Annotated in this window: 55 protein-coding genes and 1 pseudogene (1 of these 56 cut by a window edge); 32 read left to right on the top strand and 24 right to left on the bottom strand. The window is 58.1% G+C overall.

What is annotated here, in order from left to right; all coding sequences use genetic code 11:
• The first annotated feature begins 137 nt into the window (after positions 1–137).
• The 5 genes from KUF73_RS09365 to KUF73_RS09385 are packed head-to-tail and all read left to right on the top strand — an operon-like array spanning position 138 to position 5,472.
• Positions 138–1,103: a nitronate monooxygenase family protein gene (locus KUF73_RS09365; RefSeq protein ID WP_218437753.1), complete on the top strand. Its 966-nt coding sequence runs from the start codon at positions 138–140 to the stop codon at positions 1,101–1,103.
• Positions 1,104–1,116: 13 nt separating this feature from the next.
• Positions 1,117–1,866, top strand: a complete 750-nt coding sequence (locus KUF73_RS09370) for an enoyl-CoA hydratase/isomerase family protein (protein ID WP_218437754.1) — start codon at positions 1,117–1,119, stop codon at positions 1,864–1,866.
• Entirely contained in the window at positions 1,863–3,080 is a 1,218-nt protein-coding gene (locus tag KUF73_RS09375; protein ID WP_218437755.1) for a CaiB/BaiF CoA-transferase family protein, read from the top strand. Before KUF73_RS09370 ends, KUF73_RS09375 begins: the two co-directional genes overlap by 4 nt.
• Before the next feature lie 2 nt (positions 3,081–3,082).
• Entirely contained in the window at positions 3,083–3,847 is a 765-nt protein-coding gene (locus KUF73_RS09380) for an enoyl-CoA hydratase/isomerase family protein (RefSeq protein WP_218437756.1), read from the top strand.
• On the top strand, positions 3,844–5,472 hold the full coding sequence (locus KUF73_RS09385; RefSeq protein ID WP_218437757.1) for an AMP-binding protein: 1,629 nt from the start codon (positions 3,844–3,846) through the stop codon (positions 5,470–5,472). Before KUF73_RS09380 ends, KUF73_RS09385 begins: the two co-directional genes overlap by 4 nt.
• Before the next feature lie 7 nt (positions 5,473–5,479).
• Here KUF73_RS09385 and KUF73_RS09390 read toward each other — a convergent pair whose 3' ends face one another.
• Positions 5,480–5,998, bottom strand: a complete 519-nt coding sequence (locus KUF73_RS09390) for a MarR family winged helix-turn-helix transcriptional regulator (protein WP_218437758.1) — start codon at positions 5,996–5,998, stop codon at positions 5,480–5,482.
• Between the two features lie 169 nt (positions 5,999–6,167).
• Between KUF73_RS09390 and KUF73_RS09395 the strand changes: the two genes are divergently transcribed.
• A complete protein-coding gene (locus KUF73_RS09395) occupies positions 6,168–7,091 on the top strand; it encodes a hydroxymethylglutaryl-CoA lyase (RefSeq protein ID WP_218437759.1) in 924 nt (307 codons plus the stop codon).
• Positions 7,092–7,220: 129 nt separating this feature from the next.
• Positions 7,221–8,546, top strand: coding sequence for an OprD family outer membrane porin (locus tag KUF73_RS09400; RefSeq protein WP_218437760.1), 1,326 nt, complete (start codon positions 7,221–7,223; stop codon positions 8,544–8,546).
• A gap of 108 nt (positions 8,547–8,654) precedes the next feature.
• Here KUF73_RS09400 and KUF73_RS09405 read toward each other — a convergent pair whose 3' ends face one another.
• On the bottom strand, positions 8,655–8,993 hold the full coding sequence (locus KUF73_RS09405; RefSeq protein WP_218437761.1) for a hypothetical protein: 339 nt from the start codon (positions 8,991–8,993) through the stop codon (positions 8,655–8,657).
• Between KUF73_RS09405 and KUF73_RS09410 the strand changes: the two genes are divergently transcribed.
• From KUF73_RS09410 to KUF73_RS09465, 12 genes are all read left to right on the top strand, one after another.
• Positions 8,992–9,594, top strand: a complete 603-nt coding sequence (locus KUF73_RS09410; protein ID WP_218437762.1) for a proline/glycine betaine ABC transporter permease — start codon at positions 8,992–8,994, stop codon at positions 9,592–9,594. The genes KUF73_RS09405 and KUF73_RS09410 overlap by 2 nt on opposite strands.
• Before the next feature lie 371 nt (positions 9,595–9,965).
• Positions 9,966–11,546, top strand: coding sequence for an ABC transporter substrate-binding protein (locus KUF73_RS09415; protein WP_218437763.1), 1,581 nt, complete (start codon positions 9,966–9,968; stop codon positions 11,544–11,546).
• Positions 11,547–11,569: 23 nt separating this feature from the next.
• A complete protein-coding gene (locus KUF73_RS09420; protein WP_218437764.1) occupies positions 11,570–12,565 on the top strand; it encodes a flavin reductase family protein in 996 nt (331 codons plus the stop codon).
• Positions 12,566–12,602: 37 nt separating this feature from the next.
• The gene (locus KUF73_RS09425) at positions 12,603–13,646 is read left to right on the top strand and encodes an LLM class flavin-dependent oxidoreductase (protein ID WP_218437765.1); all 1,044 of its coding nucleotides are present in this window, start codon (positions 12,603–12,605) and stop codon (positions 13,644–13,646) included.
• The gene (locus tag KUF73_RS09430) at positions 13,646–13,858 is read left to right on the top strand and encodes a tautomerase family protein (RefSeq protein ID WP_218437766.1); all 213 of its coding nucleotides are present in this window, start codon (positions 13,646–13,648) and stop codon (positions 13,856–13,858) included. Before KUF73_RS09425 ends, KUF73_RS09430 begins: the two co-directional genes overlap by 1 nt.
• Positions 13,859–13,870: 12 nt before the next feature.
• Positions 13,871–14,650, top strand: a complete 780-nt coding sequence (locus KUF73_RS09435; RefSeq protein WP_218437767.1) for an alpha/beta fold hydrolase — start codon at positions 13,871–13,873, stop codon at positions 14,648–14,650.
• A 94-nt stretch (positions 14,651–14,744) separates the two neighbouring features.
• Entirely contained in the window at positions 14,745–15,701 is a 957-nt protein-coding gene (locus KUF73_RS09440; protein ID WP_218437768.1) for an ABC transporter permease, read from the top strand.
• A gap of 11 nt (positions 15,702–15,712) precedes the next feature.
• Complete coding sequence (locus KUF73_RS09445) at positions 15,713–16,525, top strand: ABC transporter permease (protein WP_218437769.1); 813 nt, start codon at positions 15,713–15,715, stop codon at positions 16,523–16,525.
• Between the two features lie 45 nt (positions 16,526–16,570).
• A complete protein-coding gene (locus KUF73_RS09450) occupies positions 16,571–18,196 on the top strand; it encodes an ABC transporter ATP-binding protein (protein WP_218437770.1) in 1,626 nt (541 codons plus the stop codon).
• A gap of 11 nt (positions 18,197–18,207) precedes the next feature.
• Positions 18,208–19,704: an aldehyde dehydrogenase gene (locus tag KUF73_RS09455; protein WP_218437771.1), complete on the top strand. Its 1,497-nt coding sequence runs from the start codon at positions 18,208–18,210 to the stop codon at positions 19,702–19,704.
• A gap of 85 nt (positions 19,705–19,789) precedes the next feature.
• Entirely contained in the window at positions 19,790–20,407 is a 618-nt protein-coding gene (locus KUF73_RS09460; protein ID WP_218437772.1) for a TetR/AcrR family transcriptional regulator, read from the top strand.
• A gap of 231 nt (positions 20,408–20,638) precedes the next feature.
• Positions 20,639–20,968 carry a TolC family protein gene (locus KUF73_RS09465; protein WP_371135438.1) on the top strand — a complete coding sequence of 110 codons (330 nt, stop codon included), beginning with the start codon at positions 20,639–20,641 and terminating at the stop codon, positions 20,966–20,968.
• A gap of 73 nt (positions 20,969–21,041) precedes the next feature.
• On the opposite strand, the gene KUF73_RS09470 is transcribed toward KUF73_RS09465, so the two are convergent.
• The 6 genes and pseudogenes from KUF73_RS09470 to KUF73_RS09495 form a co-directional block, all read right to left on the bottom strand.
• Positions 21,042–21,818 carry a carboxymuconolactone decarboxylase family protein gene (locus tag KUF73_RS09470; RefSeq protein ID WP_218437774.1) on the bottom strand — a complete coding sequence of 259 codons (777 nt, stop codon included), beginning with the start codon at positions 21,816–21,818 and terminating at the stop codon, positions 21,042–21,044.
• Positions 21,819–21,876: 58 nt separating this feature from the next.
• Positions 21,877–22,926: pseudogene (locus tag KUF73_RS09475) on the bottom strand (NAD(P)-dependent alcohol dehydrogenase).
• 146 nt (positions 22,927–23,072) lie between these two features.
• Positions 23,073–23,909 (bottom strand): SDR family oxidoreductase, encoded by an 837-nt coding sequence (locus tag KUF73_RS09480; protein WP_218437775.1) that lies wholly within the window; start codon positions 23,907–23,909, stop codon positions 23,073–23,075.
• A 49-nt stretch (positions 23,910–23,958) separates the two neighbouring features.
• The gene (locus tag KUF73_RS09485; RefSeq protein WP_218437776.1) at positions 23,959–24,702 is read right to left on the bottom strand and encodes an SDR family oxidoreductase; all 744 of its coding nucleotides are present in this window, start codon (positions 24,700–24,702) and stop codon (positions 23,959–23,961) included.
• Positions 24,699–25,970: a Bcr/CflA family multidrug efflux MFS transporter gene (locus tag KUF73_RS09490; RefSeq protein WP_218437777.1), complete on the bottom strand. Its 1,272-nt coding sequence runs from the start codon at positions 25,968–25,970 to the stop codon at positions 24,699–24,701. Before KUF73_RS09490 ends, KUF73_RS09485 begins: the two co-directional genes overlap by 4 nt.
• Positions 25,971–26,035: 65 nt before the next feature.
• Positions 26,036–27,019: an aldo/keto reductase gene (locus KUF73_RS09495; protein WP_218437778.1), complete on the bottom strand. Its 984-nt coding sequence runs from the start codon at positions 27,017–27,019 to the stop codon at positions 26,036–26,038.
• Between the two features lie 99 nt (positions 27,020–27,118).
• Here KUF73_RS09495 and KUF73_RS09500 point away from each other — a divergent pair, with 99 nt between their 5' ends.
• A complete protein-coding gene (locus tag KUF73_RS09500; protein ID WP_218437779.1) occupies positions 27,119–28,054 on the top strand; it encodes a LysR family transcriptional regulator in 936 nt (311 codons plus the stop codon).
• A gap of 254 nt (positions 28,055–28,308) precedes the next feature.
• Here KUF73_RS09500 and KUF73_RS09505 read toward each other — a convergent pair whose 3' ends face one another.
• Positions 28,309–28,647 (bottom strand): hypothetical protein, encoded by a 339-nt coding sequence (locus tag KUF73_RS09505; RefSeq protein WP_218437780.1) that lies wholly within the window; start codon positions 28,645–28,647, stop codon positions 28,309–28,311.
• A 44-nt stretch (positions 28,648–28,691) separates the two neighbouring features.
• Between KUF73_RS09505 and KUF73_RS09510 the strand changes: the two genes are divergently transcribed.
• Complete coding sequence (locus tag KUF73_RS09510) at positions 28,692–29,000, top strand: hypothetical protein (protein ID WP_218437781.1); 309 nt, start codon at positions 28,692–28,694, stop codon at positions 28,998–29,000.
• Positions 29,001–29,228: 228 nt separating this feature from the next.
• On the opposite strand, the gene KUF73_RS09515 is transcribed toward KUF73_RS09510, so the two are convergent.
• From KUF73_RS09515 to KUF73_RS09525, 3 genes are all read right to left on the bottom strand, one after another.
• Positions 29,229–30,524, bottom strand: coding sequence for an OprD family porin (locus KUF73_RS09515; RefSeq protein ID WP_218437782.1), 1,296 nt, complete (start codon positions 30,522–30,524; stop codon positions 29,229–29,231).
• A 131-nt stretch (positions 30,525–30,655) separates the two neighbouring features.
• Positions 30,656–31,111: a type II 3-dehydroquinate dehydratase gene (locus KUF73_RS09520; protein ID WP_218437783.1), complete on the bottom strand. Its 456-nt coding sequence runs from the start codon at positions 31,109–31,111 to the stop codon at positions 30,656–30,658.
• Positions 31,112–31,126: 15 nt separating this feature from the next.
• Entirely contained in the window at positions 31,127–32,482 is a 1,356-nt protein-coding gene (locus tag KUF73_RS09525) for an MFS transporter (RefSeq protein WP_218437784.1), read from the bottom strand.
• Between the two features lie 163 nt (positions 32,483–32,645).
• Here KUF73_RS09525 and KUF73_RS09530 point away from each other — a divergent pair, with 163 nt between their 5' ends.
• The 3 genes from KUF73_RS09530 (at position 32,646) to KUF73_RS09540 (ending at position 35,305) form a co-directional block, all read left to right on the top strand.
• A complete protein-coding gene (locus KUF73_RS09530) occupies positions 32,646–33,530 on the top strand; it encodes a LysR family transcriptional regulator (RefSeq protein WP_218437785.1) in 885 nt (294 codons plus the stop codon).
• A gap of 401 nt (positions 33,531–33,931) precedes the next feature.
• Entirely contained in the window at positions 33,932–34,492 is a 561-nt protein-coding gene (locus KUF73_RS09535) for a hypothetical protein (RefSeq protein ID WP_218437786.1), read from the top strand.
• 315 nt (positions 34,493–34,807) lie between these two features.
• Entirely contained in the window at positions 34,808–35,305 is a 498-nt protein-coding gene (locus tag KUF73_RS09540; RefSeq protein WP_218437787.1) for a GNAT family N-acetyltransferase, read from the top strand.
• Between the two features lie 127 nt (positions 35,306–35,432).
• On the opposite strand, the gene KUF73_RS09545 is transcribed toward KUF73_RS09540, so the two are convergent.
• From KUF73_RS09545 to KUF73_RS09570, 6 genes are all read right to left on the bottom strand, one after another.
• Entirely contained in the window at positions 35,433–35,969 is a 537-nt protein-coding gene (locus KUF73_RS09545; protein ID WP_218437909.1) for a tyrosine-type recombinase/integrase, read from the bottom strand.
• A gap of 442 nt (positions 35,970–36,411) precedes the next feature.
• Positions 36,412–37,713: an MFS transporter gene (locus KUF73_RS09550; RefSeq protein ID WP_218437788.1), complete on the bottom strand. Its 1,302-nt coding sequence runs from the start codon at positions 37,711–37,713 to the stop codon at positions 36,412–36,414.
• A gap of 47 nt (positions 37,714–37,760) precedes the next feature.
• Entirely contained in the window at positions 37,761–38,918 is a 1,158-nt protein-coding gene (gene tcuB, locus KUF73_RS09555) for a tricarballylate utilization 4Fe-4S protein TcuB (protein WP_218437789.1), read from the bottom strand.
• The gene (gene tcuA / locus KUF73_RS09560; RefSeq protein ID WP_218437790.1) at positions 38,905–40,359 is read right to left on the bottom strand and encodes an FAD-dependent tricarballylate dehydrogenase TcuA; all 1,455 of its coding nucleotides are present in this window, start codon (positions 40,357–40,359) and stop codon (positions 38,905–38,907) included. Before tcuA ends, tcuB begins: the two co-directional genes overlap by 14 nt.
• 164 nt (positions 40,360–40,523) lie before the next feature.
• A complete protein-coding gene (locus KUF73_RS09565) occupies positions 40,524–41,459 on the bottom strand; it encodes a LysR substrate-binding domain-containing protein (RefSeq protein ID WP_218437791.1) in 936 nt (311 codons plus the stop codon).
• Between the two features lie 439 nt (positions 41,460–41,898).
• Entirely contained in the window at positions 41,899–42,441 is a 543-nt protein-coding gene (locus KUF73_RS09570; RefSeq protein ID WP_218437792.1) for a cytochrome b, read from the bottom strand.
• A gap of 201 nt (positions 42,442–42,642) precedes the next feature.
• Between KUF73_RS09570 and KUF73_RS09575 the strand changes: the two genes are divergently transcribed.
• The 7 genes from KUF73_RS09575 to KUF73_RS09605 are packed head-to-tail and all read left to right on the top strand — an operon-like array spanning position 42,643 to position 48,938.
• Complete coding sequence (locus KUF73_RS09575; RefSeq protein WP_218437793.1) at positions 42,643–43,320, top strand: thermostable hemolysin; 678 nt, start codon at positions 42,643–42,645, stop codon at positions 43,318–43,320.
• Positions 43,310–44,776: an AMP-binding protein gene (locus tag KUF73_RS09580; RefSeq protein ID WP_218437794.1), complete on the top strand. Its 1,467-nt coding sequence runs from the start codon at positions 43,310–43,312 to the stop codon at positions 44,774–44,776. The genes KUF73_RS09575 and KUF73_RS09580 overlap by 11 nt, the downstream gene beginning before the upstream one ends.
• Before the next feature lie 12 nt (positions 44,777–44,788).
• Positions 44,789–45,463, top strand: a complete 675-nt coding sequence (locus KUF73_RS09585) for a TenA family transcriptional regulator (RefSeq protein ID WP_218437795.1) — start codon at positions 44,789–44,791, stop codon at positions 45,461–45,463.
• Positions 45,450–46,259: an SDR family oxidoreductase gene (locus KUF73_RS09590; protein WP_218437796.1), complete on the top strand. Its 810-nt coding sequence runs from the start codon at positions 45,450–45,452 to the stop codon at positions 46,257–46,259. The genes KUF73_RS09585 and KUF73_RS09590 overlap by 14 nt, the downstream gene beginning before the upstream one ends.
• The gene (locus KUF73_RS09595; RefSeq protein WP_218437797.1) at positions 46,256–46,900 is read left to right on the top strand and encodes a tetratricopeptide repeat protein; all 645 of its coding nucleotides are present in this window, start codon (positions 46,256–46,258) and stop codon (positions 46,898–46,900) included. The genes KUF73_RS09590 and KUF73_RS09595 overlap by 4 nt, the downstream gene beginning before the upstream one ends.
• Before the next feature lie 11 nt (positions 46,901–46,911).
• Positions 46,912–47,574 carry a response regulator gene (locus KUF73_RS09600; protein WP_218437798.1) on the top strand — a complete coding sequence of 221 codons (663 nt, stop codon included), beginning with the start codon at positions 46,912–46,914 and terminating at the stop codon, positions 47,572–47,574.
• Complete coding sequence (locus KUF73_RS09605; protein ID WP_218437799.1) at positions 47,571–48,938, top strand: ATP-binding protein; 1,368 nt, start codon at positions 47,571–47,573, stop codon at positions 48,936–48,938. The genes KUF73_RS09600 and KUF73_RS09605 overlap by 4 nt, the downstream gene beginning before the upstream one ends.
• 142 nt (positions 48,939–49,080) lie before the next feature.
• On the opposite strand, the gene KUF73_RS09610 is transcribed toward KUF73_RS09605, so the two are convergent.
• From KUF73_RS09610 to KUF73_RS09635, 6 genes are all read right to left on the bottom strand, one after another.
• The gene (locus KUF73_RS09610) at positions 49,081–50,022 is read right to left on the bottom strand and encodes a cupin (RefSeq protein WP_218437800.1); all 942 of its coding nucleotides are present in this window, start codon (positions 50,020–50,022) and stop codon (positions 49,081–49,083) included.
• An 89-nt stretch (positions 50,023–50,111) separates the two neighbouring features.
• On the bottom strand, positions 50,112–51,428 hold the full coding sequence (locus tag KUF73_RS09615) for an MFS transporter (RefSeq protein ID WP_218437801.1): 1,317 nt from the start codon (positions 51,426–51,428) through the stop codon (positions 50,112–50,114).
• A 119-nt stretch (positions 51,429–51,547) separates the two neighbouring features.
• Positions 51,548–52,369 carry an enoyl-CoA hydratase gene (locus tag KUF73_RS09620; RefSeq protein WP_218437802.1) on the bottom strand — a complete coding sequence of 274 codons (822 nt, stop codon included), beginning with the start codon at positions 52,367–52,369 and terminating at the stop codon, positions 51,548–51,550.
• The gene (locus KUF73_RS09625; protein ID WP_218437803.1) at positions 52,366–53,805 is read right to left on the bottom strand and encodes an aldehyde dehydrogenase family protein; all 1,440 of its coding nucleotides are present in this window, start codon (positions 53,803–53,805) and stop codon (positions 52,366–52,368) included. Before KUF73_RS09625 ends, KUF73_RS09620 begins: the two co-directional genes overlap by 4 nt.
• Positions 53,802–54,596 (bottom strand): enoyl-CoA hydratase/isomerase family protein, encoded by a 795-nt coding sequence (locus tag KUF73_RS09630; RefSeq protein WP_218437804.1) that lies wholly within the window; start codon positions 54,594–54,596, stop codon positions 53,802–53,804. The genes KUF73_RS09625 and KUF73_RS09630 overlap by 4 nt, the downstream gene beginning before the upstream one ends.
• Entirely contained in the window at positions 54,593–56,683 is a 2,091-nt protein-coding gene (locus KUF73_RS09635; RefSeq protein WP_218437805.1) for an acetate--CoA ligase family protein, read from the bottom strand. The genes KUF73_RS09630 and KUF73_RS09635 overlap by 4 nt, the downstream gene beginning before the upstream one ends.
• 162 nt (positions 56,684–56,845) lie before the next feature.
• Here KUF73_RS09635 and KUF73_RS09640 point away from each other — a divergent pair, with 162 nt between their 5' ends.
• Positions 56,846–56,931 carry the 5' portion of a LysR family transcriptional regulator gene (locus KUF73_RS09640; RefSeq protein ID WP_218437806.1) on the top strand. It continues 811 nt past the right edge of the window, so only the first 86 of its 897 coding nucleotides appear in the window; its start codon is at positions 56,846–56,848; the stop codon falls past the right edge of the window.

Below are 56,931 nucleotides of genomic sequence, written 5' to 3' on the forward strand. Positions count from 1 at the left end.
TCCTTCGGTCATGCAGCTTGCGAGTCAATGCGCTTATACGGTTGCCTGCGATTTGCCGGCTCGCCATATGATTGACAAGGTCAACTATGTAGTTGATATTGTCAACGTAAATAAAAACTCAAGACGAGGCGTGACCTATGTCGCTGAAGACCCCTTTGACCCGCCTGCTAGGCATCCAGTATCCAATCATACAAGCGGGTATGAGCTGGGCCTCAAGTTGTGCCGCATTGCCTGCGGCCGTCTCCAACGCCGGTGGCCTGGGCGTGATTGCCGCAGGCCCCATGCGCCTGGAAGACCTGGCGCAAACCCTCACCGAAATCAGGACACTCACCGACAAACCCTACGCCGTCAACATCCCGCTGTACCGCAAGGGCGCCGCAGAAATTCTCGACCTGCTGGAGCGTGAACGGGTGCCGGTGATCATCGCCAGCCAGGGCTCGCCCAGGCCGCATCTACAGCGCTTTCACGCCTATGGCGCGACCTGGATGCACGTTGTGGCGTTCGTTGAACATGCGCAAAAGGCCGCGGCGGCCGGTGTCGATGCGTTGGTGGTGGTCGGCTGCGAGGCCGGTGGCCACCCGCCGGCCAATGAGGTGAGCACGCTGGTGAACGTCAGGAGTGTGCTGCAGCAGGTCAATTGCCCGGTGGTCGCGGGTGGGGGAGTGGCCGACGGTTATGGCATCGCAGCCCTGCTGGCGCTCGGCGCGGACGCGGTGCAACTGGGTACGCGCTTCATCCTCAGCGACGAAGCGCGCCTGCACCCGCAATACAAACGCATGGTGCTGAACGCTGGCATCGACGACACCCTGCTGGTGGGGCGCGGCAAACTGCCGGTGCGCAGCGTTCGCAACGGCTTCACGGACCGAGTACTGGCCGCCGAACAGAATGGCCAGCACATCAGCAACCCGGCGGCCTACGAGGCGCTGCTGGCCTCGGCCACTCTCAAGCAAGCCAGCCTTGACGGCGACACCGCCAACGGCAAAGTCGAGGCCGGCCAATGCGCCGGCCTGATCAATCAGATACAACCCGCCGCCAGCATCATGGAGAAACTGGTGCACGAGACCGAACAAGCATTGAAACGTCTGCGCGACATGCAGTCTTGATTGGAGAATAACAATGACAAATGAAACCCTGATTCTGAGCAAGTTCGATGCTGGCGTACTGGTGTTGACGCTCAATCGTCCCGACAAACTCAATGCGCTGAATTTCGCCCTGACCCAGGCCTTGGTCGATGCGTTGAAAGCCGCCGACGCGGACGATTCTGTCCGGGCAATCATCCTGACCGGTGCCGGTCGCGGCTTCTGCGCCGGGGCCGATACCCGCGAGTTCGCCATTCTCACCCCGGACAACCAGGCGCTGGTCGAACAGCGCGCCACGTTGACCACTGAGTTGCAAGGCCTGGGCAAATGCCTGAGCAAACCGCTGATTGCCGCAGTAAACGGCTACGCCATGGGTGGTGGCAGCGGCCTGGTGCTGTCTTGCGATCTGGCGCTGGCGACGCCGGATGCGCGATTTGGCTACCCGGAAGTCAAGCATGGCATCGTCGCCGCGATTGTCATGGCCGGCCTGGTGGAGCACGTCGGGCGCAAGGCGGCCTTCGAACTGGTGGCGTGCGGTCGCACCGTGGGCGCCGATGAAGCCTTGGCCCTCGGCCTGATCAACCGCGTGGTGCCTGCCGAACAGTTGCTGGATCAAGCCCGCGAGCTCGCCGCGACGTTGGCCAGCTATCCCGTTGAAGCTATGCGCGCCACCAAACAGATTTTCCATGAAGTGGCCCAGTTGCCCTTCAACGAAGGGCTGCAGCGCGGCAGGGCGCTCAATGCGCGGATGCGCGCATTCCGCCACGGTCAGGAGACGCCGGCATGAAGCCGCTTGAGGGCATTACCGTCATAGAGATGGCACGGGTGCTCGCCTGCCCGCTGGCCGGGATGATCCTGGCGGAGCTGGGGGCGCGGGTGATCAAGGTCGAGCAACCGCAGACGGGCGACGAAACGCGAGGTTACGAGCCTTTCGCCAACACCGCCGCGCAATGCGAAGGCGACGACGCGGGAGTGGAGCGTAGCGCCTATTACTACGCGTTCAATCGCAGCAAGGAATCGATCAGCGTCAACCTGCGCACGGCAGAGGGGCAGGACATCGTGCGCAAGCTGGTGGCGGGCGCTGATGTGGTACTGGAGAATTTCCCCACCGGCACCCTGTCCCGGTACGGTCTGGATTGGCCGAGCCTGCAAAAGCTCAACCGCAAACTGGTCTACGTCTCGTGCACCGGTTTTGGCCAGACCGGCCCCTACGCCAAACGCAAAGGCTACGACACGGTATTCCAGGCCATGAGTGGACTGATGAGCATGACCGGTGCTCGCGAGGGCGAACCGGTCAAGCCCGGTGTACCGGTGGCGGACATGACCTCGGGTCTGTGGATCGCTTTGGGGACCCTGGCCATGCTTCAAGGTGCCAAAGGGCGCGAGGAGGGTGCCTATCTGGACTTCTCGATGCTCGATGGGCAAATCCCGCTGCTGTCTCTGGCCGCAGCGCGCTTCTTTACCCATGCCGAGCTGCCGACGCGCATGGGCACCGAACACCCGGGCCGCGTGCCGTCGGCCAGTTTTCGCTGTGCCGACGGTGGTTTCGTGCACATCACTGGCGCCGACCAGCATTGGAAGCCTTTGTGCAAACTGCTCGGTCTGGACGCCTTGGCTGAAGACCCGAGGCTGCGGGAAAACAGCGGTCGCGTACTGCATCGCGACGAAGTCATGCAGGCGTTGACGCAAGCCTGCCAGGAACTGACCCGCGACCAGCTGTGCACCGCCTGTGACGCGTTCGGCGTACCGGCCGGTCCGCTCAAGACGCTGGACGAAGTGATGGTCGACCCGCACCTGCAAGCGCGGGGCGTGTTCGACAGTTTCGAGCATCCCCAGGCCGGCACTTTCCCGGCGATTCGCCTGCCGTTTCACTTCACAGGCTTCGACGACCCAACACTCAGGCGCCCGCCATTGCTGGGTGAGCACAATGACGTCGTGCTAGCCGAACTGGGTTATTCCGCGCAACAGATCCATGGCCTGCGGGCCGGGGGGGCGATTTGAACATGAACACTTATTCCACCGTGCGCCTGAGCATCGACACCGAGCAGCACATTGCCGAACTGGTACTCGATCGACCCGAAGCACGCAACGCCTTGAACAGCGCCTTGTGCCGCGATCTTCATCACGCCGTGTTGGCCATTCGCGACAACCCGGCCATGCACGTGGTGATGATCCGCGCAGAAGGTCCGGTGTTCTGCGCGGGTGCCGACTTGAAAGAACGTGAGGGCATGGACGACGATCAGATCCGCGCCCGCCGTCTGCGAGCCTTTGCCCTGTATGCCGCCATCGAGGATCTGCCGATCCCGGTCTTCGCCGTGCTCGATGGTGCCGCCATCGGTTCTGGCTGCGAAATCGCCAGCGCTTGCGACTTCGCCATCGCCAGTGACCGCGCCAGTTTTCGCTACCCCGAAGCGCGCTGGGGCACCGTGGGCGCCACCCAGCGTTTGCCACGCATCGTCGGTCGGCGCCTGGCCAAGGAACTGATGTTCACCGGGCGCGTAGTCGATGCACACGAGGCGCAGCGCATTGGCCTGATCAATCGCGTCGTGGCCTCGGGCGAACTGCGGGAAGTCAGCAACCGGTTGGCGCAAGAGATTGCCGCTGGCCCGCCCCATGCTATGCGCAGCGCCAAACACACGCTCGATCATGGCCTGGACGACAGCCGCCATGGCGCCCTGGCCAGGGAAATCCTGGCAATCGAAGACAACCTCAATGCCGGCGTCTGGAAAGCCGCCATGACCACCTTCAAAAAGGATACTGCCCAGTGAACGACGTCCAATCCCCCGTTCGTATTCCGCTGTGGGCGGTGCTGTGTCGCGTGGCCGAACAACGTCCGCATGCCGAAGCCCTGGTGGCCGAAGACGGTCGCCTGACGTACAGGCAACTGGTCGAGAGTGCGGACAACGTCGCCCGGGCGATGCTGGCTCTGGGCTTGAAGCATGGCGACCATATCGGCCTGTTGCGGGCCAACTCGGTCAGTTGGGCGGTGCACTGGTATGCCGCGGCGTCGCTGGGCCTGGTGACTGTCCCGCTGAACACCCGGTTTCGCACCGAAGAGCTCAGCTATGGCCTGGAGCACGAAGACATTCGTGCGCTGTTTTGCGTGGATCGGTTCCTCGGCAAGATCGACTTCGTGGGCATGCTGCGGGACATCGAGCCGGCCATCGACAGCGTGCTGCCGGGCAACGTTCTGCCACTGCTGCACAACCTGATCGTCGATGGCGAAGCGGTGCCTGCCGGGGCGCGCAGCCAGGCCGATTTCCTCAAAGCCGGCGTGGCCATCGAGGATACGGTGCTGGAGGAGGCTCGCAACCGGGTACAGGCCGACGACACATTGCTGATTCAATTGACCTCCGGCACCACCAGTTACCCCAAGGGCGTGATGCTCAGTCATGCGGCGATGCTGGGGGTCGCCAAGTCGGTGGCCGGGCGCATCGGCGTGCGTCCCGATGATCGCTATTTCAGTCCGCGACCGTTCTACCACGTGTCCGGCAGCACCATGTCTTTGCTTGTCGCACTGGTAGAAGGCGCGTGCCTGATTACCGCCCAGACCTTCGATCCGGGCCAGGCGTTGACAATCATGGCCGAGGAGCGCTGCACCCTGACTTCGGGCAACGACACGATGTTTTTGATGATGCTCGCCGACCCTGGCTTCGACGCTTCCAGGTTGCACCTGCGCGGCGGCTGGGCTGCCGCCAGCCCACACATATTGCGCGACGTAGTCGAATTGATGGGCGCGCGGGAAATCTGCAACGCCTACGGCTTGTCCGAGGCGGCGCCCAATCTCGTGGTGTCGGCCACCAGCGAGCCGTTAGAGCAACGGATTGACGGCTACATGCTGCCCCACGAAGGGGTCAGCATCGAAATCCGCGATCCGCACACCGGTGAGACCATGCCGCCGGGCGAAATCGGCGAGATTTGCGCCAAAGGCTGGAGCCTGATGAAGGGCTATTACAAGTTACCGGAACAAACCGCCAAGACCCTGCGCGCAGGCTGGCTGTACACCGGCGATCTGGGTGAAATGGGCGCCGATGGCCGTTTGCGTTTCATTGGCCGGCTCAAGGACATGTTCCGGGTGGGCGGGGAGAACGTTTCGCCGCTGGAGGTCGAGCAAGTGCTGCTCAAACACCCCAGCGTGGAGCTGGCCCAGGTGGTCGGCGTGCCCGACCCGCGACTGGGCGAAGTGCCGGCCGCCTACGTGACCCTGCGCAGTGGCCAGCACGCGGAAACCGCCGAGTTGATCGCGTTCTGCAAAGCGTGTTGCGCCAACTTCAAGGTGCCGCGCTATCTGAGCGTTGTCGAAGGCTTTGAAAGCATCGGCATGACCGGCTCGAGCAAGGTTCAGAAGAACCGCTTGCGCGAGCACGCAATCAAGGAGTTCGGCTTGAGCTGACAGCGGGTCACTCGCTCCAGTCGTTTTCGCGCTCCTGATCGAGCATGGCGCGTGCCTGGTGCGTCAGCTTCTGCAATGCCACGGCCAGCAGATCTCGCTCGCTTTTGGTCAGGCACGATTGCAGTTGCTTGTTGAGCTGCACGGCTTCGGGGAACACCTGGTCGACCAGCGCCCTGCCCTGGTCGGTCAGGGACAGCGCGATGCCCCGTGCATCGCTGGGGTCGGGCTGGCGCTCGACAAACCCGCGTTCATTGAGCTTGACCACGATCCGACTGGTCAGGCCCTTGTCGAACTGCGCCTGGGCGGCTAACCGATTGAGGGACAGCTCCCCGGCGGTGTTGATCAGCGCGATGACCCGCCATTCGTTCATGGTCAGCGAGAATTTTCGCAGGTAAACGCTGGCAGTGTTCTTGGTGTAGAGGTTGCTCAGTTGACGCAACTGGAACGACATCAGATCGCGCAGATCCTGAGGCTCGCCCAGTTTTCGGGATGGCTCGCCGTCGCTCGTATGGGTGGATTTTGGCATGCACATTTCCTCAGTTAAATAAATTGACATGGTCAACTAAATTGGCAGAGACTCAGCCTCCACAAGCAAGCAAGAAAACTTGAAAGACGGTATCTGCTCTAGCAAAAGCAGCATGTTAGCGGTAACCAACATAATTGACGATGCCGATCATCTACAACCTGGAGAGTCCATGACTGATGTCGTTCTTTGCGAGTGTTTCGCACGCGACGGTTTGCAGCACGAAAGTGCGATCATCCCGACGCCCCGCAAACGCGAGCTGATCCAGCAATTCGCCGATGCCGGCTTTAGCCGCGTGGAAGCAACCTCGTACTCCAACCCGGCCGTCATCCCGCAATTTGCCGATGCCAGCGAACTTCTGGCCGGGCTGCCGCGGCGTGCCGGTGTGTTCTACAAGGCGACCTGCGCCAACGTTCGGGCAGTCGAACGGGCCATCGCCGATCTGGACGCGGGTTTCGGCGCCAACGAAATCAGCCTGTTGGTGTCCGCTTCCGAGTCCCATTCACAGACCAACCTCAAGCGCAGCCGGGCCGAACAATGGGCCAACATCGCGGCGATGGTCGACGCGGCCAAGGGGCGCTTCAGAATGATCGGCACCGTGTCCGTGGCATTCGGTTGCCCCTTTGAAGGCGCTGTCGACGAGCGTCAGGTGCTGGCGGATGTAGAGGCTTTCGCCCGGCTTGGCGTAACCCACGTCACCCTCGGCGACACCACCGGCGTCGCCACACCGCACAGCGTACGACGCTTGTTTGGCAGCGTGCTGAGCACGATGCCCGAAGTCACCCCGATCGCGCATTTCCATGACACCCGCGCCACCGGGCTGGTGAATTACCTGGCCGCCCTTGAAGTCGGCACGCGTTATTTCGACTGCGCGTTTGGCGGGGTCGGCGGCCATCCGGCGAAGGTCAAATACGGTTCGGGTTTTACTGGCAATGTCAGTACTGAGGACTGGGTCAACTTGTTGGAGTCGATGGGCGTCAACACCGGGATCGACTTGCAACAGATGTTGGTCATCTCGGCGCAGTGCGAAGCCGCGCTGGGACGTGAGCTGCACAGTCGAGTGGCACGCAGTGGGCTTAACCCGCTGATCAACTGACACCCCGACAGCAAAACAACAACACCTTTTCATTCTTTGCGCCTGCGTGGCCGAGCACAAAGAAGGCATCGCCGCGCCTGCCATTTGAGCCGCACACCCTGAACACCCATAAAAATAATAGAGGTACACATGTCCAGAACCACGCGATCCACAAGCATCCCATGGGTCGGCGTCGCCGTCGGCCTGGCGCTGTGGCAATCCGCCCATGGGGCTTTTCTCGAGGACAGCAAAGCCTCGATCAGCTCGCGCACGTTTTACTACAACAACGACAACCGCGACGGTGGCGCCGATCAACGTGAAACGGCCCAAGGCTTTCGGCTGGACTACTTGTCCGGGTTTACCGGCGGCACCGTCGGCTTCGGTCTGGATGCGCAAGCGCTGCTGGGCGTGCCACTGGACGGCGGCAAGGGTCATCACCCGAACAACAACAGCTTCATCCCCAGCGATAGCGATGGCTCGGCGGTGAGCGAATGGAGTCGTGCGGCGGCGAACGCGAAAATGCGCTTCTCGCAGACAGAATTTCACTATGGCGGCGGGCTGAGCCCGAACCTGCCGATCCTGGTGGCGACCGACAGCCGCTTGCTGCCGCAAACCTTCGAGGGCGGCATCCTGACCTCAAAGGAAATCAGCAACCTCACCGTGGTGGCGGGGCAAATCGAACATGCCACCGGCCGCGCATCGAGCAACCACACCGGCCTGGCGGTGGCCGGAGCGACCGAAGAAAGCAACCAGTTCCGTTTTGCCGGCGGCGACTGGAAGGTCACGCCTAACCTGACACTGCAGTACTACTACGCCAATCTTGAAGATTATTACCAGCAGCATTTCGGCGGCTTGATCCATGTGCTGCCGCTGGGCGAGGCACAGTCGTTCAAGACCGATCTGCGCTACTTCAAAAGCAGCAGCGTCGGCGCCAATGGAGAGCCGGGTTACCGGTTTAACAACAACGGCGGCTATGCCAAACATCCAGGCGAAATCGACAACACCACCTGGAGCGCCATGTTCACCTACAGCCTGGGCGGCAACGCACTGATGCTCGGCCACCAACAGGTCAGCGACGACGGCGGTTTCGTCTGGGCCAACCAGGGCAGCCTGCCCAATGAAGGCGCCGCGGGTGCAGCCTTCTATCTGTTCACCGACAGCATGATCAACCAGTTCGCCCGCGCCGGCGAAAACACCACCTTCGGCCAGTACAGCTACGACTTCGCCGGTTTGGGTGTGCCTGGCCTGAAGACCTCCATTGCCTATCTTCAGGGACGAGATATCAAGAGCCTGACCGGCGCCGCCAATCAATCCGAATGGGAACGCGACATGCGCATCGACTATGTCATCCAATCGGGGGTGTTGAAGGGTTTTGGGGCAACATTGCGTCACGGTATTTACCGGGGCAGTGACACGGGAATTGCCGATCAGGACCAGACTCGGTTGATCTTCAATTACAGCTACAGCTTCATGTAGCAGAGCTCGACTTCACGGCCTGTAGGAGCATGGCTTGCCCGCGATGGCGTCGTATCAGGCGATGTGGATTTTGAAGCTGTGTGCGGTTTCACACGTGAAGTGGATCGCTCACGGCTTTTCGATGCCCGTGCTGTCATGAAGATGGCTGAGACAGTGATCGATATCGGGAGCAGGCGCATTGTCATTGATGGCGCCGCCTCCAATCCTGCGGGATTTGTGCTGTGTGACGAGGGTAGGGTACTCGGCGTGCTCGATCCGGCGGGTCTGCTCAAAGTAAGAAACGGCAGTGTTGCAAGCGAGCTGATGACCAGCCGGTTCGTCTCCATTCCCGATCATGGTGATTCTGATCTTCTTACTGGCGTACCGATTCGCCAAGCTGGGAATAGCTGTATTCAGTGCAGGGGCGCTGATCTTCATCGCCGCGTTAGGCGTATGGGATGAGGCCATGACGACACTCTCCCTAATCACTACGGCGGTTGTGATTTGTATGATCATCGGCATTCCGACCGGGATAATTTGCGCGAGCAGTCCAAGAACCTGGAGTGTGGTTCGGCCAATTCTGGATGTCATGCAAACCACGCCAACATTCGTCTATCTGGTTCCCGTCGTAACGCTTTTTGGTGTGGGTACTGTTTCCGGTGAAGTCGCTGTGATCATCGCCGCTGCTAATCCGCTTTACTTACCTCGGGGTGAGTATGGTAGAGCAAGAAATCGTCGAAGCCGGCTTGGCCTTGGTGCGAACAAGCGTCAGTTGCTTTGGGAAATTCAGCTGCCTCAGGCAATTCCAACCATACTCGGCGGATTGAACCAAACCGTCTTGACGGCAATGGTGATGTCTGTGGTCGTGGCAATGATTGGTGCCGAAGGCTTGGGTCTGGTCGTACTTCAGGGTATCGGGAGACTTGATGTCGGTCGAGCTGCAGTGGGGGGATTTGCAATCGTACTCCTGGCCATCACTCTCGATCGGATCACACAGCAATTGGCTAGCCCGCCAATCGAACAAGTAAAACTTCTCTGCTCAAAAAAATGTTCAAGCCTCAGCGGGTAAATGCGTAGTGCCGCAAGCCTGCTGAAATTCAAAGTAAGACTGGACCCGGTGGCACGCAGGTGCGCGTGCTTTCGATAGGTCCATTATTTCCTCCGAAGGCACCATGGAATTATAAATTTCCTGGTTTTGTTCGCCGGCCCTCTAACGCACGGGTTACGTCCCTGACAGTTGAATTCGTATGCTTAGGCCTGCAACTGTACGACTGTACAGATTATTGTTGCAGGGTGAAAAAGGTGGTGCTATAAAACACCACACCTGACAGATGATCCTGATTTATTGGGTACTGCGAATAAGGGATCTTTAGGTGCCAAGCCTGCCTGTCTATTTTTTTGACATGCAGTTGTACGATCGTACGGTTTTGAGGGTGAAGCATGAAAGATAAAGCTCCCGAAGAAATGTCGTTTGGTTTGTCGCGTCGCGAGGTCGTCAAGGGTACTGCGGGCCTGCTTTTCGCTGGCATGGTGTTGAGTGGCTTGCCTGGGTCGGTGTTTGCTCAACCGAAGAAAGGCGGGCGTCTGGTCTTCGGACTGGCTGGCGCATCCACCACCGATAGCCTTGATCCGGGCCTGGCAGAAGACGACTTCATGATGCTGCTGTCGCAATCCTTGCGAGGCAATCTGGTTGAAGTGGATGCGTCCGGCAATCCTGTACCGGAGCTTGCAGAGTCCTGGGAGGCCTCTCCGGATGCGAAGGTCTGGACTTTCAAGTTGCGCAGCGGTGTGCAGTTTCACAACGGCAAGCCATTCACCGCCGACGATGTGGTGGCCACGCTCGATTACCACCGTATGGACGGCTCCAAGTCCCTTTCCAAATCGATTGTTTCGCAAATCGATGAAGTCGTGGCCGTCGACGCTACAACAGTCAAAGTCGTCCTCAAAGGCGGAAATGCCGACTTCCCGACACTGATGAGCGACTACCACCTGAGCATTCTGCCCCGTGGCGCGGACGGAAAAGTCGATTGGCGATCCGGTAATGGCACTGGCGGCTACGTACTCAAGGAGTACAACCCGGGTGTGCGTGCGCTGGTGGTACGCAACCCGTCTTATTGGAAGCCGGACCGGGCGCATGTGGAAGAGGCTGAACTCATTGCGATCTCCGATCCGGTTGCTCGTCAGAATGCGTTGCTGACAGGCAAGGTCAACGTGATCAATCGGGTCGAGATCAAAACCCTGTCGCTGCTCCAGCGCAGCAACAAAGTCCGTATTGAAGAAGTCGCCGGTTTGAACCACGCGACCATGCCCATGATTGCCACCGTCAGCCCCTTCCAGGACAACAACGTCCGGCTTGCGCTCAAGCACGCCGTGGATCGCGATCAGTGGGTCAAGACCTTGCTTCGTGGCCATGGATCGGTGGGTAACGACCATCCCATCGGCAAGCAACAGAAGTACTTCAATACTGAATTGCCACAGCGTCAGTACGATCCCGACAAGGCACGCTTCTATTTGAAGCAGGCAGGTCTCGATAGCGTGGATATCAACATCAGCGCCGCGGATGCGGCATTCGCCGGCGCCGTCGACGCAGCCGTACTGTTTGAAGAAAGTGCGCGCAAATCGGGTATCAACCTCAAGGTCGTCCGAGAATCCAACGATGGTTACTGGATCAATGTTTGGTCCAAAAAGCCAATGTGCATGTGCTACTGGACTGGCCGCCCGACCCCTGACTGGGTGTTCAGCCAGATCTATGCAACGGGTGCCTCGTGGGGCGACACGCAGTGGAACAACGAGCGCTTCGACAAGTTGATGCTCATGGCCCGCTCTGAGCTCGATGAGACACGGCGCACGCAAATTTACTGGGAGATGCAGCAGCAACTGCGCGACGAAGGTTCGACCATCGTGCCGATGTTCATGAACTACATCATGGGTATGAGCACCAACGTCGTGACCTCAAGCCCGGTAGCCGGAAACATGGCGCTGGACGGTATGCGCGCCATCGAACGCTGGTCACTTTCCTAAGCATTGAAATGGCAGGGTTCAACATGAACAACCTTGAATGGCGGGACGTCAGCAGCGAGGAAACTCGAAGCCTGCGGGATGTGTTTGGAAGCTTTATGACTGGCGTGACAGTGGTCACCGCATGGGACAGCGAGGGATCACCTCGCGGGTTTACCGCCAATTCATTTACTTCCGTTTCCCTGGACCCTGCGCTGGTTTTGGTCTGCATTGCCAAGAATTCGAACAGCCTGGACGTGTACTGCGACGCAGAGCATTTCGCGATCAATGTCCTTGGCGAGTGGCAGCGGGATCTGTCGAATACCTTCGCCGGCCGCGTAGCAAACAAGTTCGAAGGCGCTCAACTGCTGGAAGAAACAGCTGCACCCTGTCTGGCTAACAGTCTCAGCGTGATGTGCTGTAAACGTCAGCAGTGTGTAGATGCGGGCGACCATCTGATCATCATCGGCGAGGTGACCAAATACGCCAGCACGGCGGGTAGTCCACTGGGGTATTTCCGCGGCAGCTACATAGATTTTGCCGTCGGTAATCAGGCCATACAAACCGATCTAAAATCTGCGGTAAAAGTGGGGTGTCTCATTTCCCACGACGATGGATTGATTCTGGTCAAAGAGCCCAATGATGAACACTGGTCGGTCCCCGCGCTGTTTTGGCGTAATGGTGTAGGGCAGCGCGACATCATCGCCCAAGTATTCAAAGAGGCTGGCATACAAGGTGATGTTTCCTTTGTGTACTCCATTTTTGAAGAAGGGAGCGACGGCTACACCAAGTTGTTCTATCGCGGCGACTCGGTCAGCGACAATTTGCCGTCAGGCCAGGACACGGGATGGGAAGTAAAAGTCTTTCATGAGAAAGACGCGCCCTGGGACCTTGTTTCGGGTGAATACACAATAAGTATGGTCAGCCGCTTTTTCAAAGAACGCGAAGCGGACGCCTTCGGAATTTATTGTGATACCGCCGATGGCGGACGAATCGCCGGCATAGCAGGCAAGCCGGTCAATTGGATGGAGTGGGGCAACTAACCCGCCATATTTAATCCCCATAAAGTGGAACTTTAATATGGAATTCAATCATTTCCTGAGCTCTTACCTGCCCGATCACCTGGGTTCAGGCAAGAAGTTATATCAATGCATGGTCGAACAAGCCGTTCAGGCCGAGCGCTCTGGATATACCGGTGTGTCCATTCCGGAACACCATTTGATCAATATATTGCTGGTGCCGTCACCGTTGCAGATGGCCGTAAAAATTGCATCGGTCACCCAACATGTCGAGTTGGTGACTTCGATTGTGGTGTTGCCGATCCGCGATATGCGCGTGTTTGCCGGTGAAGTGGTTCAAGCCGATGCCATGACCGATCACCGTCTGGTATTGGGCGTAGGGCGCGGCGCGTTCAAGTATGAAATCGAACGCTTGGGCGTGCCCATGGAGTCCACCCGGGAACGATTTGATGAATCCCTCTTGGTACTCAAAGCCCTTCTCACTGAAAAAGACGTGTCGTGGGATGGCAAGTATTACAAGTTTGACCCGATGACCATCATGCCCCGGCCAGAACGCGATATTCCGTTAATGGTGGCGACGATGGTGCCAGAGGGGATCTTCGCCTGTGCCAAGCAAGGCTATTCGGTGCAAACCACACCGTTGAGCGGTGATCACCAAATGCTGCTGGATCAAGTCAGTGCGTTCCGTCGTGGAAAGGCCGAAGCGGGTCCGGGTGCTCCGAAAAGCCGTCTTTCCTTGCAACGGGCCGTCTATCTGGCTCGGGATGAGGCCGATGCCAAGGAAAAAATCGCGCTGGCCTATGACTACTACAGGCGCTTTGACAACGTTTATTCCGGGCCAGGCATTGTCAGCGCAGGTGGAATTGAGCCGTTGCCTCGCCAGCAATCAATCGAAGACCTCGCAAAAAACCTTTTGATCTGCACCAGGGAACAAATGCTCGATCAGTTGGGCAAGTACGCCGAGGCAGGCATTGATGAAGTCATCATGACCTCCAACTTCGGCCAGTCCCAGGAAGACTCCCTCGAGATGGTGAGTCGTTTTGGTGAAGAGATCATTCCTTACTTTTCCAACGTCAATAAAGTCATTAACAAGAGGGTCGGATAATGCCTGTCATTTCAGTTGAGTTGTTTCCCGGAAGAACGCCGGATAAAAAGCGCGAATTGATCAAAGCGCTCACAGACACTTACGTGAACGTATGTGGCGGTACTGCGCAGGCAGTCACCATTCTGCTCAAGGAAGTTGATCCGATCGACTGGGGCTCTGCGGGCAGACCCTACGCCGATGTGATTGCCGAGAATGCGAAGAAGCCGGCGTAGGGGAGAGCGATCATGACCAAAGCCATTGAGTGTGCGGTAGCGGTAGAAGGACAAGGTCCTGCGCTGGTGATGATTCACGGTATTGGCGCGCGCAAGACCGGCTGGGACAAGATTACGGCGGCATTGAAGGATCGCTATACCTGCATTCGTTATGACCTGCGCGGTCACGGCGAATCACCGGTGCCGAGCGAACCTTTCGGGCTGGATGAACTGGTAGCGGATCTGGAGGCGCTTCGCGAGCGCCTGGGTGTCGAGAAGATGCACGTGATCGGGCATTCGCTCGGCGGCATGATCGGGCCGGCATATGCGCACAAGTACCCTGACCGGGTGCTGAGCATCGGGCTGTTGTCCACCGCCGCGTTCAGGTCGGCACAGGACTCGGAAAACGTACTCAAAGTGGTTCAGGCGATGGAGAACAAAGGCATCCCTCAGGTGCTGGAGACTTTGACGCAGCGCTGGTTTACCGAAACGTTCTGCGCCGAGCACCCTGAGGTGATCGAGTGGCGCAAGCAACAGGTGATCGACACCGATGGCGAGGTGTTCCTCAACGTTTTCCGTATTTACGCAGAGACGGAAATGTCGCCCTGGCTGCATGAAATCAAGCACCCGTGCCTGGTGTTGACCGGGGAATTCGATGGCGGCTGCAACCCGGGTTTGAACCAGAAAATCGCCGATGCATTGCCCGATTCCGATCTGGTCATCATGCCGGGTCTGAAGCACGCGATTCTGATCGAGGCCAGTGACCTGGTTTCACCGCATCTAAAAACGTTCCTCGAAAAAACCGGTTCCTGACCCTGCCGAAACCGCTTGGCTGGCGTGCGATTCGCAGCTGAGCCAAGCGGCCTACAACAAGATCGTTATCTATTCAGATAAGCAGGTAAACGTTATGGGTATGTTGTATCAGGTGATCTTGCGGCGAGTGTTCATCGGAGTCGTCACCTTGTTTTGCGTGTCCGCGATTATCTTTGCGGCCGTACAGATGCTGCCGGGGGATATGGCGCAGCAGATTCTGGGGCAGTCGGCGACACCCGAAACCTTATCTGCACTTCGGCATGAATTGGGCCTGGATCAGTCGCCTCTGACGCGCTATCTGCATTGGTTGTACGGCAGCTTGCACGGTGACTTCGGCACCTCGTTGTCCAATGGCCGGCCAGTGGCTGAAATGATTGGCCAGCGAATGGTCAACACGCTGTTCCTGGCGTCCTACACCGCATTGATTGCCGTCCCGCTGGCCGTCACGTTGGGGCTTTTTGCGGCGCTGTATAAGGATTCGCTCTACGATCGCTTCGTCAATGTGATTTCTCTCGCGGCTGTCTCGCTGCCGGAATTCTTCATCGGCTACATCCTGATCCTGCTGTTTTCCGTGACTTACTCGGTATTTCCTTCCATTGCCGACGTCCCGGCATCAGCCAGTTTCGTCGATCGACTGTACTCCGCCTTTCTACCGGTACTGACCCTGACGATGGTGATCACCGCTCACATGATGCGTATGACGCGGGTTGCTGTGCTTGATCTGCTGATGTTGCCGTATATCGAAATGGCCAAGTTGAAGGGGTTGTCCCGATTCAAAATTGTTATCCGGCATGCCTTGCCCAATGCCTGGGCACCCATTGTCAACGTTGTAGCGGTCAACCTGGCTTATCTCATCACGGGTGTCGTGGTGGTTGAAGTGGTGTTCGTCTATCCCGGATTGGGGCAACTGATGGTGGACTCGGTCGTCAAGCGCGACTTCATGGTGGTTCAAGCGTGCTGCTGCATCTTCGCGGTGGTGTACATCAGCATCAACTTGCTGGCTGACATTATCTCGATTGCCACCAATCCACGTTTACTGCATCGCAAGTAAAGGGTATGTGCATGAACATTCTGACTGTATTCAAGCAAATGTCCTGGACGGCCCGGCTCGGGATAATTCTTATTGCGCTGTACGCCTTCATGGCGGTATTCGGTCCCTATATAACGCCCTACAGCGAGACACAGATCGTCGGTGGTGAATACGACCCGTGGAGCGCGCAGACTTGGCTGGGCACCGACAACCTGGGGCGTGACATGTTTTCCCGATTGATCTTCGGTGCCCGCAACACCATCGGCATTGCGTTGCTGTCCACGTTTTTGGCGTTCGTGATCGGTGGCGTGCTGGGGCTGGTGGCGGCCACCGTCGGCGGCTGGTTCGAAGCCGTAATTTCACGCATCGTCGACATGCTCATGTCTGTGCCGCAGCTGATCGGGGCCTTGCTACTGCTGACGATCTTCGGCACCAGTCTGCTCAATCTTGTGTTTGTCATCGCGCTGGTCGATGCCACACGGATCTACCGCTTGGCGAAGTCGGTGGCGATGAATGTGGTGGTCACCGACTACATGGAAGCGGCGAGAGTGCGCGGCGAAGGCCTGGTCTGGCTGGTCATGGTCGAGCTTCTACCCAACGTCAAGGCACCGCTCATTGCCGAGTTCGGGCTACGGTTCTGTTTTGTGTTCCTGACGATATCATCGCTGTCCTTCCTCGGATTGGGGCTGCAACCACCCATGGCCGACTGGGGAAGCATGGTGCGCGAAAACGCATCATTGATCTCATTCGGTGACCTCACCCCTTTGATTCCTGCCGCTGCGATCGGCTTCCTGGCGATTGCCGTCAACTTTGTCGTTGACTGGTTCCTGGCCCAACGACGCTGACTCCAATAACCATCAAAAACATAAGAATGCGTGGGGAATACGAGCATGGCTGAGCCACTCCTGAAAATCACCGGTCTTCGCATCGAAGCCCTGTCGGCAAATGGCTGGAGCGAGATCGTTCATGGCATTGATCTTGAGTTGCAGCCGGGCAAGATCCTCGGCCTGGTGGGCGAGTCCGGGGCCGGCAAATCATCGATCGGGCTTGCCGCGATGGCCTATACCCGTGAAGGTTGCCGGATCTCCGGTGGCGAAATCCTGTTCGATGGCATCGACATGCGCACGCTGTCGCCGGCGCAGCACCAGGAACTGTTGGGGGCCAGAATTGCTTATGTCGCCCAGTCCGCGGCGGCGAGTTTCAACCCCGCGCACAAGTTGATCGATCAACATTGCGAGAGCGCCATCGAACACGGCGTGGCCAGCCGCCACAACGCCCAGCGCGAAGCGGTGGAGCTATATCGAAAAATCTCCCTGCCTGAGCCGGAAACCATCGGTTTGCGTTATCCGCATCAGGTTTCCGGTGGGCAGTTGCAGCGAATCATGACGGCGATGGCCATGTCCTGCCGACCTGATCTGATTATCTTCGACGAGCCGACGACGGCCCTGGATGTCACCACTCAGATCGATGTGCTGATGACCATTCGCGAGTTGGTGCGCGAGTTCCAGGTGGCTGCCATCTACATTTCCCACGACCTCGCGGTGGTGGCCCAGATGGCTGACCAGGTCGTGGTGCTCAAGGACGGCAGCGTCGTCGAATCCGGGGATAAACGCCAACTGATCGAAAACCCGATCGAGAGCTACACCCAATCGCTGTGGGCTGTACGTAACCTGGCGTGTACGCCCCAGCCACCGGTAAGCCGCAGCGTGAAGCCGGTCCTGTCAGTTAAAAACATCAAGGCCGGGTATGGAAAAAAGAATGTCATCGAAGGCATCTCGCTGGATTTGTACCGCGGACGTACGTTGGCAGTGGTAGGAGAGTCCGGGTCTGGCAAGTCCACCTTGGGCCGCTGTATCAGCGGGCTGTTGCCGATCAATAGCGGGGCAATCACCTACAACGACGTCGAGCTTGCCAGCTCCTATAAAAAACGCAGCCGGGAGCAACTGAAGGCCGTTCAAATGATTTACCAGATGGCGGATACCGCGCTCAATCCTCGCCATTGCATCGGCGACATCATTGGCCGGCCCCTGAAGTTCTACAGCGACTTGAACGGACCGCAACTGCAAGCGAGAACCCACGAAATTCTTGATGCCGTGGGTCTTGAGCCGGGCAAGTTTTTTTCAAGGCGACCGGAAGAACTGTCTGGCGGACAAAAGCAACGGGTCGGCATTGCCAGGGCACTGGCGGCCGATCCTGCCGTGATCATTTGCGACGAGATCACCAGCGCCCTCGATCAACTGGTGGCCGAAGGGATTCTGCGTTTAATCGATGATCTGAAAAACACGTTCGGTTTGTCCTACCTGTTCATCACCCATGACCTGACCGTCGTGCAGTCGATTGCCGACGACGTGCTGGTGTTGAAGGCCGGCCATATCGTCGATTACGGAGAGCGCAACAACGTGTTCGCCCCTCCCTGCGATCAATACGTCACGCAACTCGTTAACAGCATGCCGCAAATGAATCCGGACTGGCTGGATGAGCTGGTTCGCTGTGGCTCGAAACAATCTCAGGCATAAAGGAGCGGAACATGACGCTGCAGAAGAGTTTTTCGGAGTGGAGCACATTGGCGGCTTCGGCGACGGTCAATGGCCAGTGTTTTATCGATGGTCAATATCGTCAGGCTGTGGAAGAGCAGGTGTTTGACAAGATCAGCCCGGTGGACGGTCGAGTGATTGCGTCGATTGCCCGCTGCACGACACCGGACGTGGATACGGCCGTTGCTTGTGCGCGCAGGGTGTTCGAGGCCGGTACTTGGTCGCGCATGGCACCGGGCCAACGCAAGAGGATTTTGATCGCTTTCGCGGAGCTCATCGAGAAGCACAGCGCGGAGTTGGCGCTGCTCGAAACCCTGGACATGGGCAAGCCGATTTCCAATGCCATCAACGTGGACATACCGGGTGCCGCCAACGCGATTCGCTGGAGCGCGGAGGCTATCGACAAGGTATACGGCGAGATAGCGCCGACCCCGCAAGACCAACTGGGCTTGATCACCCGTGAGGCGGTGGGCGTGGTGGCGGTGGTGGTGCCGTGGAATTTCCCTCTGTTGATGGCGAGCTGGAAACTCGGGCCAGCGCTAGCGACCGGCAACTCGGTCATCCTCAAACCCTCGGAGCGCTCGCCAATGACGGCGATCCGTGTCGCGCAACTGGCGTCGGAAGCCGGGATCCCGGACGGTGTGTTCAATGTCTTGCCGGGCTACGGCCATGAAGCGGGCAGCGCGCTGTCACTGCACATGGATGTGGATGCCATCGCCTTCACCGGTTCGACCGCCATTGCCAAGGCGCTGATGATCGCCTCGGGACGTTCCAATCTGAAGCGCGTCTGGACTGAGGCGGGAGGCAAAAGCCCGAATATTGTGTTCGCCGACGCGCCTGATCTCAAGGCTGCCGCCGTCAGCGCCGCCTCCGCGATTGCCTACAACCAAGGGCAGGTGTGCGTCGCCGGTTCCCGTTTGCTGATCGAACGCAGTGCCAAGGCAGAATTCATGGAACATTTGCAGGCCGCGCTGGAACCATGGGCGCCTTCCCATCCGCTTGATCCAGCCACTCAGTTGGGCGCACTGGTTGATCAACAACACTTGGCTCAGGTCAGGGGATTCATCGACACGGGTATCCGTGAGGGAGCGCGGTTGGTGCAGGGCGGAGAGACCGGTATCGCCGGTGTCGACGGCTGTTACCTGAAACCGGCGTTGTTCGACGGCGTTGACAATGCAATGACCATTGCACAGGCGGAGATATTCGGCCCGGTGTTGTCGGTCATCGCCTTCGATACGGCAGAAGAAGCCGTTGCCATTGCCAACGACACACCCTATGGTCTGGCCGCCGCGGTATGGACGCGCGATCTCTCCAAAGCCCACCGCGTCGCCAAATCGATACGCGCAGGTTCAGTGTGGGTGAATCAGTACTCCGCTGGGGACATGACGGCCCCCTTTGGCGGGTTCAAACAGTCAGGCAACGGTCGCGATCGATCCCTGCATTCGTTCGATAAATACACCGAACTGAAGTCGACGTGGATCAAGCTGTAACGCCCGACAGGCTCGCGTTTGACGCATCACAGGGGGCGGAGGACAATGCCGCCCCTGTTTTTCAGATTGTATTTGGGACTAAGCGATGGCGCGGCAAACAGCGAAAAAGGTTTATGAAAGTCCAGAGCAGCGCCGGGAAGAAATTATCAAGTGCGCCTTCCTGTGCTTGAGCGAAGAGGGCTATGCAAAACTGTCCGCCAGGAAAATTGCGGCGCGGGCTGAAATGTCCCTGGGGCATATCTCCTATCACTTCAAGAACATGAACGAGCTGTTGGTCGAAGCCTATAAATACGCCTCGCGCAAACTGTACGAGGCGACCCAGGCCGGCCTCGTCGCCAAGCCCGGCTCGACCATGAGCCAGCTGGAGATTTTCTTGCGCAGCGGCTTCACCGGGCAATTCCTCGATCGCAGCTACCTCTCGGTCCGTATCGATTTTTGGTCAGCCTCCCTGTTTCACGAAGACATCGCCGAAACCGAACGCAAGCTTTACACCATCTACCGTGAGCGCCTGTTGGAAATTCTCAACAAAATCGCCCAGGAACACGAAAGTGCGCCTGAGTCGGTAGAGCGAGCAGCGGATGCGTTGATGGCGATGCTCGATGGTTTGTGGCTGGACTGGCAACGCAGCAAGAACATGAAGTCCATCGAAAACGGCATAGCAGCGTGCATGGATCTGGTATCGCTTTACCTGGCGAAACGCTAATGACGCTGCGCTGAAGTGCTCTTGCTCGGAAGATCCCGAGATTCAGCGCAGTTGTTGTCCGTCTGCTTCGATTGTTTCCCTCCAAACCTGCGTAAATCATTGCCGAGTGTGTATTCAGTGTCGGCAATGTCAGGGGCCCGCGCAGGGCTAAAGCCGAATTCTCAGGCTTGAAGAACGCTCACCAAATCCTCCCGGGGCCTCGGCGTGCCGGCCGGGCAAAACTACCGGAGTGTGGTGCTCGATTCCTTTCGGGAAGTTGAAGACCAACTGTCGCTGCTGAGCCACTATGCTGATTCGGCCGCCGCGGACCTGATGTCGGTCGAGGCGTCTGGACGCGCGCTTGATATGGCAACCAGTCGCTACCGTGATGGTGCGGTGAGCTATCTGGAAGTTGTGACTGCTCAGACCGCCTCCTTGCAGGCACAACGTACCGCACTAGACCTTTCTATTCGCCGGCGCAGGGCGGCGGTGCAACTGGTCAGAGCATTGGGTGGAGGCTGGTCGGTGGACCGCTTGAATCAAGTGGCCACGGCCAATCAAGGGACTGTACAGGTGCCTTAGGGCATACATTCACGGTTTGCAGCAAATGGCCGCCATGTGATTTCCATCGCCAGGCGGCTTTTTGCAGCAGGCGTTATAGCTTGCTACGCGAAGCGAACACGTCCTTGAGTACCGGCACCGCCGACATCGCTTTCGGCCAGCCGACGTAGAAGGCGAGATGGGTGACGACCTCTGCCGCCTGTTCGCGAGTCAGGCCGTTGTCCATGGCCCGGTTGAGGTGGAAGGGCAATTGCGCCGACTGGTTTTGACTGATCAGGGCCGCCACGGTAATCAGGCTGCGATCTCGCGGCGCCAGGTCGGTACGTCGCCACAGGTCTGCGAACAGCACGTCATTGGTGTAGCGCGCCAGGTCCGGGGCGGTAGTGCCGACGGCAGCCTCTACCGCTGCCCGGCGCTTGACCTCGCTCGCTTCGTCCAGCGTGAGTAACTCTCCGGGCAGCGGCGTTATCTGCCCGGGATCCAGTCCTCGTTCAGCGAATATCTGTTTGGTGACACCTACGGCCGACATCGAATTGGGCCAGCCGCTGTAAAAGGCCAGATGGGTAATCAGGCCAGTGATTTCAGACGGCTTCACGCCGTTGTCGAGCGCCAGCTTGATGTGCCCGGTCATCTGGTCGATTTGTCCGCTGGCGACCAGGGCCGCCAGGGTGATCAGACTGCGGTCACGGGGGATAAGATCCGGTCGTTTCCACACTTCGCCGAACAGTAACTCGGTGGTGTAGGCATAAAGCTGTGGCGTGACTTCTAGCACGTCGGGCGATGGCTTGGGATCTGGCCGGGGTTTGCTTTCTTCTGCGCCCACCATGGCTGAGAAGAACAGACTGGCGAATACGGTGGCGATCAATTTCATGGGTTCGACTCCTGCAATACGTAGCCGCCCTCACACGTTGCACGGGCGACCACGGGATTCACGCTGTGGTCAGCGATGCCATATCAATGACAAAGCGATAACGCACGTCAGCCTTTTCCATGCGCTCGAAAGCGTGGTTGATCTCGTCCATGCGGATCATCTCGCAGTCGGGCAGGATGTTTTTCTCGGCGCAAAAATCGAGCATTTCCTGTGTCTGAGCAATCCCTCCGATCGGTGATCCTGCGATACGCCGGCGCCCCAAGAGCATGGGCACGGAGTTATGTTCAGCCATCGGGCCGACCTGGCCAACCAGCACCAAGGTGCTGTCGATATCCAGCAGTGATACGTAAGGGTCGACGCTGTGCTTGACCGGGATGGTGTCGATGATCAAGTCAAAGCTCGATTGGGCGTTATTCATCGCCTCCTTGTCGGTGGACAAGAGGAAATGGTCGGCACCGAGCGCCAGGGCATCTTCTTTCTTGTCGGCAGAGCGACTCAGCACGGTGACTTTAGCGCCCATGCCGTGGGCCAACTTGACCGCCATGTGTCCCAATCCGCCAAGTCCGATCACGGCAACGCGGCTACCCGGCACAACATTCCAGGTACGCAGCGGCGAGTAGGTGGTGATGCCGGCGCACAACAGCGGCGCCACTTTTGCCAGTTCCAGTGTCGGCGGTACGCGCAGGACGAATTCTTCGCGAACGACAAGGTGCTTGGAATAACCGCCGTAGGTGTTCTCCTTCGTAATCCGATCCTGACCGTTATAGGTATTGGTATTGCCTTCGCGGCACAGTTGCTCCTCGCCCTTGCGACACTAATCGCACTGCATACAGCTGTCGACCATGCAGCCAACAGCAACGGTTTCGCCAACCTTGTAACGGGTAACTTCAGCACCGACCGCCGTGACGCGACCGACGACTTCGTGTCCGGGCAATGCCGGATAAACCGTCCAGCCCCAGTCGTTGCGGACGGTGTGCAAGTCGGAGTGACACACGCCACAGAAAAGGACTTCCATGGCGACGTCGTCCGGACGCAGGCTCCGCCGGTCGAAAACGAACGGGGCCATAGGGGCTTGAGGCGATAGTGCAGCGTATCCAACGGTCTTCATTAACATTCCTCGGTCACAAAATCCCGGAAGTGGAGGAGGCGGGCTTCACTCCACTGATCTCGACATAGTAGGAAAGCTGGTCGTAGCGATTAAGAGCAGCAAACAGGATGCAGTCATGAGTACCGCTCAACAATGACTCGCCTGAGTTATTTGGGTGACAGGTCGCCGTACCAGTACGCCGCCGTCACGCCGCCATCCATCAGGAAGTCGCTGCCGGTGATGAATGTGCCTTCAGGGCCCATGAGCAGGGCCCCGACGGCACCCACTTCATCCGGGGTGCCGCCGCGTCCAGCTGCGCAGGTGTCGATCATGCGACGGTAGCCATCACCGCGTGGGCCGTTCAACTCGTCCCTTGCCAAGGGCGTGAAGATGATGCCCGGGCTGATCGTATTGACCCGCGCACCGCGTTTGCCCCAACGCACGGCTTCGGCCATGACCCGCAACGAGTTGGCGCGCTTGGAAATCTGGTATGCGTTCAAGGGATCGGTGACTTGAGCGGGCTGCAGCATCGGCAGCGCGAGCAGTTCTTCCACTGGCGTCGTTGCCAGCGCCTTGTTCTGTTCGGCGCTCAACGCAGGCAAGCGGTGGCCGGATTGCGAAGCGATAACGATCGCGGAACCACCTTTGGCGATGACGTTGCCGAATTCTTCGAGTACCACCGCCGTGCCATACAAATCCACCCGCAAAATCGTGGCCGGCGATGCCTGGGAGGGAGAAACGCCGGCGGCGTGGATGACGCCGCTGACTTCTCCAATTGCCGTCGCCGTCCGCACCAGCGCCTGCACCGACTCCCGGGAAGCGACATCCACGACAGCGGTGGTGACTTCGAACCCGGCATCAAACAGAACCTTTGCCGCGGCGTCGGCGTTCTCCTGTTTCAGGTCTGCCAGCACCACGTGTTTGCCGGCACTGACCCGGCGAGCGATGGCCTGGCCGATTGAACCGGCGCCGATAACGACAATGACGTTTGAAAGATCTTTCATGAGTTCATTCCTCGTGAGTCTTCGATTACTTGATCCCGATGCGGTCGGATCAGACTTCCTGACGCGTCGGCCGGAACAGGATTTCGTTGATGTCCATGTCTTCCGGCTGGCTAATGGCGAAGGCCACTGCACGGGCGAAGGCGTCTGCCGGCAGGGCGATTTCGTACATCTTGCGCACGTTATCGGCGATATCAGTTTCGGTGATGCTGTCAGGCAGTTCGGTGGCGACAGCGCCGGGCGAGATCACCGTGGTGCGAATGTTGTAAGGCTTGACCTCTTGGCGCAGGCCTTCAGAAAGGGCTAACACCGCATGCTTGGTGGCCGCATACACGGCGCTGCCCGGGCGAACCTTGTGTCCGGCCACGGACGAGACGTTGACGAACTGCCCGGACTTTTGCCGTTGCATATGCGGCAACGCCGCGGCGATTCCGTAGAGCACACCCTTGATGTTGACGTCGATCATCCGGTCCCAGTCCTCGACCTTGAGTCGTTCCAGGGGCGAGTGGGGCATCAGGCCGGCGTTGTTGATCATCACGTCGATACGACCATGAGCATTCACTGCGGCATCGACCAGCGCCTTGACATGATTGCTGCGGGTAACGTCGGTCCGCACCGCAAGCGCTTCGGCGCCGCTGGCATTTAATTCATCGGCAAGCGCCTGTATGCGCTCCAGCCTGCGGGCGCCGAGCACCACTTTTGCACCCTCGGCGCAGAGTCGGCGTGCCGACGCTTCGCCCAGTCCGCTACTGGCACCGGTAATGACAATGACTTTGCCTTGAATGTTTTCGTTCATGTTTTCTCCTGTGGGATGACACCGTCATCCGGATGGCGAAGTGTTTGAGTGAGGTTCTGCGCCGGCACCAACCATCGCGCGCAGAGCAAGCTGCAAATCCCAAATACCGCAATGACACCAGCCATGGGACGAGGCGTGCCATCGGCAAAGGCAGCCACCATGCCGGACCCCAGGATGCCTGTGCCGTATTGCAAGGAACCGACGAGCGCCGACATCGCACCGGCAAACTCGGGGAACTCCCCCAGCGCGCCGACGATGGAGTTGGCGACGATGAACCCGGTTGCCGAGACAAACAGAAACAGCGGTATCACCAGGCCGACAATGCCACCCCAATCGAGCCAGGCATCCAGCGCCAGCAACAGCGCCGACACGGCGGCCGCACCCGTGCCCAGGCGCATCAGGTGATCGCTGCCCAGTCGTGCGACCCAACGGGAGTTAAGCTGATTGGTCAGCATGATCCCGGCGATTCCGACCGCAAACAGCACGCCGTACTGCTGCGGTGAGACGTGGTGATAGCTGATGTAGGCGAAGGGTGTACCCGCGATGTAGGCGTACATCCCGCCATAGAAAAAGCCGCCGGCACCGATGTAACCCAACACTCGTCGCTGACGCAGCAGCAGGCCGTAACGACGCAGCGCCCGGTGCAGGGGTTCGGGGTTACGCCGCTGTGCCGGGAGGGTTTCCGGAAGGATGTGCAGTAGCGCCAGCGTACTCAGGCCGAGCAGCACAAGCGTCCAGAAGATTGCGCGCCACGAGGCAATCTGCAAAATCAGGCCGCCCACGCTTGGCCCCAGCAACGGCGCGATGGCCATGACCGTCATCAGGGTCGAAAGCATTTGTGCCGCACGATGGCCGGCATACAGGTCACGCACCATGGCCCTGGCCAACACCACGCTGGCGCAGGCGCCCACGGCCTGTACGGCGCGCCAGGCGATCATCACTCCGGCGGAATTCGACATGGCACAACCGGCGGAACCGATGATGAACAGCACCAGGCCGATAGCGATGGGCAAGCGACGGCCAAAGCGATCACCAATGGGGCCCCACAGCAATTGGCCCAGGCTGAAGCCGATCAGGTAGCCGGAAATGGTCAACTCGACCTGACCTGAATCAGCGTGCAAGGCATCAGCCATGGCGGGTAAAGCAGGCAGATACAGATCCGTTGAGATCGACGCGAAGGCCATTAATGCGCTGAGGATCGCCAATGTCCATAGTGATTGGCGGTCAGAGGCAGCGGCGCTGTGCGCCGTGGAGTCGGAGGGTGCCATAGGGGCTGAATTCTCGGAAAAGGGCCGCCCGTCCTGCGAGGAGAGCGGCCGGGTAGTGCGGGGAATCAGCGGTCGACCCGTTGCTGCAAATGCGCCGGGTAACGGTCACCGACAATCTGGATTTGCTGAAGAACGGATTCGATGGTGGCGAGGTCCTTTGAGGTCAACTCGATAGACGCCGCACCGAGGTTTTCCTCCAGTCGGTGCAATTTGGTCGTGCCCGGAATCGGCACGATCCATGGCTTGCGCGCCAGCAGCCAGGCGATGGCGATTTGAGCCCGGGTCGCGTCTTTATCGCCCGCAATGTGGCCGAGTACTTCAACGAGTTGTGCATTGGCGCTGCGATTCTCTTCGCTGAAACGCGGCACAATATTGCGGAAGTCGTCCGAAGCGAATGTTGTCTCGGCATCGATGGCCCCCGTAAGAAAACCCTTGCCCAGCGGGCTAAAAGGCACGAAGCCAATACCGAGCTCTTCAAGCACCGGCAGTACTTCTTTCTCTGGCTCACGCCACCACAGCGAGTACTCGCTTTGCAGCACCGTGACGGGTTGTATCGCGTGGGCACGACGAATTGTCTGCACGCCAGCTTCGGACAAACCGAAGTGTTTGACTTTGCCTTCAGTGATCAGCTGTTTGACGGTACCGGCGACGTCCTCGATCGGCACATTGGGGTCGACGCGATGCTGGTACAGCAAATCGATGTGGTCGGACTTCAATCGCTTGAGAGCTGCCTCCGTCACAGTACGAATGTTTTCCGGACGGCTATTGAGGCCTTGTGCCACATCACCATTCTTGAAACCGAACTTAGTAGCGATCACAGTTTGCTGGCGAAAGGGCGCCAACGCCTCTCCCAGCAACGACTCGTTGGTAAAGGGGCCATACGCTTCAGCGGAATCGAAAAACGTCACACCTTGCTCGAACGCGTTACGGATCAGCTGGATAGCCGCTGCTTTGTCCATTGCCGGGCCGTAGCCGTAGCTGATGCCCATGCAGCCCATGCCGATGCTCGATACTTCAAGTCCGCTGTTGCCAAGAACACGCGTTTGCATTTTTTTCGCCTCCGCTGATAGTGTTCCAATACCTTATATTGCTGTTGAGAACTCAACAATATAGCTTTGGCTGCATAGGTTACTGAGGAAAATTCATCAATGATGCGCGCAGATCTACCTGGCCTAACGGCGTTCATTGCCATCGCTGAACAACGCAGTTTCAGTGGTGCGGCTCGAGTGTTGGGCGTGTCTTCTTCCGCGCTCAGTCATTCGATGCGCAATTTGGAGGCGCGGTTGGAGATGCGTCTGTTCAACCGCACGACGCGCTCGGTTTCATTGACCGAGGCGGGGGAACAATTGCTCAACGGCGTACGGCCGTTGATGAATGACCTGGCCAACGTTGTCAACGAGGTTACCTCCGCCCGAATCACACCTTCGGGTTCAATCCGCATCAGCGCTTCGGAGTCATCGATTCGGCCGCTGATTCGCCATGTTGTTCCCGACTTCGTGATTCGTTATCCGCAAATCCATATCGAGTTCGTGGTCGACAGCAAGCTGCAGGACATTGTGGGCGATGGTTTCGACGCCGGTATTCGGCTGTTTGATGACGTGCCTCTTGACATGATCGCCATCCGATTCGGGCCGGACCTGCGCTTCGCTGCCGTTGCCTCACCCGCGTACCTTGAGCGCTATCCTGCGCCTGAGGTGCCGCAGGACTTGAAAGCTCATCGGTGCATCCGTTTTCGCTTTACCAGTGGTGGGCTGTTCCGCTGGGATTTCAAGCATGACGAGCAAAGCGCCAGCCTTGATGTGGAAGGGCAGGTGACCATGGATAATGTAAACCTGATGATTGATGCGGCCCTCGCTGGTATCGGTGTGGCATGGGTGCCCATCGCGCAGATTGCTGATCATCTGAGCGATGGCCGACTGATCGATTTGTTGCCTCAGTGGACCCCCAATTATTCAGGGCTTTGCCTGTACTATCCAGCCAATCGCCATCCTCCGATTGCTCTTAGATTATTCGCCCTGGCAGTACGGGAGTGGTCGAGTCGAACTGAGACGCTGGTTTCGAGCATGGACACTGGCAGTCACTAGTTGGAAATCGCTGTTCTTGTGCATATTTGCAGGAGCGTTTCTCCGCCAGGTTCTCGGCTGCTTCTGGCCCAAAAAAGCTCAGCCTAACGAGCAACTCTCGATTGCGGCCATGTGCTGGTTGGCAGGTCGGTATACAAGGAGGCCGGCGTGCTAGAAAACGCCTTGTGCATGATCATGATAAAACCAAGGCGAATGAACGCCGCAACGGTGCGCTGTCCTCCTTTATGTCTATCACAAGCCAAACAGTCTCAGTCTCACCACAGCAAGGTTTCAACCTCATCAAATTTTCCTGCGACCTTCAAATAGGTCTCAGCCCATCCACTGCTCATGCTGACCTCCTGCAAAGGTCCAGTTGGCGCGAACAACACGGCGACGCTCAACCGTTCAGGCAAGATGCCGGCCTTTAATGAGTGGATCAAAGCTTGTAGTTCGGCTTTTGCCTCGAACTCATCTGGCCAATACGACCAGCAGAAGTCATTCCCCGGCGTCGACACCAGTTCGACGGTGGCCTCAAGTATGAGGATGAGCGACTCGACAGCGGAATCACACTCGGCTGCTCCCCGGAGCAAGCGATGCAGTTGGCGGGTTTCCATGGTGTATTCCAGATACGATTTCCAGCGGATAAATATCGAGCATCATGAACGCAGCCGCAAGCATTCCGCGCTGTGTTGGCTCGTACCCCGGTAATTATTGTTGTGGAAAAACGCCCGCACGGGGGGCAGTTGTAATGCTGATTCGACTTTATGAGCGTTTTTGCCTGCATATTAATTATCGAAAAGCAGACTTTTTCATTTTGGCTTTATTAAACCTAGGTCACCTACGTGCGTTCGTATGCAAAGCGGAGCTCCAGCGCCTCAAAGGCAGCAAAGTGAGGGTAAAGCTGCTGGATGCGCGTACTCATGCCCCGTTCGATTCGTTGCTCGAAGGGAAAATCGACGTCGGTTAAAGTGCTGACTCAGAAGGTGTGATGCCCGGATGGTCACCTCTTGGCCGTTCTCCGCCTATCACAAGTGGCCTAAATCGCCTCAAAGCTGTCAGACAAACCAGGTAACTATTGGCCCTCCTTTGCGGAATGGGGGATTCGACGAAGAGATTCGTCGAATCGACGTTTTCAGGTTTCGTTGGTCTCAATGATATCCACCTGGATAGGTGGCGGCGTGTTTATGTAAGTTGCTTACAACAACGATATCGGATAACTGATAAAGAGCCGGTTTTCGTCAAACTCATTGGTGCTGAAGTTTTTCCGAATACTGGAATTTCGCCATTTGACGCTGAGATTTTTCAATGCGCCAGATTGAATGACATAAGCCAGCTCCGATTCCCGACCCCATTCCTTACCATCGGTGATCACCCCCGAGTGCACGTTATCGCCACTCAAGTAACGGTTCATCATGGTCAGGCCGGGGATGCCGACGGTGACGAAATTGAAGTCGTGACGAACCTGCCAGGAATGCTCCTGCGCGTTATCAAAACTGGAGTTGTAGCTGTCGTTCGCCAAGGTGCCGCCACTGGCACCGTTGACTCGCATCCACGCGGTATCGCCGGTGAGCTTTTGCAGGCCGACGTAGAACGTGCTGCCACCCAGTTTTGCGGAAAACAATCCGAAAGCGGTCTTGTTGTCCATGTCCCCGGCCAGACTGGCACCGTCTTCCTTGCCAGTAAAAAAGCCCATGTTGGCGCCCAGTGTCCAGTCGCCCAAGGGTTGGCTGTGGCTCAGGTTGAAGTACTGTTGCTGATAGATGTCCTTGAGTTCGTCGTACCAGAGTCCCACCGTCGTTCGCTTTTCGTTGAAGGTGTATTCACCCCCGCCGAAGTTGAAGCGATCGGACGTGAACGCCGCTTTGCCGTTCATGGACATGTCTTCCATGCTGGCGTCGTTGCGCGGGCTGTTCTGTCTGATCTGACCGCCGTACAACGTCAGCCCGCCGATTTCCTGTGAGGTAATCTGCGCGCCACGAAAAGTCTGCGGCAATGAACGACCATCATCGGAACGGAGGATCGGCAGGGTGCTGACCCATTCGCCGACTTTCACCACAGTTTTTGAAACCTTGGCCTTGGCGGCGACTCCCAGTCGTCCGAAATTTTCAGCTGGCTCTCCATCACCGTGGACAGGCAATAGTTGCGTGCCGGCGGTGCCTTTGCCGCCGTCGAGCTTCTGCGAGTAAAGCCCCAGGACATCAACGCCGAAACCTACCGGCCCTTGGGTGTAACCGGAGCGGGTATCGAGGATGAAGTTTTGCGTCCATTCCTCGGCTTTGTTCTGTGGTGCGGCAGCATTAGGGTAGGCGGGGTTGACGAAATTTCGATTGATGTAGGCGTTGCGCAGATTGAGCGTGGAAGTTGCACCCTCGATAAAACCGCTATTTTCATCGGCATGAGCGACAGTTGTCGAGGCGGCACTGATCACTAGGGTCAGGCCGATTAATTTGTAATGTGTGGGAACGTTACGGCGAAAACAGGTGTGGCGCATGATGGATTTCTCTCGGTGAATTATTGTTTTTTTTCGGGAGTTTTCGAAGCCGGTACTGAATTTCAGGTGCAGGCGGTCCGGGCAACTATCTGCCGGGAGACCGCCGTGTCAGCGTCTGGTTAAAAGGGGTGTCAGGTGTTGGAAGCCTGGCGACGCAACAGGTCGTCAATGGCCCTGATGGCCAGGGGATAACCGTCGGCGCCCATTCCGCAGATCACTGCATTGACCACGCCGGACATGATCGAATGGCGATGCAGTTCATCGCGTGCATGGATGTTCGACAGGTGCAGTTCGATCAGGGGTGTGTCGAGTAGCTTCAACGCATCGAGTACCGGAATCGAGTGAAACGAAAAGCCGGCCGGGTTGATGATTAGTGCCGCGCCTTGTTCGAAAGCCTCCTGAATCCAGTCGACCATCACGCCTTCGTGGTTGGTCTGGCGAAAGTCGCATACCAGGTCTAATTCCCTGGCCAGCCTTTCACTCGTCTGGCGAATCTGATCGAGCGAGGTGTGGCCGTAGATGTGCGGCTCGCGACGACCCAGCAGGTTCAAATTCGGGCCGTTGAGGATGAAGACGGTACGGTTCATGGTCGTCCTGCTGCGTTATTTGGAAAGAATGGCTGAAGCGCGAGTGTCTACGGCGTCGTCTTTGGCGACGGCGTTAAGATCGATGCCGCGTGTTTCCGGGCCGATGACGATCATTGCCAGCGAGATCAGGTTGATCACCGCGCACAGCGTCACCAGCGGCCAAGGGGAGTTGTTCGACTGGCTCATCATCCACACGGCGATCATTGGCATAGGGCCGCCAATCACCAGGTTGGCGCCGGTGTAGGCTAGGGCCGAGCCGGAGTAACGAACCTGGGTCGGGAATGATTCGGCGAAGGCCACCGGCTGAATGCCGCTTTGGAACTGGGTGAAGCCAAGGAACAGCCCCATGATTGCCATGATGGCGGGGACGTTCAGCGTGTTGAGGATCGGGAAGTAGACGAACAGGATTAGCAAGGTCATGCCTGAGCCCAGGGCCAGCGCCTTCTTGCGGCCCCAGCGATCCGACAGATAACCGCCGGCCAGCGCACCGAAAATGGCGCAGACGTTAGCCACCATCAGCGACATGAAGCCGGTCGACTGGCTAAAGCCCAAGTGCTTGGTCAGGTAGCTGAGAGAGAAAATCACGATCAGATAGAACAGCGCAGCCGGCGAGCAGAAGAACAGCATCAAGCGCAGGATGGTCTTGTAGTGACTGCCGACAGCGGATTTCAGCGGGCTTTTTTCCTGCTTGACCGGGGTCTTTTTCAAGGCAACGAAGGCCGGGGTTTCATCGACTTTCAGGCGGATGAAGATCGCGACCACCACCAGCACGAAGCTCAGGAGGAAGGGGATTCGCCATCCAAAACTTTCGAATTGATCGCTTGAAAGCGTCGCGGCCAGACCCATCAACACGCCGTTGGCCAATATCTGACTTAGTGGTGAGCACAAGCCGAGCATGCCCGAATAACGCCCGCGGCGATCGGGGGATGCGTGTTCCAGTGCCATCAGTTGTGCCCCGGTGGACTCACCACCCAGGGCGAAACCTTGAATGATCCGCAGCAATACCAGAAGGATCGGTGCCCAGATCCCCACTTGGCCGTAGGTGGGCAACAAGCCCATCAATACCGAAGCCAGGCCCATCATGGTCACGGTGGCCAACATCAGGTTGCGCCGGCCAAGCTTGTCACCGAGGTAGCCACAGGTAATGGCGCCCAATGGCCGCGCGGCCAGGCCAACGCCGAAAGTCGCCAGCGAAGCGAGCAGGCCGGCAGTTGGTTCCATCGCCGGGAAAAACAGTTTGGGCAGAATGGTCGCTGATACCGCGCCATAGAGCGTGAAGTCGAACCATTCCAAGGCGGTGCCAATGGTTGCGGCGGTCACTGCTTTGCGAGGCATGCGCAAATCATGAGTCTCTTGACTGGTTGTGCTCATAGAGGTGCTCGTCTTTTTTTATGGTTATGGTGTACCCCAACGATCCAGCCCGGGCGATGGCACCAGCAAAAACGTCGAAGTGAGTAGACGTTAACCCATCCTGCTTGCAGAATAATTATCGAAATCCAGATAAATAGATAAGCCAGCCTTATGGGTGGGAATTATGGAACTGCGTCACCTGAAAGCCTTTGTGGTCGCCGCCGACCTGCAACATTTTAGTCGCGCGGCCGAGCAACTGGGCATTGCACAACCGGCGCTGAGTCAATTGATGCGCACGCTCGAGTCCGAACTGGGTCTGGTATTGTTTCGACGGGAAAACCGTGGGGTGGCGTTGACCGCTGCCGGCGAGGCGTTCCTGCCTCATGCGCGACAGTCCATCGAGTCCAGCGAACGGGCGATCGCCGCCGCGCGGCGTGCCCGACGCGGGGAAGTAGGCGAAATCAACATCGGCTACCACTCGGCTTTGTTCGAGGCCAACCTGCCGCAATTGCTGCGGCATTACTTCAGCACCTTTCCCGAGGTCAAAGTGTCGCTGGTGGACGCCGGTATTCGTGCACAGTTCGACATGTTGCTCGACCAAAAACTCGACCTGGCCTTTGCCAGGGTGTTCAAGGATCATCTGCCCGACCGTCTTCGCACCCATCATTTCAGCCAGTCCAGACTTGTCCTGTTGATCCCGGACAACCACGAACTGGTCGACAGCTTCAGCGGAGACCTGGCGACGCTGCGCCATGAAAAATTCGTGTTCCTGCAGGACAGTGCCGGCATCGGTCTGACCTCCCACACCCTCCAGGCTTGCCGACAAAACCAACTGCACCCCGAGAACATCATGTACGTGCCATCGTTGATGAGCATTCCCGGGCTGGTGGCTGCTGGCATCGGCTTGAGCATCGTCCCCGAAACGATGACCCGGTTGACCATGCCCGGCATACGCATTGTGCCGCTGGCTCAAGCGGAAATGGTCAGTGAACTGTCGCTGATTTCACGGATTGACGAGCGCTCCAGCGCGGTGCTGCACTTTATCGAAGAGGCTAATGGGTGGGGATAACGTTGCGCGCGATTTGATAGTAGACCGGTCTGCATCAGAGATGCCCATGTAGCAGTTTCTGATCACTGAGACAATGCAGTCGGAAATGGTTGTGGAGGCCTAGCCAACCTCCGATTCTCAAATGCACCTTGATCCCAGAGCGCAAGGAGCTCGTGACTCGCTCCTTTAATTTTCGGATGCGTGTTTCTGCCTGCCGCGAAGGGCAGAAAACGGCCAAAAGCAGTCCGTCGTTACAGGCAGAAACCGGCTGGATTCACGTTGCATGATTCGGCGATCAAGGCCTCCCACTACCTCACGCATTCCTCGCTAATACAGCACCGCTTCGCGCAACTGCTATTCGATGCTTCCGTATAACTATTTGGAGTCTACGCTTGGCTGATCATCAGCTGACAGGTGGCCTCATGAGTAACTTTCCTATCGTTGCGACGGTGCTTTCGATGTTATTGGGCCTTTCTGTCACCCGCCTGCTCCTTGGTGCATTAACGGTTTTCCGCATCCGTCGAGCAGCGGCGAGCGATTGGGTTGCTCTTGTCTGGGCTGTAACGCTTTTTACGACACAGCTGGATTTCTGGTGGGCTGTAAACGCACTGCCTAAGGTAAAAGAGTCATACTCATTTCCAGAGTTTTTACTGCTGGTTCTATTAGCTCTCTCACTATTCGTCTCTGCCGCGCTACTGCTGCCGAGCCGCAGTGAGGACGAGCAAAATGGCCTCCGCATTTACTTTGAACAAGATGGCCGGTATGCACTTCTTTCTCTATCGACTTATCTATTTCTCGGCTTTATTGTAAATGTTCTGTTATTCAAAGCATCTCCAATATCGCTTTGGGCTGCATTCGATGTAGTAATGATTGTCCTTCCCGCTTGTGCCTTTTTTGTCAAATCACGCAAGTGGTACTCTTTTATCGCCCTGGTTTATGTGCCAATTAATGCGATAGATCTGGCCATCTCACTAACAAATTAGGTGCGCATATTGATTGTTCGAAATTAACGGTTGCCCCCAGAATTCCGTCGAACTCAGTTGTGGCTACTGGTGACAGTTAGAGGGCCCCCGTCCTGTTGATTCGCCCCCTTACGACTGCACTAAACGTACAACGCGTGGGGCAGGCCAGCATTGTGACTGGTCGACTGCTGCCGTCTGCGTAGGGCAGCAAAGGGTCGGTTCGGCCGGTGACGGTAAGCAGAAATCGGCCAGAAACGTACGCGATACGAGCCGGGTTGCCCCTTAATTTTTTTTGTGAGAAGTTGAGGGACGCTGATTCATCAAGGAATGAAGATCATGGACATTCGATCGACAGAAACAGAGAATTGGATGCTTCTAAAGCAAGTCCGACTCGCCGCGCTTTTAGACACGCCAACGGCATTTGGTGTCAGTTATCAAACTGCTGCCGCATACACTGATGAACAGTGGAAAGCTAGAGCCTCTTCAACCGGAACAGCATTTTGGCTGGCACTCGACAACGGTAGGCCTGTCGGAATGATCGGCGCCGCAGTCAATAGCGCACATCGCTTTAACTTGATAGGAATGTGGGTTGAACCTGCTGCCCGGGGCTCAGGAGTAGCAACTCAGTTGGTAGAAGTAGTGAAAGCTCGCTCTACCTCGGAAGGCTTTGATCGCGTCTTTCTCGACGTATCGCCCGACAATGCGAGAGCCTCGAACTTCTATCTCAAGCAAGGTTTTGTTTTCATGGATGAATGGGAGCCGTTAGAAAGTCATCCGTATATTACGGTTCAGACTATGCTCTGGATCGGAAGTGATTCACGAGTTCTCTCTTAGCCGGATATCTATTAGATGTCGGTTCCTGCCCATCACAACGGACAGAAACCGGCCAATTTCTGCCGACGCAGACCGGCCGCTTTGGGTCGAATAGCGACGGTCTAGCATCGACCGTCGCTAGGGATGGTTAGACCTCTGTCTGGTCCGCCATTTCCAGGGCATCATCGACCTCAATTCCCAGGTATCTGACGGTGCTTTCAAGCTTCGTATGACCAAGCAGGACTTGGACAGCTCTTAGGTTCTTCGTCCTGCGATAGATCAGCGATGCCTTGGTTCGCCTCAGCGTGTGAGTCCCGTACATGCTTGGGTCAAGGCCAATGGCGGTTACCCATGCTTTTACTATTCGAGCATATTGCCTGGTGGAGAGATGATCTGAGCTGTGCAGCCGGTTCGGGAACAAAAAATCCTCGTTGCGGAGGTGGGCCTGTCGCATCCAAGCCTCCAAAACCGTTCGGGTTTGCTCAGTGATTTCAAATTGCACTGGGTGCTGGGTTTTCTGCTGCAACACGATGGCCCGTGACGACACATGTTCTCCATGCGCTATATCCCTAACTCGCAGCTTGGTTAAATCACAGGCACGCAGTTTGCTGTCGATAGCCAAGTTGAAGAGCGCCAGATCCCGTGTCTTCTCCGCGAGCTGGAGTCTGACCTGAATGGCCCAGATGTCTCTGACTCGAAGCGGGGTTTTCTGCCCGACAAGCTTTCCCTTGTTCCAAGGCTGATGTCTGTTTTAGCAATAATGTTCATGACTCGTCCTCCACGTTGAGGGAGGACAAGGGTGGATCAATCACAATGAGTGAAGGTCGCTAACCGACCCAAAGCAGCCGGTCATGGGCCATACGAATAAGCGCAAGTTAGATCTCGTACTCCGGTGTTAAATCGACCGCCTCTTGCGCTTTTGGAAAAGCAGCGTCTCTGCTTCGGGCCCTTGATCGAGTGGAATCAAGGGCCACATATTGAGAAAACCTTCGAAAAATCTGTCTGTACCCATTGATGGGGCCTTTAGGCCGATTACTGCCCTGACGAAAGACTGTAATCGACCTCATGCCCCTCTAATTTGGTTCCCGTCGTGGATCGACGCGTGGTAAGCATCGACGATTGAGGAACTAAACGGTTGTGGCTGCCAAGGCTTTTTGCCGACGGTACAGAATTGTCGTCGCCGTGAACCCACACACCGCCGCGAACATCAGCCAGTATGCCGGTGATGCCTTGTCGCCCGTGGCCTGGACAAGCAGCGTCGAGATTGCCGGGGTAAAACCGCCAAAAACCGCAGTGGCCAAACTGAAGGCCAGTGAAAACCCGACTACCCGCACGTTTTGTGGCATGACTTCGGTCAATGCCGCGACCATGGCGCCGTTGTAGATGCCAAAGAAGAATGAGAAGTACAGGAGAACAGCGAGAAGTCGTTCGAAACTCGCCGCCTCTGCCAGCCAGTGCATGGCAGGATAGGCGGTGAAGATGCACAGCAACGATATCGCCAGCAACAGTGGCCGACGGCCAATGCGGTCGGAGAGGGCGCCGCCGATAGGCAGCCAGATAAAGTTACTGATACCGACCAGTAGTGTGACCACCAGGCTGTCGGTGGTGCTCAGGTTCAGTACTGTCCTGCCAAACGTCGGTGTGTAGACCGTAATCAGGTAGAACGTGGTGGTAGTCATGGACGCCAGCAAGCCGCCCGCCAGGACGGTGCGCCAGTTGTCACGCATCGAGCGAAAAACTTCGCGAGTGGTCGGACGATGGCTGCGAGCAGTGAAGGCGGCGGTTTCTTCCAGTGAGCGGCGAATAATGAAAATGAACGGGATGATCACGCAGCCAATGAAGAACGGAATACGCCAGCCCCAATCGGCGATCTCAGCGGCTTGCATCGTGGCATTGATCGTGTAGCCCAACGCGGCCGCGACGACGATCGCCACCTGTTGGCTGGCCGATTGCCAACTGGTGTAGAAACCGGTGTGACCGGGGGTGGAAATTTCCGCCAAATACACGGAAACACCGCCCATTTCCGCGCCGGCGGAGAAGCCCTGGAGCAGCCTGCCCAACAACACCAGAATCGGTGCCGCCACTCCAATGGCGGCATAGCCCGGCACCAGGGCGATCAATACGGTACCGGCGGCCATGATCGACAGCGTCACGATCAGCCCCTTGCGACGGCCCACCTTGTCGATGTACGCCCCCAGCACAATGGCGCCTAACGGACGCATCAGGAATCCGGAGCCGAACACCGCGAAGGTCATCATCAGCGACGCGAACTCGCTGGTGGCTGGAAAGAAGGTCTGGGAGATGTAGGTCGCGTAGAACCCGAACAGAAAGAAGTCGAACTGCTCGAGAAAGTTACCGCTGGTGACCCGCAAAATGGCGCCCAATTTGGAGCCCTTGGTTCGGGTTGTTGCCGTTGTCGTTTTCATCATGGCTACCGTTATGCTCACTATTGTTTTTGGAATGAGTGCTTTAAACGTCAGTCGCTGCCGGCGTTGATCGGGTTGGGTTGACGCTTCTCAATGGCGTGTTTGAGCAGCGCTGCACTGCGGAATATTCCATGGGCGAATTTGCCGTAGGGCATGGTCAAGAAAAACGCCATGACCAGGCCCAGATGGATAGCCAACATCAAGCCCAAGGCGCTGGTTTCACGCAAAGCCAGTAGCGCCAGGCCGCTTGCGCTGACCAGAAACAGCAGTGCGATGAACCCGCGATCCATGGGTTTTTGGTTCTCATCGCCGTGCGCCGGGTTGCGACGTAGGTTCAGCCAAAGAAGACCCGCCGGACCGATCAGCAGGCCGATGCCCCCGGCAATACCCAACATCACCGGCAAGCTGAAGATCGGATAAGGCGCCGACCACTTCAGCAGATAGTGAAAGAGCGTGGCGACGCCGGTGGCGGCGAAGCACAGCATGAAGCCGTAGAAGGTGAGGTGGTGGAATCGGCGTCGCCACAAGGTGAATTGATCGTCAGCGTTGTTGCAGCCTTCGCCATGGCCGCCGTCCAGGTACTTGAGCTTCGCGACGTTGGCCGTCGCCTCCAGTGCAGCGGACGTTTTCAACGGCAGTGGCGCGGCGACCGGTGAAACGTTGCGCCAGAAGCGCCGTACACCCAGGGTCAGGGCAAGTACCGCAAAGCCGAACACTGAGCCGAACATCAGCGCCAGGGTGTTATGCGGGAAAATCTTGTAGAAGTTGCCCCCGGGAATGGCCGTGAACAGGTTGCCCATGAGCATCAGTGTCAGGCATAAAAACAACGCCAATCCCCCACCGGAAGCCAACGCCAGGGTCAGACCGTTGCGCTGATACAACTTGCCCAGCGCTTGCGGCCAAGCGTATTCGGCGTAAGTATCCAGGCGCACTTTGGCCATGGCTTTGGGTATGTTGACTTCGAATTCGTGTGGGGCGGCGTACTGACAGGCGTGCAGGCACGCGCCGCAGTTATGGCACAAGTTCGCCAGATAATGAATGTCGGCCTGAGTGAATTCCAGGCGCCGGGTCATCGCTGGAAATACCGCGCAAAAGCCTTCGCAATAACGGCAAGCATTGCAGATGGTCATCTGCCGCTGGACTTCACTTTCGTCAAGATTCAGCACCGGGATCAACCCGCCCGATGCTTGGGGATCAAACAGTTGCATGTCGAGACTCCGTGTTTGCAGATGAGACGCCAAAGCCCACTGAAGCGGCCGCCTGCACACCGGCGATGCGGCCAAACGCGGTACCGATGGCCATGCCGATGCCGGCGGTGTAGCCCTTGCCCAGAACATTGCCGGCCATCATTTCACCCGCGACGAACAGGTTGGGGCTCGCTTTGCCGTTGAAATGCACGGCAGCGGTTTCGTCGGTGGCGAGGCCGAGGTAGGTGAACGTGACACCCGGTTTAAGCGGGTAGGCGTAGAAAGGTGGTTTCACCAATGGCCGCGCCCAATGGGTTTTGGCGGGCGTCAGTCCTTGGGTGTGGCAGTCGTCCAACGCCGTGTGATCGAACGTGCCAACGCGGCAGGCGCTGTTGTAGTCCTCGACCGTCTTGACGAATTTTTCTTGAGGCAGCTTCAACTGGCGGGCAAGGTCTTGCAGAGTATTGGCGGTGGTTCCGGGAAAGACCGGCGGCATGAAGCGGCCGATGGCTTGTTGATCGATGATCGAATACGCCTGCTGACCGGGTTGTCCGGCCACCAGACGCCCCCAGATCGCATAACGTTTTGGCCAGAAATCCTCACCTTCGTCGTAAAAGCGTTCGCCCTCACGATTGACCACCACACCCAGCGATACGCAGTCGATTCGGGTGCAGATGCCGCCGTCGTAGAGTGGCGCGCGAGCATCAATCGCGACCATGTGTGCTTGCGTCGGATCGCCGATCACATCGGCGCCAAGGTCGAGCATGCGCCGTAGCAAAATGCCGGTGTTGAATCGGGTGCCCCGGATCAGGAAATTGTCCGATGGCCATTCACCGCGCTCGTTCTGACCCCAGGCTTCGCGCAGCCATTCACGGTTGGATTCGAAGCCGCCGGCCGCCAACACGCAGGCCCGGGCTTCAATGCGTTCGGCGGCGAAACGCTGACCATCGACCTCATGTTCGCCCACATGGGCGGCGACGAATTTCCCCTCATCCAACTCGATGTCGGTCACTTGCGTGTTGTAGCGAACTTTTACACCCAAGCGCTCGGCGCTGCGAAAATACGCATTGACCAGCGCTTTGCCGCCGCCCATGAAAAAAGCGTTGGTCCGCGCCACGTGCAGCGCGCCGGACAGCGGTGGCTGGAAATGCACGCCGTGTGAACGCATCCAGTCGCGGCAAGAAGACGATGCCCGAATGGCAATGCGTGCAAGCTTTTCATCCGTGAGGCCACCGGTAACCTTCAACAGGTCTTGCCAGTATTCTTCTTCCGGATAGGCATCGATCAGCACGTCCTGCGGTTCGTCGTGCATGCACCGCAGGTTACGGGTGTGTTGGGAGTTGCCGCCGCGCCAGATTTTGGGAGAGGCTTCCAGCAGCATCACGCTGGCGCCTGCTTCTCGCGCCATCAGAGCGGCGCACAAGGCAGCGTTGCCACCCCCTATGATTAAGACATCGATCATTATCGCTCCTCGATTGGCAAGGAAGCGGGAACGAAATGCTCCTTGCGAGTGAGAGAACGATAGGGTGAGGAAGGAGTGGCCGAAAGGCTGCGTTTGACGCGGGGTGTTTAGTTTTTCTAAAGGCTTTGTCGCCAGAAGAGACTAGTGTCCGGGGTGTAGGAGGATTACGCGTCTACACCTTCTATCCATGTAGCTCCAGGCCACTGTTTGTCGACGACCAGCTGACGCGCCACATCGACGATGACCAACCGCGTTGCCAGCGCCGCCGGAGAGAGTTCATCGTCAGCCAGCGTCGCCAGAAGATTACGCCGGCCCACATGGGGATCGGCAATCCTGATCAGTGAAAGTCCGGACCCGTCTTTCAATGCAGCGGCCGCCCCCGGTTGTATCGTTGCCGCATGACCTGCCCGAACGGCGTTCATCAACACAGCGAGACCGTCGACTTCCATAATGACATTGGGTGTTAGCCCGACCCGCTCGAACGCGCTGGTCAATGTCGAACGCAATCCATGCTGCACGCTGGGCATCACCAGCGGCAGGCCGCCGAGGTCTGCTAACTGCACGCTGTCACCAGAAGGCGCCTCAGGCAGGCTGGGCGAGGCAATGACAAACAGTTTTTCATCCAGCAGAGGAGTCACGCTCCAGCGTTTACCCCCTTCGAGCTGGAACAGGATGGCCAGATCAATTTGCCGTGCGTTGAGTTGCGCCGCCAAGTGGCCGGAAAGCATTTCCACCAAATGCAGTTGTATGTCCGGATAACGCGCGCGCATTGCGTTGATCAACGGCAACGCGAGCACTGTCGCGGTAGTCGGTGGTAAGCCGACACTGACATAACCGCTCATTCGCCCGCGATGGGCGGCCATGATGGCGTTTTCGGCTTGGCGAAGCGTCAGTTGGGCATGGTGTAAAAACGCAAATCCGGCGCTAGTGGGCGTCACGCCAGTGGAGGTTCGATTCAGGAGGCGGGTGCATAGCTCGCTTTCCAGCTTGGAGATTTGCTGACTGAGGGCTGACACGCCAACGTCCAGTTCAAGTGCCGCACGCCCCAGGCTGCCAAGCTCGATGATTTTTACGAAATAGCGCAGTTGTCTCAATTCCAATGTGGCTGCTCCCCACGAATTTGTTATTCAAATACCTGAACGTTCGCCACGCAAGTTACGAAGCCCGAAGAGGCAGCATTGTCGCAGGTTTGGGCTGACCGTTGAGCGCGTGTGCCTTGTCGAGGGCTGCGACGTGATCTTCTGGGTGTGGGGTTTCGGCACGACAGTTAGACGAGCCTTCGTAGAATGAAGCTACCAATCGCCAAAGATTAGCTTTTGAGGCGCGGGCTACTTTTCTTTATGCACCAAAAATTGCCCCGATGCTTATTCTGGACGGGCGAGTTGCAGGTATTTACGGACCACCAGTAGATTGAAGTTTTCGACAAGGCAAGGATATTCAGGTGACCAATTCAAGCTGCCTCTTTTCATCCATAAATGACCGTCCATTCCTGCTGAAAACCCTTGGATACACGCAACCAAAATCCGAACGAAAAGGCAATCAACGCCTCGGTAGCATCCGGGTTAAGGTGTTGTCGCCCACGTAGTAATGATGGAATAACCCCGCCGCCGCGTGCAGGCCAATCAGCCAGTAGCCGGCGCTCCCGAGAAACTCGTGCCAGTGTTTGAACTGTCTGACTAGGTCAGGATCGACCGCCACCAGTGCCGGCAGAGCAAAACCGAAATAGGGAATCGGTTTATCCCCGGCAGACAGCATCAGCCAGGCCAGTAACGGCGTGGCAATCATCAGCACATACAACGCCAGATGCATCAGGTGCGAAACTCCGGTCTGCCAGGCGGGTAGCGCCGGAGTGATCGGCGGGCGCGGTGTCAGCCGTCCTAACAGGCGGACCCAGACCAGGACAAAGATGCTGATGCCGAACAGGGCATGCAACCCTAGAAACAAGCTCCTCAAGTGACCGCCACGCGGCAACAATCCTTTGATTTCGATGCAACTGTATACGCCGACAAACAGCGCCAGCATCAGCCAGTGCAAGGTGATCGACAGTTTGCCATAACGCGGTGTTGTTTTATCGCGGGTCATTCTGGGCCTCATGTCATAGCTGGCTGCCGACTCATTCGAGCAGCCTGGGTCCGGGTGTCACCGAACCGACGGAGGCCACCCTGCCGGCCAAGCCTTAAGGCAATCTGAAGACCGCTTCTTCCGAACCTTTGTCACCTTCAGACTTCGTTAAGAAATGCATTTGATACTTCTCCCCAATTGAGCCGGGGGAGGTGTTTTCCAATGTCCGATTTCAACTGGAACATTCAGTTGCCGCTGCACTTCGGCCAAGCCGAAACACCGCAAATGAATCTCGCCAGAGCATTGCCCGGCGACCCTCAACGGTCCGTCTTCGAAACCTTCATCCAACAACGTTTCCGCAAGGCTCACGGTGCCGACATCCGCCATTTCATGCCGGAACTGTTTGGCATGAGCGATGCGTCCGGGGCGCTGTGTGCGGTGGCCGGCGTACGCCTGGCAAACGGCGAACCGCTGTTTCTGGAGGGTTACCTGGACGAGGCGATTGACCCGCTGATCAGTGCCGCCGCGGATCAGACCGTAGACCGCGCAGCCATCGTCGAGGTAGGCAATCTGGCGGCCAGCGACACCGGCAGTGCGCGGTTGAGCATCATTACCATCACCTACCTGCTGGCCATGGGTGGACTGGAATGGGTGGCCTTTACCGGGAACCTGGGGCTGGTGAACAGCTTTCAACGCCTGGGTTTGAAGCCTGTGACGCTTTGCGCTGCCGACCCAGCGCGTCTGGGTGAGGACCGCCACGCCTGGGGTAGCTACTACGAAAGCAAGCCCTGGGTTCATGTTGGCAACATCCGCGCCGGATTCATTCATTTACGCAACATCGGGCTATTTGGTCGCCTGGGTTTGGCAACGTCCATCGAGGGGACCTGCCATGTCGCCTGAAATGGAACGGTTCAAACAGACCCTGCGCAACCATGCCGAACGTAAAACCAATGTCACCGCGTTATGGGACGATCAGCAGAAACTGGACTACGCCACGCTGTATGCCGAAGTTGTTTATCGCCAGCAGCGCTTGCGCGATGAGCGCGTCAAAGTGGTCGCACTGGCGTTGGATAATGGCATTGATGCGATGCTCTGGGACCTGGCCGCGCTGTTTGAAGGCCTGACCTGCGTAGCGCTGCCACCGTTCTTCAGCCCCGCGCAGCGCAACCATTGCCTGGAGCAAAGCCAGGCCGAACGGGTGATCGCCGCGCCAGAACTGGAAGAAGAATTGCAGGCGGCCGGGTATGAGAAAACCGGTGAATTCTGGTGCCGACATTTCGGCGATTCGATCCGAATGCCCAAAGGCACGGCCAAGTTGACCTTCACGTCCGGCACCACGGGTACGCCAAAAGGCGTATGCCTGAGTGCCGAAAGTATTCTGCGAGTGGCCCGGGAACTGGATCAGGCCAGTAAACCCACCGATCCGCGGCATCACCTGGCGCTGCTGCCGCTGGCGATTCTGCTGGAGAACATCGGTTGCTATGCCGCGTTGTACGCCAGCGCGACCTTGAGTCTGCCCAGCCAGAAAGCCCTCGGTATGCAAGGCACCAGTGGAGCAGATGTGCAGCGATTGTTGGGATGCCTGGCCACCCGTGCCCCCGAGAGCCTGATCCTGGTGCCACAGTTGCTGCTGATGCTGGTCAGTGCTGCCGAGCAGAAGGGCTTCGATCCACAGCATTTGCGTTTTGCCGCTGTGGGTGGTGCCCGGGTTGCCGAGGAATTGTTACAGCGCGCTGAAAGCGTGGGCATACCGGTCTTCGAAGGTTACGGACTCTCGGAATGTGCATCGGTGGTATGCCTCAATCGTCCGCACGTGCACCGCCCCGGCAGTGTCGGCCAGCCTCTGCCGCATGTGGATATTCGCCTGGCTGACGACGGCGAAGTGCTCATCAAGGGGGCGACGCTGTTGGGCTATCTGGGGGACGCGCCTCACACCGATGAGTGGTGGCCCAGTGGTGATCTCGGCGAGTTCGACCCGCAGGGGTTTCTCTACCTGAAGGGACGCAAGAAGCATCAGTTTGTCACCAGCTTCGGGCGCAATGTGAATCCCGAGTGGGTTGAGGCGGAGCTTACTCAGCGCAGTCACATCGCCCAGGCCTTCGTCTACGGCGAAGCCATGCCTCACAACCATGCGCTGCTCTGGCCGCACCGTCCGGACTGCCCGGACGAGCAACTAGCCGCCGCCGTGGCCCAGGCCAACGAGAGCCTTCCCGATTACGCCCAAGTCCATCACTGGACCCGCCTTGATCAGCCCTTCACGCACGCCAATGGCTTGCTGACTGCCAACGGCCGCCCTCGCCGCGACACCATCGTCGAGCGCTACCGGGCACAACTGACCGAATCCGCATTTTCCTAGGAATCGCGCACCATGAGCTTTTTCGACACGCTTCAAGAAGCCACTCAACAAGAACGCATTGAGTTGTTCAACCTGCCGATCATCCGTGAGGCGCTGGAAGGCAACGTCAGTCTGGAAAGCTACCGGGCGTTTCTGACACAGGCCTACTACCACGTGCGCCATACCGTGCCGTTGATGATGGCCTGCGGTGCGCGCCTGCCATTGCGCCTGGAATGGCTGCGTGAAGCGGTATGCGAATACATCGAAGACGAATACGGCCACGAAAAGTGGGTACTCAATGACATCGAGGCCTGCGGCGGTGACAAAGACGCTGTGCGCGATGGACGCCCGTCCTTGCCGATCGAATTGATGGTCAGCTTCCTCTACGACCTGATCGCTCGGCACAACCCGGTGGGGCTGTTCGGCATGGTCAACGTGCTCGAAGGCACCAGCATCGCCTTGGCCACCCACGCCGCCAGCAGTATTCGCGAACGCCTTGACCTGCCGGAAAGCGCCTTCAGCTACCTGAGTTCCCACGGTTCACTGGATATCGAGCACATGCAAACCTACCGTCGACTGATGAACCAACTGGAAGACCCGGACGATCAAGCCGCCGTTATTCACGCGTCCAAAGTGGTGTACCGGCTCTACGCCGATATGTTCCGCGGCCTGCCGCGTGACGGGGAGAACCTGCATGCTCCTGTCTGAAGCTCGTGTTGTATTGACCGGTGCCAGCGGTGGCATCGGCCTGGCCATCGCCACGGCCCTGTGTGCCAGTGGTGCGCAAGTGTTGGCAGTGGCTCGGCATCGGGAACCGTTGGCGCCGTTGCTCAAACGCTACCCGAAAAACCTGTGCTGGGTGGACGCCGACCTGACCGTCCTCGCCGAGCGCCGCGAGGTGCTGGCAGAGGCCGAAAACATGGGAGGCATTAACCTGCTGATCAATGCCGCCGGGGTGAACCATTTCGCCATGCTTGAACAACTGGATGACAGCGAGATCAACGCGATGCTGGCAGTGAACATCAGCGCACCGATCTGCCTGACCAAAATCCTGTTGCCCCTGCTCAAGCAGGCCGACAGCGCCATGGTAGTCAACGTCGGTTCCACCTACGGCTCCATCGGCTACCCCGGTTATGCCAGTTATTGCGCAACCAAGTTTGCCTTGCGCGGGTTTTCCGAAGCCCTGCGTCGGGAGCTGGCAGACACACGAGTCAGCGTGCTCTACGTCGCCCCGCGAGCCACCCGCACCAGCATGAACAGCGCGGCGGCCCAGGCGTTGAACGATGCGCTCAAAACCAGCGTCGACGATCCGCAAACCGTGGCATCTGCGGTGATGCACGCCATTGCCGGTGATCGTCGTGATTTGTACCTGGGTTGGCCGGAACGCTTTTTCGTACGCCTCAACAGCCTGTTGCCGCATTTGGTGGATCGAGGCTTGCGCAAGCAATTGCCGTTAATCCGCCACCTGAGTCAAAAACCCGACAAGGAGAATCTCGAACCATGAAAAAGATCTTCGCTTACCTGCTACTTGGAACATTGAGCCATAGCGTTTGGGCACTGGATGCTGCCGATCAGCAACGCCTGAGCGGTATCCAGCAAAGTTGGGCACACATTCAGTACGAGTTGCCGGAGGGGCAACGAACCGCCGCGTTTGAAAAGCTGGCTGCACAAGCTTCAAGCTTCACCCAAGAGCGCCAAACGTTGGCTGAAGCATGGATTTGGTCCGGCATCGTCACCAGCAGTTGGGCCGGTGCGCAGGGTGGACTGGGCGCGCTGAGCAAGGTCAAGGAGGCCAAGGCCGATCTGGAAAAAGCTCTGGCCATTGACCCCAAGGCACTGCAAGGTTCTGCCTACACGAGCCTCGGAGCGCTGTATGACCGTGTGCCGGGTTGGCCCATCGGTTTCGGCGACTCAGACAAGGCCGAACAGTTGCTCGAACTTGCCCTGCGTATGAACCCCAATGGCATCGATAGCCTGTACTTCTGGGGCGATCACCTCTACCGTCAAAAGCGTTACGTTGAAGCCAGGGCTGCGCTGCAAAAAGCACTGCTGGCGGCGCCTAGACCCGGACGCGAAACCGCCGATGCCGGGCGACGCAAAGAGATCGAAGCGCTATTGGTGGACGTGAACAAGAAACTCGGCTGACAGGAGTCCGTGTGCGCTTATTACTGGTAGAGGATGACGTGGCTCTGGGCGAAGGCATACATCAGGCCCTGAGTCGCGAAGGTTACACCGTCGACTGGTTGCGGGACGGCAGCAGCGCTTTGCATTCACTGCTCAGTGAAACCTTTGATTTGGCGGTGCTCGACCTTGGCTTGCCTCGGATGGATGGTCTCGAAGTGCTGCGGCGTTTGCGTGACAGTGGCTCCAATCTGCCGGTATTGATCCTTACCGCACGGGATGCCACCGAAGACCGCATTGCCGGATTGGATGCAGGGGCCGACGATTACCTGATCAAGCCTTTCGATCTGGCGGAGCTGAAGGCTCGCTTGCGTGCGCTTCTGCGGCGCAGTGCCGGGCGTGCACAATCGCTGATCGAGCACGCGGGTATCAGCTTGAATCCAGGCACTCAGCAAGTCAGCTATAACGGTAAGTCGGTGGCCCTGACGCCCAAGGAATACCAACTGCTCCACGAACTGCTTTCACCACCCGGGCGGGTGATGACCCGCGATCACCTGATGCAATTGCTGTACGGCTGGAGCGAGGAGGCCGAAAGCAACACCCTGGAAGTTCACATCCATCATCTGCGCAAGAAGTTTTCCACCGACCTGATCCGTACTATCCGCGGTATAGGTTACCTGGTGGAGAAGCGTCCATGACCTCCATCAGGCGTCGTACCCTGACATTGATCATCAGCCTGATGCTCGCCGGTATTACCGTGATCAGCCTGTTCAACCTGCACGACAGCAACCATGAAATCGCCGAAGTCTATGACGCCCAACTGGCCCAGAACGCTCGCCTGCTACAAGGCGTCATGCGCATGCCTTTGGCCAGCAAAGAACATGCTGATCTGTATAAGGCCTTTAATCAGGCACTGAGCGAGGCGGAACCCAGGGTTGACGGCCATCCCTATGAAACGAAGATTGCCTTCCAGGTCTGGAGCCCTGACAACGAGGTGCTGGTACACACCACTAGCGCGCCGTCTTTCAGGACGCCGCCGAGAACGCCAGGTTTCAGTGATGTTATAGATCTGAGCAACCGGCACTGGCGCGCCTTTCTGCTCGAAGACAAGCAAAATGGTTTGCGCATCTGGGTGGGTGAACGAGACGATGTTCGTTCGGATTTGGTCGACCGAATCGTGCGTCATACCGTGTGGCCCAATATTCTGGGCAGTTTGATACTGGCCGCAATGATCTGGCTGGCCATCGGCTGGGGATTGAAACCTTTGGTCAATATGGCTGCAACATTGCGAGCGAGGCATCCAGGGTCACTTGAGCCCCTGCAATTGATGCCGCTACCCACTGAGCTTGAGCCCATGCAGGCAGCTCTCAATCGAATGCTCGCGCAGATTCAGGAGGTCATGGGGCGTGAGCGCCGCTTTATCGCGGACGCCGCCCACGAAATGCGTACGCCACTCGCTGTGCTCAGGGTGCATGCCCAAAACCTGATGGAGGTGGGAAGTGAGGAGGATCGCCGTGCCTCGCTTGAATATCTGATTGCCGGAGTGGACCGTACCAGTCGACTGGTTAACCAGTTGCTCACGATGGCGCGCATGGAACCAAAAGCAGGAACCCAACCGCCTGTACCAATTGATCTGGCAGCCACCGTTCGCGACAGCCTGATTCAGTTGGCTCCCTGGTTATTGAGCAAGGATCTCGAATTGGTTTTCGATGTCAGCGATGACATTAAATGGGTGAAAGCCGACCCGGCCGTCATCGATATTGCCTTGAATAACCTGGTAACCAATGCAGCAAACTTCTCCCCACTGCATGGACTGATCACTGTCCGGCTGACCGTCAAAGAAAATTACTATGAGTTGTCTGTTGAGGACGATGGACCGGGAATCAACGAGGAGGAACGCGAGCGGCTTTTCGAGCGTTTCTACAGCCGCGGAAATGACCAGGGCGCAGGATTGGGGCTGACCATCGTTCAGGCCATTGCTGATCGTTTGGGTGGTCAAATCAGGTTGGAGAATCGGAGCCCCGCAGGGTTGTGTGCAACGTTAGTGATTTGTCGTCAATAACGCTGCCATTCTTATTTTGATCGACTGTTTTTGGCCGATTTCTGCCCCTCGCGGCAGGCAGAAATTGGCCGTTTCCTGCCTGTGGTGACCGGCTGAAAACGACCGATAGATGCCTGTCGCGAAGAGCCGTGACTACACCGTTTTAACTGAAGCGAATGTCCAGAGAACGAAGATGCGTCTGCAAGCCCGCATCCTGAATCGGGATAAGGAATGCTTCCTGGTCCGACTCGTTGAAATGAGCGTGCCAGTAACCGGGTGGGGTTACAAAGGCTAAACCAGGCGCCCAATCCACTCGAACCGGGTTGAGTATCTGGCCATCGGCATCCAGTTCGGTGCCGACCAATGAGTAGCAACCTTGCGGGCAATCAATAATGAAATCCAGCGCGATAGACTGATGCCGGTGAGGCTTCTGGGTCGAGCCGGCAGGCAGAATTCCATACATGGCCCAAAGCACATGCGTCACGGTTCGGGTTTGCGGAAAATTGCGATTACCCAACAAGATGCTGATACGGCTGCGGTCTTGCGCGCGCGGATCATCGGCGGCTTCGCGCAGTTTCGCATTGGCCGTTTGCGCGGGATACAGCGTTGGAGCGAAGCGATCGGTGCTGCGGGTCACACCGAGATAGCGCAGCAGTGGTTCGTCATGAACGTAGTAGAGCAGGGCATCCCCGGTTGCACTGAAACGGGCATCCAGAAGACCAGGCAGCGCAATGAAGCAACCCTTGGACCATCCAATGTTGTGCTCGCCCTGGATGACTTCGCCCGCGCCAGCAATCACATAAAAGACCTGCGAGGTGGCGTTGGGCCGCAGCGTAAGGCTGTCACCGGCATTGAGGCGAATGAAGTTTGCGCACAGCCCCGGCCCGGTGGCGGGCCCTTCGCAGCCGAGTGCTTCGCTCAAATCCAGCGGTACGATCCGGGAAGGGCCCGTGTCATAGAGTGATGCCGGAAAGCTGTGGTAGGGAACGCGCGTAATGAGCTGGGCGCTGATCGGGTTTGCCGCTTTGCTGTACTCGAAGTATTCGGCCTGCAGCTCGTTTGTCGGTACTGCGTCCACGGCATCGATCTTGAATTTACTGTTCACGGTGGTTACCTCAACTCTCTGATCCTTTGACGCAGCTTCTGTGCAATTGCCTGCAGAAGCTGCGACGGGCTTTACAACGGGCAGGGTGACTATCGGTTGACCATTTTGGCGGGCACGAACACCAGGATGATCATTGCGGACAGGAACACGCAGCCACCGACAATGACCAATCCGGTGGTCATTGATTGAGTCAGGTCCTTCAGGAATCCGAGCAAGGCAGGGCCGGCGAAGCTGGCCAGATTACCCGTGGAGTTGATCAGCGCAATTCCGGCCGCCGCCCCTGCGCCCCCGAGAAACGAGGTCGGTAGCGCCCAGAACATGGGCAATGAGGTGATGATGCCGGCGGTCGCGATGATCAGGCCTGTAATCGCCAACCAGGGCGTCAGCGGGAAAAACGCACAAATCAGAAACCCCGGCACTGCCACCAACAGTGGGATGACTGCATGCCAACGGCGTTCGCGATGACGGTCAGAGCTTTTGCCGGCCAGGTACATGCCCAACAGCGCCGCCAGATAGGGGACCGCCGAAATGACCCCGATCGTTCTTGGATCTGTAATGCCGGAATTGCTGATGATGCTTGGCTGCCAGAAACCGATGGTGCTGGTGCCCATGACCAGCAGGAACAGAATGGCGCACATCAACCACACCCGACCGCCGAGCAGTCCTTGACGCACCGAACTGTGGGTTTTAGCACCGTTGTCCTGGCTGATTTCTTCGGCAACCAGGGCTCGCTGTTCCTCGCTCAGCCAATGCGCATCCTTCACTTTGTCCGTGAGAAAGAACATCACGACAACACCCAGTATCAGTGCCGGAGCGGCTTCGATAATGAACAACCATTGCCAGCCCGCCAGCCCATGCACCGCGTTCATGCTGTGCAGGATATAGCCTGACACCAGACCGCTGAGGATACCGGACACTGGATTGCCCGCCATCAGTAGCGCGACCATCTTGCCCCGGCGATGGGCCGGAAACCAAAGGGTGAGATAAAGCACGATGCCGGGGAAAAAACCGGCTTCGGCAATGCCCAGGAAAAACCGGGCGATGTAGAACTGCATCGGCGTCTGCACGAGTGCAGTCGCTGCCGAGATGAGCGACCAGGTGATCATGATCCGGGCAATCCAGCGCCGCGCACCGACGCGGTGCAGGATCATATTGCTGGGTACTTCGGCGAAGAAGTAGCCAATGAAAAATACACCGGCGCCAAGGCCGTAGACCGCATTGCTGAAGGACAAATCGTTGAGCATGGTCAGCTTGGCGAAGCCGACGTTGATCCGGTCGAGGTAACTCACGACATAGCACAGGAACAACAGCGGCATGAATCGCCACATGACTTTCTTGAAGGTCGATTCGGCGAGGGCAGGGTCCTGCACGCCGACGTGCTGTTCTGCGGTATTGAGGATAGTCATCGCTGACTCCTTGTTATTGTTATGGAGTACTGGTGATATCAATGCCCTGTGATCGCCAGCGAGCTGTCGAAGCAGCTCTTGCTGGCGATTGTGGCAGCTCTGAACGTTCTCTGGATCAATCAGGTGCCGCTAAAGCATGCGGGTCGTCGCTCCATGAAATGCGCCACGCCTTCCTTGAAGTCACCACTCTGGATGCTCAGGAACATCTCACGGTTGGCCTGGGCGATGGACTCGGAGAGTGTCTGGAAGGGCGATTCCCCCAACTGTTGTTTAATGACACGTACAGAGCGTGGCGAGACGTTGACAGCCACGTCCTCGGCGTATTTCAGGGTCTGTACCAGCAAGGTGTCGGCCGGAAACAGGCGTTCAACCAGCCCCATGCTCAGCGCTTCCTGCGCCGAAACCTTGCGTGACGAGAGCAACAAGTCTGCGGCGTGTCCCGGCCCGACAATGCGCGGCAACAGCCAGGCGATGCCGTGTTCGGCGATCAACCCGCGTTTGGCGAAGGCGGTGGAAAACACGGCGGTTTCACTGGCAAACCGCATGTCGCTATACAGGGCCAGCACCAGGCCCAAGCCTGCTGCAGCGCCGTTGATTGCGCTGATGATCGGTTTACGGACACCGGGGAAGTACGAGTAACGGCTTTGGTAGTCGCTACGACGGTTCATGTCATAGGGCCGCATCCAGGCCATTTCACTGATGTCGTCGGGTGGCAGCACCTCAAGTTCATCGATGTCCATGCCAGCGCAAAAAGCACGACCATTGCCAGTCAGTACGATGACGCGAACGCTGTCGTCGCGATCCAGTTGAGCGAATGCTTCGCGCAGCTCTGCCTCCATCACCTTGGTCAGTGCATTCATTTTTTCGGGACGCATCAGGGTCACGACAGCAACGTGCTCTTGAGCGCCAAAACGGCTGAGTTCGATTTGACTGAAATTCATGATTTTTCCTTCGTACTGGCGACTGGCATCTGAATGGCACGCAGCTCGACAAACTCTTCGATACCGTAGGTCCCGCCTTCACGACCTAGGCCTGAATCACCGAAGCCACCGAAGGGGGCTGCCGGGTTGTAGGGCGCACCATTGACGTCGATCTGACCCGCGCGCAATTGAAGGGCAAGGCTCAAGGCGTGATCGGTATTGGCGGCCCACACCGCACCGGCCAGGCCATACGCCGTGCCGTTGGCGATCTCGACTGCCTGCTGTTCAGTTTCGTAAGTGATAAGGCTGAGTACAGGGCCGAACACTTCCTGCTGCGCCAGCGCCGATTGCGGCGTAACGCGCCCGAAAACAGTTGGCGCGATGTAGTACCCGGTCTCCGGCACGGGCGCTTGGCTGCCGCCGGCAATCAGGTCAAACCCCCGGGACTCACTATCGACAATCACGGCGTGAACACGGTCGCGATGTGCTGCGGACACCAATGGCCCCATGCGCGTGGTCGGGTCCATGGGATCGCCCAGTGTCAGGCGTGCCACGGCCTCGGCCAGCAAGGTGCGATAGGTGTCATACAGGGCCACCGGGACGACCAGGCGAGTCAGTGAGTTGCACGATTGACCCGAGTTCAGAAAGCATGAGCCGACCACCTGGCGCACGACGTTTTCGGCAGGGGCATCCGCTGTCGCAATGCAGGCAGATTTGCCACCCAATTCCAATGCGACCCGCTTCAGAGCCTGGCCTGCCGAGGCGGCGATGCGCCGGCCGACGGCGGTGGACCCCGTGAACGACAGCAAGGCGACGTCAGGATGTTCGACCAGCGCCTGGCCGGTCGCCGCATCGCCCAAGACAATGTTCAGCACACCTGCGGGCAAGCCAGCTGCCAATGCGGCTTCACCCAGTACGCGGGAGGCGCAAGGGGCAAGTTCCGACGGCTTGAGGACCACAGTGCAACCGGCGACGAGAGCCGCGGCGACCTTGCCGGTGATCTGGTGCAGGGGATAGTTCCACGGGGTAATCGCACCGACGACGCCCACCGGGACATGGGTGATGGTGGAGTTGCCGACTCGGGTGTCCGCCAGACAATCGACTGCCAGGTCAGCGGTCGAGCGCCAGGCCAGAATGGGCGCCTGCACCTGGATGCGCTGCGACAGCTTGAACGGCATTCCGACCTCGGCGGCGATCCCCTTCGCGAGTGACTCAACATGTTCTTCCAGTTGATCGGCGATGCCACGCACGAAGTCGGCTCTTGTGCTCACAGGCAACGCTGACCATGACGCAAAAGCATTTTTTGCCGCCTGAACGGCGAGGTCGATTTCTTCGGATGTGCCGTGGGCGACCAGGGCCAGCTCGGCTTCGCTCGAAGAGTCATTGACGCGGGTGTTGTCGGCGGATTGCGCCTGAGTCCAGAGCCCGTTGATCAGGTGGTGTTGATAGGCAGTCATGGTGTATTTCCTTTGCGTGCACGCGCGTCGAGAAACGCGCTCATCAAGGTCTGCGGCTCACCGCTGGCATAGCATTCGAGCTGGGCGCGAATGCCGGCGGTGCAGGCGTCGTCGAAACCGGGTTGAGTCAACGCCCGAAAGCGCTGTTTGGACAGGCGGATGGCCGTCGCCGGGAGCTGGGCCAGCGAGCGGGCACGGGCGAAGGCCGCACCAAGCACATCTGAGGCATGCAGCTCGGTGACTAGCCCAATCTCATGGGCACGCTCGCCACCGATGAGTTCGCCGGACAACGACAGTTGGGCGTTGTGGGTGAGGGCGACGTGCAAGGACAGCAGGTAAGAGCCCACTACGCTCGCCAGGCCCGCTTTCACTTCAGGCTGGCCAATACGGGCATCCGCTGAGGCAATGCGCCAATCGGCACACAGCGCCAGTTGCATGCCTGCCCCGGCAGCGACGCCGTTGATGGCAACCACGCAGGGTTTGTCCAGGTCGCGCACGGCTTGGTACATAGCGCGTTGCGCGTTCAACCAGGGGGCAATCTGCTGCCAGTCCACTGCACTGGCCTCTTCCAGATCCTGGCCGGCACAAAACGCCTTGCCACCGGCCCCCGTCAGTACGACTGCTTTGACAGCCGGGTCCTCATTGAGCTGTGCCAGCGCGGCGATCAATGCGCTGCGCAGGTCCTGATTCACCGCGTTCAGATTGGCTGGACGATTGAGGGTGACGAGCGCCACGTGATCCTCAATGTCAACCAGCACGCTGGGTTGTTGACCGATATGACCGATGCTCATGGTGCCTCCCGATATTCGATAACCGCGTCGACAGCGACCACGCCGTCGGCCATGACCATGACCGGGTTAATGTCGACGCTCAGCAGGTTTGCTTGGTGTTGCAGGGCAAAATCACCCAGGGCCACGGCCGCTCGGGCCAGTGCGTTGGCATCGAGGGACGGTTGACCGCGTGCACCTTTGAGCACCGGGGCAATGCGCAGTCGATCGATCGTTTGCAGCGCTTGCGCCTCGGTGAACGGAGCGAGCAGTGACACGGTGTCATTGCGAATCTCCACCAGGGTTCCGCCTTCACCGATGACCACCAACGGGCCGAACAGTGGGTCGACAACGACACCGAGCATGAACTCATGCAGTCCCTTGACCGAGCGGGCCACGACCAATCGGCCATGGGGGACACCCAGTTTGTCCAGGGCACTCAGGCAAAGCCGCGCAGCGCCCTGAACGGCTCGCGGATCAGCGAGATTGAGATGAACCAGGCCGTGTTCACTCTTGTGGGGAATCTGCGCGGCGCACCCCTTGACGACGATGCGATCGCCGAATTCAGCGGCGATCCGGGCCGCGCTATCGGCATCATGGCAAACCCGATGTTCGACGACCGGTACCCCGGCACCTGCCAGCAGAGCGAGGCTGTCTGCCTCGTCAAGCAGGCCGGCGTACGAAGTCACCACTGCGGAACTGGGTGCGGCGAGTGTCGAACCTTGCCATTGGCAATGTCGGGCATACTGACGAAGCGCCGATATTGCTTCGCTTTCATTGCGAAAGCACGGAACCCCGGCTTGCTGAAACTGCGCCCGGACATCCGCTTGAGGCGCGGTCATCACAACGGGTTTGCCAATATGGTGCATGAATCGCGCGGTGATCTGAGCCAGTCCCGGCACGTCGTAGCCGGGGCCTGCGACCGGGATGCCGATGAGGAACATGTCGGCCTGTGGGTCTTGGCCCAGTACGTCGAGAACGGCAGGAAACATCCCGCCATTGCCGAGCAGGGCGGCTGTAAGGTCCAGCGGATTGGCAGCGCTGGCGAAGTCTGGGATCAGGCCTTTCAGCCGTTCCAGGGTAGGCATTGCCAACTCAGTCAGCGGCAGCCCGACGCGCTCGGCGGCATCGGCGCAGAGCACACCGACGGCACCACTGTGACTCATCACCACCGTTCGCCCGGCACGCGGAGCAAAGCCGCCGAGATATAGCGGGGCGGCGTTGATCAATTCGTGAATGTCGTGGGCACGCCAGATGCCATGCTTGTCGAGAAACCCATCGAGAGCGCCATCCTGGCCCACCATGGCCCCGGTATGGGATGCCGCGGCGGCAGCCCCCTTGTGACTGACCCCACCTTTGAGCAACACGATGCGACAGCCGTTTTGACGAGCAATCTGTGCTGCCTCGGCGAGTAGGTGCGGGTTTGAAAGCGTTTCCACATACACCAGAATCAGGCGGATATGCGGGTCTTCCACCAACACCCGTGTCAGCTCCGATACACCCAGGTCGGCATCGTTGCCGGTGGCTGCCAGGTAGCGAACGCCATAACCCTGTTCACGCAGTAACGCATAAGGCATGACGCTCGCCGCACCGCTTTGGCTGACAATGGCGATGGGGCCATCGGCGGGCGCCACTTCCATGAACATGGTGCTGAAATTCAGCACCGCGCCGTTGGCGAAATTGGCAATCCCTTGAGCATTGGGGCCGATCAGGCGCATGCCGTGATGGCGCGCAAAGTCCACCAGTTCATTTTGCAATTGCCGGCCGCTTGCGCCTGTTTCGGCAAATCCTGACGCCATGACCACTGCCGTCTTCACCCCCAGCAGGGCGCACGCCTTGATTGCTTCAACCGCCGCCAGGCCCGAGACCGCAATGATTGCAACGTCGGGAACACTATCGAGCGCTGCCAGATCGCAATAGCAACGCAGACCTTGAACAGACTCGCGCTTGGGGTTGATCGGCAGGATCGTGCCGGTGTAGCCGAACTTGAGCATGTAGTGAATGGGCCGTCCGCCGACTTTGTTGGCGTCATCGGATGCGCCAATAATGGCGACGCTGGACGGGTCGAACAGCGATAACGCTGCCGCAATGATTTTATTGTTATGGGCCATGGGGGACTCTTGGTGGCTTCAGGTCTGAGCCGAGTCTAGGGAGGGACTGCCCCATCTGGAAGTGTCATAACAGCGATATCAGATACATCAAAAAGTGATGGTTTACTGCCCGGCAGTCGTTTATGTTCCAAGCCCGGTGAGCAGGCAGCGAGGACAAAGTCGATGAATCTGAAACAACTGCAGAGCGTGCTGCTGATGGACGAGCTCGGCTCCATTTCGCGAACAGCGGTAGCGCTGGGTACCGCTCA

It is taken from the genome of Pseudomonas sp. PD9R (genome assembly GCF_019200975.1).
In the GTDB taxonomy this organism is placed as follows: domain Bacteria; phylum Pseudomonadota; class Gammaproteobacteria; order Pseudomonadales; family Pseudomonadaceae; genus Aquipseudomonas.

Bases quoted from the DNA above. Each gene is read 5' to 3' on its own strand.
- KUF73_RS09365 (WP_218437753.1), top strand. From the start codon at position 138: ATGTCGCTGAAGACCCCTTTGACCCGCCTGCTAGGCATCCAGTATCCA.
- KUF73_RS09370 (WP_218437754.1), top strand. From the start codon at position 1,117: ATGACAAATGAAACCCTGATTCTGAGCAAGTTCGATGCTGGCGTACTG.
- KUF73_RS09375 (WP_218437755.1), top strand. From the start codon at position 1,863: ATGAAGCCGCTTGAGGGCATTACCGTCATAGAGATGGCACGGGTGCTC.
- KUF73_RS09380 (WP_218437756.1), top strand. From the start codon at position 3,083: ATGAACACTTATTCCACCGTGCGCCTGAGCATCGACACCGAGCAGCAC.
- KUF73_RS09390 (WP_218437758.1), bottom strand. From the start codon at position 5,998: ATGCCAAAATCCACCCATACGAGCGACGGCGAGCCATCCCGAAAACTG.
- KUF73_RS09395 (WP_218437759.1), top strand. From the start codon at position 6,168: ATGACTGATGTCGTTCTTTGCGAGTGTTTCGCACGCGACGGTTTGCAG.
- KUF73_RS09400 (WP_218437760.1), top strand. From the start codon at position 7,221: ATGTCCAGAACCACGCGATCCACAAGCATCCCATGGGTCGGCGTCGCC.
- KUF73_RS09410 (WP_218437762.1), top strand. From the start codon at position 8,992: ATGACGACACTCTCCCTAATCACTACGGCGGTTGTGATTTGTATGATC.
- KUF73_RS09405 (WP_218437761.1), bottom strand. From the start codon at position 8,993: ATGGCCTCATCCCATACGCCTAACGCGGCGATGAAGATCAGCGCCCCT.
- KUF73_RS09415 (WP_218437763.1), top strand. From the start codon at position 9,966: ATGAAAGATAAAGCTCCCGAAGAAATGTCGTTTGGTTTGTCGCGTCGC.
- KUF73_RS09420 (WP_218437764.1), top strand. From the start codon at position 11,570: ATGAACAACCTTGAATGGCGGGACGTCAGCAGCGAGGAAACTCGAAGC.
- KUF73_RS09425 (WP_218437765.1), top strand. From the start codon at position 12,603: ATGGAATTCAATCATTTCCTGAGCTCTTACCTGCCCGATCACCTGGGT.
- KUF73_RS09430 (WP_218437766.1), top strand. From the start codon at position 13,646: ATGCCTGTCATTTCAGTTGAGTTGTTTCCCGGAAGAACGCCGGATAAA.
- KUF73_RS09435 (WP_218437767.1), top strand. From the start codon at position 13,871: ATGACCAAAGCCATTGAGTGTGCGGTAGCGGTAGAAGGACAAGGTCCT.
- KUF73_RS09440 (WP_218437768.1), top strand. From the start codon at position 14,745: ATGGGTATGTTGTATCAGGTGATCTTGCGGCGAGTGTTCATCGGAGTC.
- KUF73_RS09445 (WP_218437769.1), top strand. From the start codon at position 15,713: ATGAACATTCTGACTGTATTCAAGCAAATGTCCTGGACGGCCCGGCTC.
- KUF73_RS09450 (WP_218437770.1), top strand. From the start codon at position 16,571: ATGGCTGAGCCACTCCTGAAAATCACCGGTCTTCGCATCGAAGCCCTG.
- KUF73_RS09455 (WP_218437771.1), top strand. From the start codon at position 18,208: ATGACGCTGCAGAAGAGTTTTTCGGAGTGGAGCACATTGGCGGCTTCG.
- KUF73_RS09460 (WP_218437772.1), top strand. From the start codon at position 19,790: ATGGCGCGGCAAACAGCGAAAAAGGTTTATGAAAGTCCAGAGCAGCGC.
- KUF73_RS09470 (WP_218437774.1), bottom strand. From the start codon at position 21,818: ATGAAATTGATCGCCACCGTATTCGCCAGTCTGTTCTTCTCAGCCATG.
- KUF73_RS09480 (WP_218437775.1), bottom strand. From the start codon at position 23,909: ATGAAAGATCTTTCAAACGTCATTGTCGTTATCGGCGCCGGTTCAATC.
- KUF73_RS09485 (WP_218437776.1), bottom strand. From the start codon at position 24,702: ATGAACGAAAACATTCAAGGCAAAGTCATTGTCATTACCGGTGCCAGT.
- KUF73_RS09490 (WP_218437777.1), bottom strand. From the start codon at position 25,970: ATGGCACCCTCCGACTCCACGGCGCACAGCGCCGCTGCCTCTGACCGC.
- KUF73_RS09495 (WP_218437778.1), bottom strand. From the start codon at position 27,019: ATGCAAACGCGTGTTCTTGGCAACAGCGGACTTGAAGTATCGAGCATC.
- KUF73_RS09500 (WP_218437779.1), top strand. From the start codon at position 27,119: ATGATGCGCGCAGATCTACCTGGCCTAACGGCGTTCATTGCCATCGCT.
- KUF73_RS09505 (WP_218437780.1), bottom strand. From the start codon at position 28,647: ATGGAAACCCGCCAACTGCATCGCTTGCTCCGGGGAGCAGCCGAGTGT.
- KUF73_RS09510 (WP_218437781.1), top strand. From the start codon at position 28,692: ATGAACGCAGCCGCAAGCATTCCGCGCTGTGTTGGCTCGTACCCCGGT.
- KUF73_RS09515 (WP_218437782.1), bottom strand. From the start codon at position 30,524: ATGCGCCACACCTGTTTTCGCCGTAACGTTCCCACACATTACAAATTA.
- KUF73_RS09520 (WP_218437783.1), bottom strand. From the start codon at position 31,111: ATGAACCGTACCGTCTTCATCCTCAACGGCCCGAATTTGAACCTGCTG.
- KUF73_RS09525 (WP_218437784.1), bottom strand. From the start codon at position 32,482: ATGAGCACAACCAGTCAAGAGACTCATGATTTGCGCATGCCTCGCAAA.
- KUF73_RS09530 (WP_218437785.1), top strand. From the start codon at position 32,646: ATGGAACTGCGTCACCTGAAAGCCTTTGTGGTCGCCGCCGACCTGCAA.
- KUF73_RS09535 (WP_218437786.1), top strand. From the start codon at position 33,932: ATGAGTAACTTTCCTATCGTTGCGACGGTGCTTTCGATGTTATTGGGC.
- KUF73_RS09540 (WP_218437787.1), top strand. From the start codon at position 34,808: ATGGACATTCGATCGACAGAAACAGAGAATTGGATGCTTCTAAAGCAA.
- KUF73_RS09550 (WP_218437788.1), bottom strand. From the start codon at position 37,713: ATGATGAAAACGACAACGGCAACAACCCGAACCAAGGGCTCCAAATTG.
- tcuB (WP_218437789.1), bottom strand. From the start codon at position 38,918: ATGCAACTGTTTGATCCCCAAGCATCGGGCGGGTTGATCCCGGTGCTG.
- tcuA (WP_218437790.1), bottom strand. From the start codon at position 40,359: ATGATCGATGTCTTAATCATAGGGGGTGGCAACGCTGCCTTGTGCGCC.
- KUF73_RS09570 (WP_218437792.1), bottom strand. From the start codon at position 42,441: ATGACCCGCGATAAAACAACACCGCGTTATGGCAAACTGTCGATCACC.
- KUF73_RS09575 (WP_218437793.1), top strand. From the start codon at position 42,643: ATGTCCGATTTCAACTGGAACATTCAGTTGCCGCTGCACTTCGGCCAA.
- KUF73_RS09580 (WP_218437794.1), top strand. From the start codon at position 43,310: ATGTCGCCTGAAATGGAACGGTTCAAACAGACCCTGCGCAACCATGCC.
- KUF73_RS09585 (WP_218437795.1), top strand. From the start codon at position 44,789: ATGAGCTTTTTCGACACGCTTCAAGAAGCCACTCAACAAGAACGCATT.
- KUF73_RS09590 (WP_218437796.1), top strand. From the start codon at position 45,450: ATGCTCCTGTCTGAAGCTCGTGTTGTATTGACCGGTGCCAGCGGTGGC.
- KUF73_RS09595 (WP_218437797.1), top strand. From the start codon at position 46,256: ATGAAAAAGATCTTCGCTTACCTGCTACTTGGAACATTGAGCCATAGC.
- KUF73_RS09605 (WP_218437799.1), top strand. From the start codon at position 47,571: ATGACCTCCATCAGGCGTCGTACCCTGACATTGATCATCAGCCTGATG.
- KUF73_RS09615 (WP_218437801.1), bottom strand. From the start codon at position 51,428: ATGACTATCCTCAATACCGCAGAACAGCACGTCGGCGTGCAGGACCCT.
- KUF73_RS09620 (WP_218437802.1), bottom strand. From the start codon at position 52,369: ATGAATTTCAGTCAAATCGAACTCAGCCGTTTTGGCGCTCAAGAGCAC.
- KUF73_RS09625 (WP_218437803.1), bottom strand. From the start codon at position 53,805: ATGACTGCCTATCAACACCACCTGATCAACGGGCTCTGGACTCAGGCG.
- KUF73_RS09630 (WP_218437804.1), bottom strand. From the start codon at position 54,596: ATGAGCATCGGTCATATCGGTCAACAACCCAGCGTGCTGGTTGACATT.
- KUF73_RS09635 (WP_218437805.1), bottom strand. From the start codon at position 56,683: ATGGCCCATAACAATAAAATCATTGCGGCAGCGTTATCGCTGTTCGAC.